This window comes from Hafnia paralvei (genome assembly GCF_020150375.1).
GTDB lineage: Bacteria > Pseudomonadota > Gammaproteobacteria > Enterobacterales > Enterobacteriaceae > Hafnia > Hafnia paralvei.
In genome coordinates, this window is the sequence record NZ_CP083737.1 from 2239095 (window position 1) to 2296313 (window position 57219).

The following is a 57219-nucleotide window of genomic DNA, read 5'->3' on the forward strand; positions in this document are numbered from 1 at the left end:
ACTTGAACGTTTACGCCTGCGCCATATTTACCTGCGTTACCGGAGAAATCATTGTTGAAATCGTTATTTCGATTAATCGTTACGTTATTGGACTTAATGAACTCGCGCTCAACGGCGACACGAATGTAAGGTTTGATGTCTGTGCCATTCGATAAGGAGAATTGGGTTCCGAAAGTGCTACCGATCTCCGCCTTCGCCGAGCGATTATTATCGATGTTCGCCTTCATGCCGTTATTCAGCGTAATGTCTTTGCTTTCAGCAATGAAGTAGGAAGTGCGTAAATAAGGTTCGGCAAACCAAGTGTCGGCAAAACTGTAGTGATAACCGGCTTCTAATGCACCACCGATAGCATTCTGATGATAATCACTGCGGGCTGAGCTGCCAGATGTCATTCTGGCGTTGAGTGAGTTGCTAAAACGGTTAGCTTTTAACACACCATCAATGTAATAGCCGCTGTTGTCGAAATAGGTCAGGTAGGCCCCGATGCTATAGCTGTCGATGCTGCTATTACCCCCGCGTGCGTGTTTCAAACTATTGTCACTGTATGAGGTGAACGCACCAGCCAGCAAATAACCGGGCTCTAAGGTAAAGACCTTGTCCCCACCGATCTCGAAGCCATTCTGTTGCATGCGGTAGGCCGCATTATTTGTGCTTTCGACGTGAGTGTTGTTGGTCAAGTATCGACCCCAAATCCCCGCGTTTTGTCCTTTACTCGCGTTAAGGTCACCTTTACGGAATCTTAGGCTCTGCAGCTCGCCATCAAAAATAAATTGATTTGCAGAGGCCATGCTAAGCACCGCGTCGGTTGACGGTGTCGTCTGGGGCTTTGGTTGTGGCTCCGGAGTGGGTTCCGGTTCTGGGGTAGGTTCAGGTTCCGGAGTTGGATCGGGATCGGGGGTTGGATCAGGGTCAGGTGTCGGGTCTGGGTCGGGTGTAGGTTCAGGATCTGGCGTACTGGAGAAATCAGAGCCCAAATACCATACGTCGCCGTGCATGCCATCCTTATCCGCTTGCTTTATAAGCGTGTACATATAGGTGCCGCCATCCACGGCAGCAATAGTATGCCCCGAGAGAGACGCCAGACTAAAATGGGCTCCACTGTTTTGATCATTAATTAGATTTAACGTTGTATTGCCGGGATCGGTGATCTCTTTGCCTGAGTCCTGTACTATGACCTTATGATTGCCACTGCCGTCAGCTATTGTTAAGAAATCACCACGCCCTTCCTGAATACTGCTGTTGAACAAAAAGTTAAGATTGCCTGAGAGCTTATCTACGTTTAAGTGTGAATGGGTGTCAGCGTTAGCTTGAGAGAATATAACGTTCCCATTACCTTGCAGAATGCCGATGTGGGCGCCTTGAGTATCACTTCCGTTGGCAAAAATCTGAACAGCGGTGTTTTCACCATTCAAATTAACTGATTCAGCATAAGCTTCAGCATCCTGGTCTTCGGCAATGATATTTAATCGGCCTTGATTGTTTATCTGAGTCTCACCGAGCAACTGAGCCGTATCCCGCAGGGTGGTGCTAGCGTTATCATTGATGGTGACATTTTCAGCCGAAGAACTGGCATAAATATATTGTTCAGCATGATCAAAAAGCTGGGTGTCAACAGCAGATGAACCCATCAAAATATGCTGTGTCCCATCGAGGTAAACCTGCGTATGCTGAGCAGTGCCACCTAGAGGGTTAGTTTCGGTGGCGGTAAGAATTTGCGAGCCACCATGCACGTGTGTATTTGTGGCAACGCCGCCAGTAGTCACATATTGAGTACCACCATCGTTGATAGTCGTGTTATCAGCCTGACCCTCTAAGCGAACCTGCTGTGTGCCTCCCGAGTTGATCAGCGTATTTTGTGAGGTTCCTTTTTGCTGTACGAACTCGGTTCCCCCATCATTGATAATAGTTCCCTGGGATTTCCCCTCTAGATAAACAAACAAACGCCCACCTGCATTCACACTGTTGTCAATGGATTGCCCGCCGTCCACCTTGTTTTTATAGACGTAAACAGTACCACCATCGATCTGAGAGTCTTGCAAGGTTCCGCTTTCAACAACACGGATTAATGCACCTGATTTGATTATGATATTGGTGGCATTTGCTGGCGCATCTGCAAAATAATCATCCCAAGCTATCATTGGATCTTTACCAATCCAGACTTCTGCACCATCGTTAACCGTAGAGTCTTTCAAGTAGCCCACGACGCTAAGCTTACTGCCTGCCAGAGCGTTAAGATTGATACCGCTACCTGCGTAGCCAGGGCCTGCGCCGATTTCGTAGCATTGATCTGCGCCTAAGTCGCCGCTGATGGTGCTATCGCCACCCCAAGTCACATTAGGGCGATCGCCACAAAATGTAGCCGCACTGGCTTGGTTCGCATACCCCGCTAAAGAGAAGGCTTGAATTAAAGAGAGCGCAATGAGAGTTATTTTTTTATCCATGAAAATATTCCCTGATTCATAAAAACTTAATATTAAGACGAGCGTATTTTCTACCTAGCACGCTGAAATCATGCTCTGATAGGAAGGGTGCAGAGGGTAATTGTTTTTACTTGAGATGATTCCATTCAGTTATGATTATTGATATGGATTCATATTTATCTCCTGACTGGATAAAGGTAATATGTCAAATAGCAGTGCGATTGTTCTAATATTGAGTTTCTTTAATGCGTTAATTTTATGAGCACTGATTGTTTTCTGGCTGACATTGAGCTTTCCAGCGATAGTCGCTGCACTTTTCCCTGAAAGAAGTGCGTTAATAACCTGCTGTTCTCTTTTAGTTAGCATAATTCTGGATGAGTTATTTGGCCGAACTGACTGGTTATGAGAATAAACAACGCTCTCCAACTGAGCTTTGAGGTCATCAATTTTGCTCTTCGTTGAAATAATCCCGCTTACGCTGTGATGAGAACGTAATTCATGATACGCAAGGCGCTGCAGTGTATCTTCGCAAATAATAATGATTTTGATGTTAGGAATTCTGGCAACTAAGTTTTCAATGAACGGATGGAAGCCTTTTGTGAGGCTATAAAATCCACTAGACGCATTAACGACCATAATTAGTCTGTCAAGATCATTTTCTACTGATTTATAACGACATTTATCGATATCGCTTATGCTGTTGAAGGTATGGATCTCAGTGTGGTGCCCTTGTTCTTGAGTAATATCTAATAAGAGGCTTTTTAGTCCATTCCTTATAAAATGGCACCGTTCGACAATAGCAATTTGTGGCATACAGATCCCTGTTTACGATTTCCAATGTGTACTTTTATTATGCAATGACCTCTTTTCACTTTGAGCTAGTGCGTGTGTAAATATTTTTAGTACAGTAGATGGAATAGAATTATTCTTCTGGTGGAGACCGGTCGTTGAATTTTTTAAAGTTAAAAACACCTGTTTTGTTATAATTGATCTAATTAAAAAAATAATAATATAGCTTGTTAATGGTTTTAGTTTACTCATAAATTCTGTGTGATTAAAGATGGTTTTACAGATCGAAAGGCTATTTATTGATAGGTGTTGTCTATTGGTATTTTGTTATCGATCGTTTATATGAATTGAGTAGTGCGCAGGGTGAGTACCAAAAGGTGTTATATGCACATCTGCTATTTTTATATAAAAATGAATGAGTAAGATAGGAATCATGGTGAATTTTATTAGCGTTATTTTTTTTAAAAGAATTTTTACAGCAAAAAATAAGTGGATGAAATACTGAATTAGGATACGAAACAGCTATTTTAATCTATTAAAAAATGACGATTTATGAGTCGGTGAAGTTGGCATAATTGCGTTGTCTAAGGTACGACAGGCTATTTTTCAGAATATCCTTAGGTAAAAAGTATAAAATGAATATCTAATATTCATGGATGGAATGTTTCGCTAACTAAGTTACCGCCGTAAAACGAACAGCGAGGTGAGTGTGCTCAAAAATGCGTCACTACTAGGCGATGAAATTGCTGTCTTCTGGTAAAAAACCGTATATAGAGAGTGTTTTGGGTTCCCTAAAGGGGTTGTAAACATTATCATCAACAATCTCTTTGCTTTAACTACAGCAACCGAACGGATTTCATGTATCAACCTGTCGCGTTATTCATCGGTCTGCGTTATATGCGCGGACGAGCCTCAGACCGCTTTGGCCGGTTTGTCTCTTGGCTTTCTACTATAGGCATCACGCTTGGTGTTATGGCGCTCGTCATCGTTCTTTCGGTGATGAACGGTTTTGAGCGCGATCTGGAAAACAATATTCTTGGATTGATGCCGCAGGCATTGATCACATCGACACAAGGGTCGATAAATCCAGAGCAGGTCCCCGCCACACAGTTTGAACATCTGGCAGGGGTGAAACGTGTTGCTCCTCTGACAACCGGCAATGCCGTGTTGCAAAGCGCACATAGCGTAGCTGTGGGCGTCATTCTGGGCGTCAATCCTAATGAGAAAGAACCGCTTTCTGCTTATCTCAATGGCTCCAACCTACAGGCGCTGCAGCCCGGTCAATACAATGTCATTTTAGGTGACCAGCTAGCAGGGCAGCTCGGTGTTAAGCGCGGCGAGAAACTGCGGATCATGGTGCCGAGTGCTAGCCAATTCACGCCGATGGGGCGCATTCCTAGCCAGCGCGTGTTCAACGTGGTGGGCACTTTTTCTGCTGACAGCGAAGTTGATCAGTATCAGATGCTGATGAACCAACAGGATGCTTCGCGTTTGATGAGATATCCGCTGGGGAATATCACCGGTTGGCGTGTTTATATGGATAAACCTTTGGCGATTGACGCTCTGGTAAGTCAACCGCTGGAAAAAGGCTTGGAATGGAAGGACTGGCGCGAGCGTAAAGGCGAGCTGTTCCAAGCAGTCAAGATGGAAAAAAACATGATGGGTTTGCTGCTGAGCTTAATTATCGCTGTGGCTGCGTTTAACATTATTACTTCACTGAGCTTACTGGTGATGGAAAAGCAGGGCGAAGTTGCGATCCTACAGACTCAAGGCTTAACACGTGGGCAGATTATGTCCGTGTTTATGGTGCAGGGTGCTAGCGCCGGAATTATTGGTGCGTTGTTAGGTGCAGGGCTTGGCGTGGTGTTCGCCAGCCAGATCAATGTCATTCCTGGTTTGGGGGAAATGTTAGCCGGTGGCAATTTACCGGTTGATATCAATATTCTGCAGGTTGTGCTGATTGCCGTTGTGGCAATGCTGCTGGCGCTGCTTTCTACGTTATATCCGTCGTGGCGAGCTGCCGCGGTGAATCCTGCTGAGGCTTTACGTTATGAGTAACTCTCCGTCTTTGTATAAAGAACTGTTGCAGTGCAAAGACCTGTGCAAAACCTACCATGAAGGCAAATTGCACACGGACGTATTGCGTAATGTGACCTTTGACATGCAGCCGGGTGAAATGATGGCCATTGTCGGAAGCTCTGGTTCGGGGAAAAGTACGCTGCTGCATCTGCTCGGTGGATTAGATTCGCCAACGTCTGGTGAAGTGATATTCAAAGGCCAGTCACTTAATGAGATGAGCTCAACCGCGAAGGCGGAATTACGTAACCGCGAACTGGGTTTTATCTATCAGTTCCATCATCTGTTGCCTGATTTTAGCGCGTTAGAAAACGTAATGATGCCGTTGTTGATCGGCGGTAAAAAGGGTGAGGATGCGCAGGGTAAAGCCATGGATATGCTCACCGCCGTTGGTTTGGCGAAACGTAGCCACCATCGGCCGTCTGAGCTTTCTGGTGGCGAGCGCCAGCGTGTCGCGATTGCCCGTGCCTTGGTGAATAATCCTTCGCTGGTGTTGGCCGATGAACCGACCGGTAACCTCGATATGCGTACCGCTGACAGTATTTTTGATCTGTTAGGTGAGCTGAATGTTCGTCAAGGAACCGCTTTTTTGGTTGTTACTCACGATTTAGCGTTGGCTAAGCGCTTGAACCGTCAGCTTGAAATGCGTGATGGGCAGCTTCAGCAAAATGTGACCCTGATGGGGGCGCAATAATGTCGGTTTCACCATTATCCCTGCTGATCGGCCTACGCTTTAGCCGTGGGCGCCGCCGTGGTGGCATGGTGTCTCTGATCTCCGTCATTTCTACCATCGGTATTGCACTGGGCGTAGCCGTGTTGATCGTCGGGCTAAGCGCCATGAATGGTTTTGAGCGTGAGCTAGACCATCGCATTCTTTCCGTGGTGCCCCACGGTGAAATTTTTCCTGTAGAGCAGCCGTTCACTGGCTGGCCACAGGTGCTGGAGCGTGTGGAGAAAGTTAAAGGCATTGTTGCCGCCGCGCCTTACGTCGAGTTTACGGGGCTGATTGAAAGTGGCACTCAGCTAGTTGCGGTACAACTGCGCGGCGTAAATCCTGAACAAGAAAGCCGCGTGAGCTCACTGTCACAATATGTGCAGGATAATGCGTGGTCGAAGTTCAAAGCAGGTGAGCAACAGGTTATTTTAGGCAAAGGTGTGGCCGATGCGCTCCATGTAAAAGTTGGGGATTGGGTGACTGTGATGGTGCCCAATAACGATCCTCAGATGAAACTATTACAACCTAAACGTATTCGTCTACACGTTAGCGGCATTTTACAACTGAGTGGGATGCTGGATCACAGCTTAGCGATGGTACCCCTAGCGGATGCCCAGCAGTATCAAGATCTCGGTGACAGTGTCACCGGTATCAGCATCAAAGTTAATGACGTGTTTAACGCCGATAAGCTGGTGCGGGACGCGGGTGAAGTGACCAATGCTTACGTATATCTTCGTAGCTGGAAAGGTACCTATGGGTACATGTTCCGTGATATCCAGATGATCCGCGCCATTATGTATTTGGCGATGGTGCTGGTGATTGGTGTGGCCTGCTTCAACATTGTCTCTACGCTGGTTATGGCCGTGAAAGATAAGAGCAGCGATATTGCGGTACTGCGAACGCTCGGCGCGAAAGATCGGCTGATCCGCGCTATTTTCATCTGGTATGGTTTACTGGCTGGAATGGTGGGGAGTGTGTCCGGCGTTGTGATTGGTGTCGTAGCATCTCTGCAGCTAACGAACATCTCGAAGATTATCGAAAAAGTGATCGGACATCGTTTGTTATCTGGAGATATCTATCCCATCGATTTCCTGCCAACTGAACTGCATTGGGTTGATGTAGTGGAAGTGCTTGCCACGGCGATTATTCTAAGTCTGGTTGCTAGCTGGTACCCAGCTCGACGAGCCAGTCGTATAGATCCTGCGCGGGTATTGAGCGGTGGTCAGTAATGCATGCTGACTCAATAGGAGTTGTGTAGATGTATTACGGTTTTGATATGGGTGGCACCAAAATTGAGCTCGGCGTGTTTGACGCTGAACTTAACCCGATCTGGCAAAAACGCATAGCGACACCGCATGATGATTACCGTGAGTTGCTTAATGCCTTTGCATCACTGGTATTTGAGGCTGATAACCTGACGGGAACTCAGGGGCAAGTAGGGATCGGGTGCCCTGGGTCTATTGATGCAGATAAGGGCACGCTTTATGCCGTCAATATACCGTCAGCCCTGGGAAAACCATTGCCGCGTGATTTATCTGCCCTGATTAAACGCCCCGTGCGTGTTGATAATGATGCCAACTGTTTTGCTTTATCGGAAGCGTGGGATGCAGAGTTCCGCGCTTATCCGAGTGTGCTGGGGATTATTTTAGGCACAGGCGTGGGTGGTGGTTTAATTATCAACGGTAAAAGTTTTACAGGCCGTAATTACCTTGCCGGAGAGTTTGGTCATTTACGTTTGCCGGTTGATGCGCTCGATCGCATTGGGATGGATACTCCACGCCTTGCTTGTGGCTGCGGGCAACAGGGCTGCATCGAAAACTACATCTCAGGCCGCGGTTTCGAATGGTTATACCAATATCGCACCGGTGAAAAGCTCGGAGCCAAAGACATTATCGCTCGCTACCGCGCCGCTGATGCACAAGCGTTGGCACACGTTGATTGTTTTGCTGATGTGCTAGCGATTTGCTTGGGAAATTTATTCACCGTTATCGATCCGCATCTTGTGGTATTGGGCGGTGGGCTATCGAATTTCTCCGAGCTTTATCCCTTGCTGAACGAACGGGTTCCACGTTCTATGCTGAGCGCAGCCAAAGCCCCGCGTATTGAGCCTGCTCGATACGGTGATGCTGGCGGAGTGCGAGGCGCGGCATTTTTAAATCTGACCGACTAATTACGATTATTATCTTTGTTGTGGCAAAGAAACCATTGAGGAGCAGTCGTTATGCGTACCCGTCATCGTATATGCCGGTTTAGGAAAAACAAACGATTGCGGCATCAGCGTTTTCGCTCTCGAATTTTCCACCGTGATACACTGTGTCACGCGAACAATGAGGCGGGAGGGTGTATGACTAAACCCTATGTTGTGGTTCTGACCGGCGCAGGTATTTCGGCCGAATCAGGAATACGTACGTTCCGTGCAGCCGATGGTCTATGGGAAGAGCATCGTGTTGAAGATGTGGCGACACCAGAAGGCTATCACCGCGATCCTGAGTTGGTACAGCGCTTCTATAATGCGCGTCGCCATCAGCTGCAGCAGCCAGAGATTCAGCCTAATGGGGCGCATCTAGCACTCGCTGAACTTGAACGTCAGCTAGGCGATCATTTTATGCTGGTTACACAGAACATTGATAATCTGCACGAACGCGCGGGAAACACGCGAATTATCCATATGCACGGTGAGCTGCTAAAAGCCCGCTGTACTCAGTCAGGACAGGTTATCCGTTGGGAAGGCGATCTTTCCGTAGATGACCGCTGTCACTGCTGTCAGTTCCCTGCGCCGCTGCGACCTCATATTGTCTGGTTTGGCGAAATGCCGATTGGTATGGATGATATCTACGAAGCATTGGCTAAAGCAGATTACTTCATCGCGATTGGGACATCTGGCCACGTGTATCCCGCCGCTGGATTTGTGCATGAAGCCCATCTGAATGGCGCTCATACGGTAGAACTCAATCTCGAACCGAGTCAGGTCGAAAGCCAGTTTGATGAGAAGCACTATGGCGCCGCAAGCCAAGTGGTGCCGGAGTATGTCCGCGATCTGCTGGAAGAGATTTATAAATAATCGTACATGTGCGGTTATGACATAGCACTCGTTTATTTCGCCATCTTTATCCTGTAAAGATGGCGAAACTGTTTAGGCTATTTGACCGTCCATGCCTCGGAAAATTCGCGATCCTGAAATAACTCCATCAATCCGCTGATTTGTTTCAAACGCAATACCTCATCTGCATCCATGCCCAGTTCTTCACTGATCTTCTCATCGCTCCAGCCGAGGCGATAAAGTTCGCGTACGATATCCGACATGATGCTGATTTGGTGTTTGCCGCGCGCGCGATTATGACGAATTGTCGCTGCGATGCGATGGGACTTTTCGTTTTCTAGATCGTTTAAGATGACGACAGGAAGATAGCCGCGGACACGTTTACGTAGCTTAGGACGATCGGCGGCCAGTTCACGGCGATGAAAACCATCTACGATGACATAGTCTTTATCATCATCTTTTATTTGAGCGGTAACGATCGGTTGGGTGTAGCCATCACGCAATAACGATGTATATAAAAGCCGCTTTTCAGGTGGGGCAACGTTATTGGGATTATAATCATTCGCGACAACATCTTCGATAGACTTCCAGAGTACACAATCGATAGGCTCATTGCTAAATGGACTCACTTGATGAAGCATGACTCGGATCTTATTTAAAGCCTCAATTTTTATGGCTTCAGGCATAGATTCCAACTCTACTTTTAGATCGTTAACTAACGTATCAATCTTCATATAACACTCCAACACTTCCTGCGCGCCTGAATTCTTTTGTGATACCGCTCATAGCTACTAGGTTTATTTGGGCTAAATGATAAAGAACGACACCAATAATCATTTCTTAGAAGAACTTTGCAAATGCGTCGCCAAGACGGAATATCTTTAGAGCCAATGTCTTTCTCTTGTTCATCGGGTATATCAATGGGAAAACCATGAGTCTGATACCAACGTAAATAAATAGCGATTTTGTTACGATAATGCTCTGCGGTTTTTTGCGGCATGCTGTCGAGTAAGAATAGGGCATAGCTGCGCCAGTTATGATTATCGGGTTTATGTACCTGACGGCGAGCATAAAAATCACCACGGTTATTTGCATAAATTCCACCCGTATTTGCACCTGATACACGGGTGCAAACACGTTCCCAGCATTCAGGTTCTAGAACATGATAAAGCCATAGCCCTTGACGTTGTTCAGGGCCAAAAGGTTCGCAGATACGCATAGAACGAAGCGCTACGCCAGCCTGATACATCAGGTCATACAGTGTGTTATAGGCTTTTCCTGTTGAGGCAAAATAGGTCCAAATATCTTCGGTTTTCCAATCGTAGACTGGGTAAATGCTATAGCAGTGTCCAGAAATGTTAGCGGTAGTCCACGGTTTGTCATCAGCAAAACGATGTTTTCGTTTTGATGCAACGGCCCAGAAGCGGTTATATGATTCGTCGGTGCGAATACCGATCATCATTGCGCTGGGTTGTTGCATGGAGTACCAGCTTGCGAAGGCCGGCATAAACTCTTCAAAAGTGATGCCGTCATAATAAAACGGGAAAAAAGCCGTATCAGAGATGGCGTCAGCGGGAAACTTGCGTATCCACTCAATATCGGGAGTCCAGCATTGCCATTCCGGCTGAAATTGCGAAACAGAATTCCCCGTCGTAATGGGTAATGCAACCCAATAAAACGTTCCGATCTCGGTATGATATAAGCGTCGCATCTTCTCAATATGGGTGATGGTATGGGTAAACTGAGCCTCCCAGTCAATAAATAAAACGTCGAATTTCCTGTTATGCGCTTTCGCATATTCGGCAACTAAATGGAGTAATACCGTGGAGTCTTTGCCGCCGGAAAAAGAAACGCAAACGCGAGAGAATGTATCAAAAGTCCATTCGATACGCGATTTTGCCGCTTTTAGCACATCAATGCTTAAAGCTATTTTTTTATTAGTTAACGCATCCATAGCGATTTATTTTAAGACATTGTCGTTCAGGTGATGTAGAGATTAATAGAATAATACGTAACGTAATAGGTTGATAGCTACATATTTTAAATATGTTGCCTAAATCTAAAGTTAAATTTGGTTAATAAATAAAATATTAATATTGTTTTTTAATTTATATTGGGTGGTCGTATATATACGACCACCCAATAGTGAATTGCTATGATAATAGCTGCAGGATTTAGTCTATGAAGAACCAATACCCGCTATTAATTAATGCAGCTAAGGTTGCAAGGAAACTAGGATCCTCAAGTGCATCGCCGAGCATGGCTGAATTGATCACATATTCGCGAGCAAGAACGTGGGCTGCGGCAGCATGGTCAGTAACGATAACTTCACCGTTTACAAAACAACTTCCTGCAACGTTAATGACGCGCAATCCTCCGAGACGTTCTAGGGATTCGCCCGCTTGAAGCAGCTCATAAATCTCTCCTACCTGATACGGTGGCTCAGGTGGCGCGATATCGAGCTCATGGCGAGACTGGCTGACGAATTCACCAAACCATAGATTGAAGTTATCTTGGTTTTGTAACTGGCTCATCATCATTCCACGTAGCTTTTCTAGCTCGGCGGCTTGAACCTCCGATGGGTTATCGCGTAGCACAAGATCGGGATCGCTATAGCGTTCGCTGCCGAGCTCATTAGCGAGCACAAAATCGGCAAAGCCGCTGATTAATTCACGTCCACTTGGTGCTCGGAAACCGACGGAGTAGTTAAGTGAGTTTTCCAGCGCATAACCTTCATGAGGGAAACCTGGGGGAATATAAAGGATGTCACCCGGTTCCATCTCTTCATCGATGATGGCGTCGAAAGGCTCGACTTGGAGGAGGTCGGGGTGCGGACTGTGCTGTCTTAGCGGTGTCTTTTCGCCTACGCGCCAGCGACGGCGGCCGGTTCCTTGAATGATGAATACGTCGTATTGATCCAAATGTGGCCCAACGCCACCTCCAGGTACCGAGAAGGAGATCATCAGGTCGTCAGTACGCCAGTCTGGCAGTTTACGGAAAGGGCGCATTAAAGCACTGGATGGAACATGCCAATGGTCGACGGCTTGAACCAGAATCGACCAGTTATTCTCACCGAGATGATCGTAACTTTCGAAAGGGCCATGTGCGACCTGCCAACGACCGTCTTGATGGCTAACAAGGCGACTATCGACCTCGTTTTCCATTGCCAAGCCAGCTAATTCATCAGGAGAAATGGGATCAACGAAATTCTTGAACCCGCGCTTTAGAATGACGGGGCGTTTTTGCCAGTAGCGTTGCAAAAAATCGTGCCAGTCGAGATCGAGTTGATAATCCATTGTTAATTCCCTGTGTATGTATCTGTTGGGATTATAACGGAAGTACCGTGGGATTCCTCCGCCTGTTTGTCACAACTCTGGTTTTAAAGAAAATAATTTAGGTTTTAGAGAAAATATATTAGACAACGGCGCCTGTTAAGCGCCGTTTGTGAGTGTAAGGAGGGACACTTGCGACGCTCAGTCGAGCGTATGTGAAATTTGCTGACGGCCGAAGTGGATACTCATGCGTGCGCCACCGAGGGGACTATCGGTGATAATGGCTTCACCATCATACTGTTGTAGCAATTCATCAACTAATGCTAAACCAAGGCCTTGTCCAGGTCGCAGAGTATCGATTCGCTGTCCACGGCGGAAAATCAAATCGCGCTTGCTGGCGGGAATGCCAGGCCCATCATCATCGATGATAATAATGAGCTCTTTTTCCGTTTGTTGTGCCGTGATCTCAACGAACTCTAGACAATATTTACAGGCGTTATCCAGCACGTTCCCCATGACTTCCATGAAATCATTTTTCTCGCCGACAAACGTGAGTTCGGGCGAGATATCCAGAGTGATATCAACCCCTTTGCGTTGATATACCTTATTGAGTGCGGAGCAAAGGCTATCTAACAACGGCGGAACGGAGTGAAGTTCTCGATTGAGCATGTTGTGCTCAGATTGCATACTGGCGCGATGCAGATAGTAGCCAATTTGCTGTGAAATACGGCTAATTTGCTCCAGCATAATCGGCTCAGCCTGCTCAATTTTTAAGTCTTTTCCATTACGCAGCGAGCGGAGAGTGCTTTGCAACACCGCGAGAGGTGTCTTTAGGCTGTGAGTGAGGTCTGATAATGTCGTCCGATAACGAGTATAGCGCTGGCGCTCGTTGCTGAGCAGGATGTTTAAATTGCGCACTAAGCCACGCAGTTCGCGAGGAGGATTTTCACTCAAAAGTTCTCGCTTGCCGCTTTCCAACTCTCGCACCTGTGTCAGCAACAGCTTTATCGGCTGTAGGCTCCAATATGCGGCTAACCAAAGCAGCGGGACGACCAGCAAAATATTGGCGATAAGTACGTAGGTGAACCATCCCCAAACCATATCCGAGTTTTGCAACTCTTGAGGGATAGTATCCACGACAACGATAGTCAGTGCAGGTAGGCGGTCCGTTGCCGCATATTGGTTAACGGCCACGGAGTGCGTCATGGCATCGTCGTCGTCGTCGTCGTAATCTTTTAGTTGATCCTGAACCTTCGGGTTATCCCCTAAAACGGCGCTACTGAATATGGTGCTGGAGTCCAGTTCGTAGAAACCGGGCTTCTCCAACCAAGATTTATCAATGCGCTTTTCTAGTTCGGGGACTTTGCGTTGTGACCAGAGCAGTTTGCCTTTATCGTCGTAAATCATGACCAACGTCGGTGCGTTAAGATCGAAGTTAGGCGGCGAAGTGATGGTCAATTTGCCATTTTCAAAATGCGCCAAGCTGAAGAACAGATTGCTTTCGCCCCGCAGCAGACGGAACGTTGTTTTATCGAAACTGACGACGTAGCCGACGACCGCAACGACTCCGTAGGCCAGTGATAGCATAAATACAACGGCCGCTGTCGCGAGTAAAAACCGTGTTCTTAGCGAAAACGGCTGTGCTTTATAGTGTGCCCAACGCGGAAGGTTCATCAGTTAATATCAAACCTGTAGCCTTGTCCACGAACCGTGGTGATGACTTCTTGCGGGTATTCGTTTTGTAGTTTTTTACGCAGACGCCCCATCAATACGTCGATGGTGTGACTTTCTCGCAACTCGGCATCAGGGTAGAGCTGTAGCATTAGCGCGTCTTTGCTGACGACTTTGGCGTGGTTACGAATGAGCGTTTCAATAATGGTGTATTCAAATGCGGTCAGCTTGATGAGGTTTTCATTCACCGTAAGCTCACGACGAGACAAATCGATCTGGAATGGTGGAAGGGTAATGACCTGTGAGGCCAAGCCGCTATTGCGACGCATCAGGGCTTGCATACGTGCAATAACCTCTTCGAGATGGAAAGGTTTTGTCACGTAATCATCTGCGCCAGCTTCGAGCACGGCCACTTTATCCTGCCAGCTTTCCCGCGCAGTGAGTACCAAAATAGGGAGTTTGATTTGCTCAGCACGCCAACGGCGGATCAGACTGAGTCCATCCTCACCCGGTAAACCCAGATCAACGATAGCAATGTCTGGCGTTTGTTCTTTAACAAAAAAATCGGCTTCTTTGGCATCCTCGGCGGCATCAACCTGATGTCCCATATCTCGCATCTGAACTGAAAGGTGGTGACGAAGTAAACCGTTATCTTCCACAACCAGAATTCGCATGAGTGACTTCTCCATAAGATAAGGCCAAGAGGCGATGCCTCTTGGCAAACGCATATGATGTTATTTTACTGGAAAGTATAGCGGATCCCGATCTCACCGATCTGATCGTCAACTTTCCAGTTATGGTAGGTATAACCAATTTCGGCGGCCAGATTAGGCGTCAACGCATAACCAGCCCCGATACGAGCTTCATTGAAGCCGCGGCTATCATATTCAGCATAGCGATAAGCAGCATTCATACTGATTTTGTCGGTGATGTGGCTTTTAACGCCAATCTCACCGGTTGCGCTGCTCCAGTTTTCATCACGCTTCTTATCATAATCAAAGTTGCTTGAAACAGCGTGACCGCTCGCGCCGATCAAAGCATACATATCGGTGGTTGGGTTAATGGCAAAGTGGTAACCCAAGCCAAGCAGGCTATCGCCGCTAGCTCGCTGGCTATTACCCATTGCGTTTAAACGCGCATCGATGAACACATTGTTTTCGAAACCATATCCACCGCGCAGGTAAAAGCCACCCATGGTGGTTTTGCTTTGATCTGGACGGTTCTGGTGCACTAATTTATCAAAATCGCTTTTGTTTGTGATGCCGCCCACCTGCAAGCCTCCAGCAACGTAGGTGTAGTCATCTGCAAGTGCAACGCCGCTCATAGCACTAATGATAGCGACTGCGCATAAAGATTGTTTAAACATGTGTCATTTCCTCGATATTTCATTGTTGTAGTCTTTGTTACTGCGACAACTAGTATCGAAAGAACCAACTAAACCTTTCCTCAACCATGTACCTCCAAACTTAAACGAAAAATAAACGAGGTGAAATGGGCTTTTACAGGTTTTTCTCTTGAAAGGGAACTTTGTCTGCGTGCAATAAGATAAACGAAGAAACCGCAGCGTATGAGGAGAGGAATACGTCACTGCGGTTTTTTAGGTCTTTTAACGGTCCGGTTCTGCCATAGGGGATTAAATATTTACGGCATAGGTCTCACGCTTAGTCCGGTTACAAATCGAACTAGTGCTTGATATCCGCTTTAGACAGATCTGCACGGATATCGCTGACCTGCGACGCGCTAACGGGTTCGGCCTGATTTCCCCAGCCTGTTCGTACAAATGATAGCAATTGAGCGATATCCTCATCGTTGAGTCGCCAGCCAAAGTCGGGCATCGTGAGGCCTGTTGGGGCTGACTGCGTTTTTGGAACATGAGAGCCTTTCAGCACGATACTAATCAGCGATGAAGGATCTTTGCTTAGCACGACAGGGTTATGTGCGAGAGCAGGAAACCTATTCTTGTAGCCGAGACCATCTGAACGATGGCAGGCTGCGCAATTATCGAGGTAAATCTGAGCTCCTGTCTGAGTGACTTTTCCGCTTGCCAGTGCCTGATAAGTCTTGTCGTCACGAGTGGGTTCTGGGGCACTATCGCCAACAGGTTTAAGCGATTTCACATACACGGCAATCGCTTGTAAATCATCATGACTAAGGTATTGAGTACTATCCTGCACCACATCTGTCATGGAGCCGAACGCTGCCGATTTTTCTGTATGACCCGATTTTAGGAACTGGGCGATGTCTTGCACACTCCAGCGGCCTAATCCTGTGACTTTATCTCCGCGCAGGTTAGCTGCGTGCCAGCCTTCTAACGTTCCTCCGCTCAGATATTCTGACTCCGTCTGGTCAAGGGCTTTCTCTTGGAAACCTATTCCGCGAGGCGTATGGCAAGAGCCACAGTGGCCTAGTCCTTGTACAAGATAAGCCCCACGATTCCACGTTGTATTTTGTTGTGTATCGACTTGGTATGTACCATCGTGGCGGAATAACATATTCCAAGCGACTAGTGGCCATCGCATGTTGAGTGGCCATGGGATATCGCTGTCTTTGTTTGTCTGAGCGACAGGTTTTACGCCATGTTGAAAATAGAGATAGAGATCTTGAAGATCGTCATCATTGATTTTGACAAACGAAGGATAGGGCATCGCTGGATAAAGATGGCTACCATCTTTGCGGATGCCTTGGCGAACAGCATCTGCAAATTCTGCATAGCTATATTCACCTATCCCGTTTTTTCGATCCGGCGTGATGTTGGTGGAATAGATCGCGCCTACCGGCGTGGTCATTTTTAATCCCCCCGCGAAAGGTTGCCCTCCGGGAGCCGTATGGCAGGCGGTACAATCACCTGCGCGTGAGAGATATTCTCCATGGGCGATGCGTTGTTCGAGTGGTGTAGGCGCGGCTTGGATGCAAAAACTGCTTGTACCCAGTAAGAGCATGGCTAGCTGTGTTAGCGTGATCGTTTTCATTATTGCTCTCCCTGTTAGGCCTGAACCAATGGGCCAGGATTGGCTAAGTATTGAGTGCGAATGGCATGTGCTGACCAATAAGCAAGTGCGCCAACTAATCCTGTGGGGTTATAGGCCATGTTTTGTGGGAAGGCGCTGGCGCCCTGTACGAAGACGTTGGGTACGTCCCAGCTTTGCAGATATTTGTTAATCACACTATTGGATGGATTGTCGCCCATGATAGCGCCACCGGTGGTATGCGTTGACTGATAGGGGCGTACGTCGTAATGGCTGTTCATATCCATTACAGAGATTTTCATCTGTTTAGGGTTCATAGCCGTCGCAATTCCCTGCATTTTGCTGGTGATGTGCTGTGTCATTTTGATTTCGTTTGGCTTCCAATCAAATGTCATGCGCAATAGCGGTTGGCCGAAATCATCTTTATAGTTGGGATCGAGGTCGAGATAACATTCTTTATACGGCATCACGGAACCTTCAGAACCAATACTCATGGAGTGCAGGTAGTTATCTTTAATCCCTTGCTTCCATCCAGCCCCCCATGTTGGTGTCTCTGCGGGTAACGACATTTGTTGAATCGGGCGACCGCCGGTGCGCACTGCAGATATGTAAGCGCCACCGATAAAACCGAGATCGCTATGATCAAAGTTGTCGCTATTGAAGTCGTCGATAACAGCTCCTGCGGCGCCTGCACCAATGAAGGGATTGAAATTGGTGTCCTTATCAAAAAATACGGAGATACCGCTGTTCATTTGATAGGCGTAATTTCTGCCGACCATACCTTCGCCCGTTTGTGGGTTATAAGGTGTTCCAATTCCAGAGAGTAACAGCAGACGAACATTGTGCAGTTGATATGCACTTAAAATCACGATGCTGGCAGGTTGTTCGATTTCACGCCCCTGAGCATCGACATAAGTCACTCCGGTTGCCTTTTTACCGCTACTATCAAGATTGACCTTTATGACCATTGAGTTAGCGCGTAGCTCGAAGTTTTTTCTCTGAGTTAATACCGGGAGAATCGTCGATTGAGGGGAGCCTTTAGAATACATAAAGCATCCGAAGCGTTCGCAGAACCCACAGTAGTTACAAGGGCCGAGTTGGACTCCATAGGGATTGGTGTAAGGCTGGGAACAGTTGGCGGCTGGGATAGCAAAAGGATGATATCCGAGTTCTTTAGCCGCTTGGCTAAACAATGTGCCAGAGTACAGTTGTTTAAGCGGTGGCGTTGGGTATTCAGACATCCGCGGCCCTTCGAAAGGGTTACCGCCATCAATAATTTTCCCCTGCAAATTGCCTGACTTTCCTGCCGTTCCGCATACTTTTTCGAACTTATCAAAAAAGGGTTCTAAATCGTCATAGCTCACAGGGTAGTCCTGCAACAGCATTCCTTCAGGGATGAATGACTTACCATAACGTTCCATCACGGTGGTATGCATTTTTAAATCACTGGGAAGGGCGCGCCAGTGCATTCCGTTCCAATGTACTCCGGCACCGCCTACGCCGTTACCTGGCAGAAACGATCCAAATTGACGATATGGAACGGCATAATCACCCGGGTTGTGGCGCACGGTAACCGTTTCTTTTGATGCCTCTTGGAAGAGTTTTAGGCGGATCCCATAAGTTAGTTCATCAGCGATGCGAGGATAGGCAAAATCAGGATAGGTATCGCGTTTTTCCCCGCGTTCTAAAGCGACGACGCTCAAGCCCGCATCGGTCATTTCCATCCCCATAATGGCGCCTGTCCAGCCGAAGCCGACAATAACCACATCAACGGGCTCTTTTTTTATTGTTGTCATTATGCAGTCCTCTTGCTGGAAATACTGATGGGGCCTTGTGGGTAGGGCTCATTCGGATGGTCGACCCAATCCGTGTAGTCGGCGCGAGCTCCGGGGAAACCTATGAGTTGCCACGATGCCAACGTCTGGTTTCCGCCGTGAATAGGATCCGCCAGATAGCCTTCTTTGGTATTTTGCAGCAGTAGGTCAAAAAACATTTTCGCGGATACGCTATCGAAGCTGGGCTTATCTTTTTCAAGATTGGAGAGAACCTGATCTTGTTGATCTGGGGAAAGTTCGGCAAAACGCTGTTTAAACTGCTTGCGACAATAGTTATTTACCTCACTGATACCTAAACGATAAACCTCTCGCGGCACGAGTTTGGATTGGTATCCAAGCTCGGGAACCGCAGAGACAAATGGCGGATGCATATACCAGAGACCGCCGCGCCCAAAAGGTGCCTCCATTTGTTTATCGATAAACACCGGCACACCTTGCTCAACGGCCCCTGGGCCATTGGCATCACTCGGGATTAATCGCTCACAGGCAGCCAACAAAAATGCCCATTCTTCATTATTAAAGTAAAGAGGGACATAGTGCTGGCTGACGCCGGGAGATTTTTCAGAGGCTGTCTGCGCCGCTGATGCGAACGAGACAACCCCCGAACCGGTAGCCGCGGCTAGTGGAATAAGTGTGAGCGTCTTTTTTAAAAATTGCCTTCTGGATGGCATTGCTTCATGGGGCTTTGACATAACTACAGCACCTTGCATTAAAGGATACGCTCTACTCATAAAATGCAGCTGGCTTTGATTTAGCGCCAGATTGAGAAGAGAGGATCGAAGGATGATGAGAGTCTTATAATTGGCATCTAGTTGCCTTGTTTATGATTAGGTTGCTAATCATATATTCCATTGTAATTGCATGGATATAAAAAACAATTAAGAAAATATTTTCATACAATTTATTTACCACTCAGATAACTATCGATAACTAGCCAAGGGTGGGTTTAGGGAGCATAGGAGGAAAATGGCAAAGAAAACGATTGCCTCTAAGGGGGAAGGAAATATGATTGTTCGATTCAGCTCTCAGTATTATTTCAATGGTATTATTAAGGTACTACGCAATGAAAGGGTTCTTAGTCCATTCGTGTGCAAGGAAATCAAATGCAAACTGTGAATAATAACAATACAAAACTCTCCGTGATGATGTTCGTGGAATGGTTTATCTGGGGGGCGTGGTTTGTTCCGCTTTGGCAATATCTGAACAAACTGGGGTTTTCTCCCTCTGAAATTGCGTGGTCGTACAGCAGTACTGCCATTGCCGCTATCCTATCTCCAGTGTTAGTCGGGGTTATCGCAGACCGATATTTTGCTGCGCAGAAAGTATTAGGGTGGTTACACATAGTGGGTGGGGGGCTGATGCTGCTGTTGGCTTGGCAAATTCAATTCTCTACTTTTTTCCCGCTGTTGGTCGTCTATGCCTTGACCTATATGCCAACGGTAGCGCTGACCAATAGTATCGCTTTTGCCAATATTCGCGATACGGAAAAGGATTTCCCACGCATTCGTGTGTTAGGCACTTTAGGATGGATTGCTTCTGGGCTGGTGGTTGGATTTGTGCTACCACCATTATTGGGGATGGAAAACGTCTCTGACACTAACCTTCCGTTGATTGTTACCGCTATTGCCTCTGTGCTACTCGGTCTGTACAGCTTCATGCTACCGAATACACCGCCGAAAGTCGGGCAGCGCACGGACATCAAAGACCTGCTGGGCCTGAACGCGCTAGGACTGTTGCGCGATCGTTCATTCGCTATTTTTGCTTTGTGCTCATTCCTGTTCTGCATGCCGCTGGCGTTTTACTACCAGTTTGCAAATGGCTACCTAACTCAGGTTGGTTTACAAAATGCGACAGGGTGGATGACGCTGGGGCAGGTTTCTGAAATTTTCGCCATGCTTGCGTTGCCGTTCCTGCTTAAGCGTTACGGTATTAAGAAAGTGCTGTTGTTAGGCTTTGTCACCGCGGGTATCCGCTATGTTCTCTTTATCTACGGCGGTACAGCAGACATGCTGATGTACAGCATGTTATTCATCGGCATTCTGTTGCATGGCGTGAGTTATGACTTCTATTTTGTCACCGGTTATATCTACGTTGATAAGAAAGCACCTGCTCATATGCGCACCGCGGCTCAAGGCCTGATCACGCTGATTTGTCAGGGCTTCGGTAGCTTTATTGGTAACTGGCTAGGCGGGCGTGCAATGACAGCATTCCAACTACCTGAAGCGCACAACGGGATGACTTTCGACTGGTTTACCGTCTGGGGCGTGGGGGCTGCGATGGTGTTTGCGGTCATGCTGTTATTCGTACTATTTTTCCGCGAAAAGAGTAAAGAAATCGGCCAAATTGCCCTCTGAAATTAATACTGTTTTTTGAATCCTAGCGGAGACGACAGGTCTTTGGCCCGTGTCTCCGATGAAATATTGAGGTTGTTATGACGTTACAAGTATCGGCAGGAAAAGATCTAACTATCCAGCAACGCATTCTGGGAGCGCTTTATGGCCAGATGTTGGGAGACTCTCTGGGGATGCCGTCTGAGCTGTGGCCACGTTCTCGGGTGCGCAGTCATTTTGGTTGGATTGATCGTTTTCTGGATGGCCCACAGGAAAACTCTGCTGCTTGTTATTTTTCCGCCGGCCAATTCACCGATGATACGTCAATGGCGCTAGCATTAGCCGATGCCTTGTTAGAGGCAAATGGGAAAGTGGTTCCAGAGCTGATCGCGCGTAACGTTATTCGTTGGGTCGATAGCTTTGATGCATTCAATAAAAATATCTTGGGCCCAAGCTCTAAAGTGGCGCTGCGTGAGCAGAAAGAAGGCAAGCCGATTAGCAGTTTGGAAAACAATGGTGTGACGAATGGCGCAGCAATGCGTGTTTCCCCCCTAGGGTGTGTCTTGCCATCGGCACCGTTACGCACCTTTGTTGATCAGGTTTGGGAGGCGTCGAGCCCAACGCATAAGTCTGATATTGCTGTCGCGGGGGCAGTCGTCATTGCGTGGTCAGTATCTAAAGCGATTGAGGGCGCAAGCTGGGCCGAAATTAAAACGGCTTTGCCTGCCGTTGCCGCCTATGCACAAGAATTCCGTCCATCCACTTTCAGCGCGTCGCTGGCAGCGCGTATCGAACTCGCGCTTTCCGTGGTTGCCCATGCGGATGGTATTGAAGATGCCAGCGAGCGTGTCTATCAGTTGGTCGGAGCCGGTGTGAGTACTATCGAATCAGTTCCTGCAGCGATAGCAATGGTGGATTTGGCTAACGGCTGTCCGAATCGGTGCGCGGAATTGTGTGCCAACCTTGGGGGCGATACCGACACCATCGGGGCAATGGCGACGGCGATCTGTGGTGCATTGCAAGGCGTTGATGCGATCAAAAAGGCGTGGCTGGATACGCTAAAGAAAACCAATCCCATTGATATGACGCGCTATAGCCGTGCGTTTGAACAATTTCGCGCTCAATGGCAGGAAAGCAAATAATGAAACCGTGGCTGAACCAATTTGTTGAACAACGCAAGCAGGCGCAGCCCGTGATGGTGCTTGGTGCCTCAGTGATGGACGTTGTGGCTGAAACCGATCGTTTGCCTGAGCGAGGTGGCGATCAGCCTGCTTTCGAGCGCGGCGTACATCTGGGGGGCTGCGCGCTTAATATTGTCTTAGCGCTGCATCGTCTTGAGGTAAATTGCACACCGATGCTGCCCGTTGGCGAAGGTATGTGGGCCGATCGCTTACGAGCGGAAATGGCGCGGAAAGGTATTGAAAGTCAGCTTAATGTAAACGGTGGCGATAATGGCTGGTGCCTGGCGCTGGTTGAGCCGGATGGTGAGCGTACTTTTATCTCTTTCGACGGCATTGAGAACCAATGGCAGCCGCATTGGCTGGAATCTATGCAGCCAACATCCGGTTTTGTGTCAGTCTCTGGTTATCAGTTAAGTTCTCCGAACAGCGATGTATTGATTAATTGGCTACAGCACTTGCCTGTGGAAGTTAAAGTCGTGATTGATTTTGGCCCTCGATTAGATCGTATTGCCCCGCAAACAGTACAACAACTGCTTCGCCCCGGAGTGATCCTGACGTTGAACGAGCGTGAGGCTAAGCTCTTGGGCATGCAAGGTGATGACGTTGTCGCATTCTGCCATCGGCTTTATGAGCTGACTCATGAACTCGTGGTGGTCAGAATGGGAGATGCAGGGTGTTATTACCAACGGTCTCATGACGATGCTGGATGGGTTGAACCCTGCCGTGTACAGGTGGTTGATACGATCGGTGCGGGCGATAGCCATTGTGCGGGATTGCTCGCAGGGCTGGCGAGTGGACTCACGGCTAAAGATTCGTTGATATTAGCCAACCACGTTGCCGCGTATGTGGTTTCATTCCGAGGCGGTGATTGCGCGCCGACGGTTGGAGAACTAACGACATTTTTCTAACCCGTTACGCCCAGTCTCCTTCAAGCACGACTCAAGCAAGCACTACTCAATAATCAATCGTGCTCGCTTGCCGGTCATTGTTAACATGCCGACAAGCGAGTCGATAGTGAATTTATCGGTCTTTTGATTAACAACATCTGACACTCTAGGACGAGAGATATTCAAGATCTCAGCGGCGGCACTCTGCTTGAGATTGTTTGTGGTAATCCACTGGGTGATTTCAACCATCAGCATGACTTTCATCTCAAGTTCTGCACTAATTTGTGCCAGAGATTCGGCCTGTAATTGCGTGGCTGTAACGCTAGAAAAACCTAACTCGGTAAAAATATTCCCATCGGCTGGCGTGAGGTGACGAGATTTAACATCAATATGATCAGCCATGTTTGAGACTCCTTTCTTTGATGATTTCTTGGTAGCGCAATGCCACGATTTCATTGTCTTTCTGCGATGTTTTTTGTGTTTTTTTAACAAAACAGTGCAGCACATAAATGCATTCGTGGAACGTAGCAACATATATGATGCGGTGCTGGTTGTTGTCTTCGTTGATACGAATCTCAGTCACGCCAGCGCCTAAATCGTTTCTTGGCTTCCAATGCCTAGCTTCCAGCCCGTGTTGCACGCGATGTAGCTCAAACCCTGCGATTTTCTTTACGCTCTCAGAAAACGAAATTAACGTTTTGCGAGAGGAGCCCCGCCAGTCAATGGGTTTAACGACAGGAGAAATATGCAGCCCTGACAGCGTGATAGCAATGAAAGTCCTTTTTGATGTATGCATCGTGCGCGTCCTTGTGTATAAAATTTTATACAAATCTGTGCGTTTGGCAAGCACAACGTTTAAAATGGAGGAAAATAGTTTGCGCTGATCTAGCGGTAAAGCAGGGTAAGACGGATAAGGCCGAAGGTCTCGGTGTAATGAGGTTGGTGATAAATATCTGCGAGGTTATACGCGAGGATGTGTGACAAAATGAGCTAATGCTAAGCACGTTTTGCGAGCGGCTTGGCAGGATGCGAAAAATAAAACGCCATCCACGTTATCCTTAGATGGCGCTATTTTTTTTGTGACAACGTAACGGTTAGTCTTCAGTAGAGTATTCGTACATATCACCACGACAATAGTTAATGCTGTACTCCAGCGGTCGTAGTTCGTGATCGAGCAGGGTTTGACGAATCACTAGCATCGCGGAAGGCTCTTTAATCAATAATTTCTCGCGCAGTTCATTATCAGCTAAACAGGCGCTTATTTGGCTATAGAGTTTGCCAAATTGAATTCGGCGACTGCGTAGATAGTCATACAGCGAGTTACCAATTTGTTCCACGTCATCAATAGCATCTTCAACTACGTAGGAGATCGCGACAGAAACCGGGCTATGGTCAACGGTGCGAATACGCTCAAGGCGAAACACCGGGCTATTTTGTGGAATACTGAGTTTTTCAGCCACGCTAACAGAAGCGACAACGCGCTCGCGTTTTAGCCATACGGAACCGGGGATACGCCCTTGCAAATTAACTTCGTCTGAGAATCCTTTAATGGTGGCGAGTGAGTATGCCAGCGGCGGAGTTGGCACATTCTTCACCATGGTGCCAAAGCCTCGGCCTCGCCCGATGATGTCGTCCTGTTCTAAACATGCCAGCGCTTTACGGACGGTAATTCGCGAAATTTTCAATGCGTCAGTAAAAGCACGTTCGCTGGGGAGAAAGTCTCCCGGTTTCACGATCCCTTGATCGATGGCTTCACGTAGAGACTCATTAAATCTCAGATAAATTGGCATTGAGCCCGTTTGGGCAATATCTTGCTGTAATTTATTCAATAATTGCTGGCTATTTTCAGCGCTCATAGCTTTGAACGTCCGGATTATTGGTATTGATTAAGACGGATGAGATTCTCAGTGTAGACCGTGATTTCAGATAGCAGAAGGAAAAAAGCGTGATTTCGTGGAGGAGGGAGGTATTGATAGACAAACGGTGTGTGATTGAATAAAAACTGCCCACCGAAGTGAGCAGTTTGAGTGAATGCATGAGGTAGATACGGGACTACTTCAGCTTATCCACCAAAGTGATAGCCTCGCCGATATAGTTGGCTGGCGTCATCGCTTTCAGGCGAGTTTTTTCTTCATCAGGTAGTGCTAAACCATCAATAAAGGCCTGCATTCCTGCTGCATCGACGCGTTTACCACGGGTTAGCTTTTTCAGCTTCTCATAAGGCTTTTCAATACCATAACGGCGCATCACGGTTTGAATCGGCTCAGCCAAAACTTCCCAGTTATGATCCAGTTCATCCAATAGATGATCGCGGTTCACTTCCAGTTTGCTGATCCCTTTCAACGTCGACTGATAGGCAATCAGTGCATAACCCAAGCCAACGCCCAGATTACGCAAGACGGTGGAGTCTGTAAGGTCACGCTGCCAACGAGAAACCGGCAGCTTAGATGCAAGGTGACCTAATACCGCATTTGACAGACCCAGATTGCCTTCGGAGTTTTCGAAGTCGATTGGGTTTACCTTGTGTGGCATGGTCGACGAACCAATTTCGCCAGCGATAGTTTTCTGCTTGAAGTGGCTGAGCGCGATATAGCCCCAGATGTCACGATCGAAGTCGAGCAGAATGGTGTTGAAACGTGCTACGCAGTCGAACAGTTCAGCAATGTAATCATGCGGTTCGATTTGAGTCGTGTACGGATTCCATTGAATGCCCAGTGAGGTGACAAACTCTTCACTGAACTGATGCCAGTTGACTTCAGGATAGGCGACTAGGTGCGCATTATAATTGCCGACGGCACCGTTAATTTTGCCGAGAATATCTACTTTCTCTAACTGGCGGAACTGGCGCTCCATACGGTATGCCACGTTGGCAAATTCTTTACCGACGGTGGACGGCGTTGCTGGCTGACCATGGGTGCGAGACAGCAGAGGAATATCGCGATACTCCTGAGCTAGACCGGCGATGGCGTCGATAATTTTGCGCCACTGCGGCTTGATAACTTCTTCGCGGGCGGTGTTCAGCATCAGCGCATGAGACAGGTTGTTAATGTCTTCAGAAGTGCAGGCAAAATGGATGAATTCAGATACCGCATGCAGCGCAGGGACTTCGGCAACTTTCTCTTTCAAAAAGTATTCGACGGCTTTGACGTCATGGTTGGTAGTGCGTTCGATGGTTTTAATGCGCTGAGCATCTTGCTCGCTGAATTCGGCAACGATTTTATCAAGGTAAGCGTTTGCGTCGGCGTCAAAAGACGGAACTTCGCGAATTTCTGCACAGGCTGCCAATTTTTGCAGCCAGCGTACTTCTACCTGCACACGGAACTTCAGCAGACCATATTCACTGAAAATCGGACGTAGCGCGGTGACTTTATCGCCATAGCGGCCGTCAATCGGTGACACTGCGGTCAGAGAGGATAATTCCATCGGTAGCAACTCCTGAGGGATTGAGGTGGATAATCAAATCGATAAAACGTCCGGTGGAATACCACCGGAACTAGCAATGTGTGAGTAAATTTTGTGCCATCTGGAACAGGCGATTACGTGAAAACATCAGCTGTAAACGGCCACCGCCGACCTGTTGCCACAGAATACCTGAACGGATCCCCGCCAGCAGTGCAGCGCGCACTTTGGCTTGAATCAGCGGATTTTGCAGGATGGTTGGCGACCCTGTGACCTGAATACGTGGTCCTAAAGGGCTAACGACATCCACATAGATCGAGGCCAGAGAGCTGACTATGGTTTCTGACTCGAGGTCAAAGTGGGCGAGTTGACGGTCTAAAACGCTGATGCGTTCAGACAGTGTTTGCATAGCGCTATTGTTGGCAAACAGCTTGCGTTCCAACACCATCAAACTTAGGCAGTAGCGGGTCAATTCTGCGCCAGGTCCCTGGCGATTAGCATTCAACACGTTCAGCAGTGTTTCAAGACCCAGCTTGAGGTCGCGCTCGTGATCGCCAAATACGGCGAGCGTAGAAGGCGGGTTAGTTTGAAGAATACTGTTTAGCGACGTTCTCATTGCGGTGTTATCGCATTGACCTTCATGTGCCAGCTGTTGAACCAGACGAGCTGATTGACAGATACCGGCTAATGCCAAGGTGATGTCGTAGTAATTCTTCGCCACGGAGACTCCTGTATGCGCGGGCAAGGACAAAATTAACACGAGTCTGAAAACCCGTGTATAAATTTAAGGGCAGATCATGCCACAAAGCAGGGCTTAAACACAGAGGCAATCCACACCAGTGTGGTCATTTGGCTTGGTTCTGTTCAACGTAGAGAGGTGTTGGCACGTTTTTACCCCAAAACAACCTTATTTTTACCGGTATGCTTTGCCTGATACAGTGCATTATCGGCTCGATTGAGAGTTTCTTCTACTGTTGACGTTTTGCCATCATAGAGGCTGATCCCAAAGGATGCGGTGACATGTATTTTGGGGCCATGCGATAAGAAAAATTTTCGGTTGCTGATGGATAAGCGGATACGCTCACATATCTGGAAAGCACGATTCAAATCGTCGTGGTGGATAATAATCGCAAACTCTTCACCACCAAAGCGGGCAATAAAGTCGCTTGAACGAGTGATGAGGTTCATGAGCTCAGCCACTTCAACCAGTACCTGATCGCCAGCCAAGTGGCCGTAGGTATCGTTCACCAATTTGAAATTATCGATGTCGATCATCACTAAGCAGCAAGGGGTGCGGGATTTGGACAGCGCCTGTAACTGTAACTCCAATGACTGTCGATTATGCACTTTTGTCATGGCGTCACGTAAAGATTCGGCGCGCACTTTAAAAAACGCATCCACGCTGCGGCGTTTAATTGATAAGGTCTGGTAGCACACCAGTAGGCAAAGAAATGAAACGGCTTGATAAACCAGAATATCGATGACGTTGCCTTGTGTATGTAAAAACGGCAAGACAACCACGATGCGATAAAGGGTTATAAGAATAATTGTCTTGAGATAGGTGCGAAAAGTATTGCGTTTCCACACGCGGGCGAGTAGCAACGGGATCAGCATTACCGCCAGCAGAAGATTATCTAAGACGAAACCTCCGGTCGTGGCAAAGTTTACAAACCATGCGGTGATACCCGCAATGCCTCCACCAAAGAAGGTGACCAGCAGCATAGGTACGATCTCAAAGCTGTAATACACTTCGGACGTAAAATACATCTTGCTGCGCGTCAGATAGAGTGAAATCAATCCCGCCACCAGACCGAACAAAATCCTGCGGCTTAATGACGACGTCGCGCTTAATGCATTCTGTTTGCTTAGCACAAAATAGGTCACAGACAGCGAAGCATAAGTGACACAGGCATTTATATAGAGAACATCAAGCGACTGTAGCGGATTCATCGTTTATCTCTGATTAGTATTAGTCAGAATATTCTCAGTCTAGCACGTGAGTTTCAACCGCAATTTTAGAAAGGGTACGTGGATAAATGTCTGAATTCTGTCAATAAGCAAACAGGAGAGCTTATTTTGCTCTCCTGTGCGTGGGGGTAGGCTGAATTTTAGTCGATGATGCGCTGTTCTATCACGCCGCCACCAAGGCACACTTCGTCAATATAGAATACGGCTGATTGCCCCGGTGTGACGGCCGCAACAGGTTCGTCGAAGCGGACTTCAATGCGCTCGTCATCAATAGGGGTGACGGTACAGGCAATGTCCGGTTGGCGATAACGCGTTTTCACCACACAGCGGAATGGTTCGGTCACGGTTTTACGATCGACCCAGTGCAATTGCTGAGCAATCAAACCCTGAGAATAGAGACTTGGGTGATCGTGGCCTTGAGCGACTAGCAGAACATTATTTTCCAGATCTTTTTCCACCACGTACCATGGATCTTCGCCGCCATCTTTAGTACCACCGATACCTAATCCTTTACGCTGACCGAGCGTGTGATACATCAGCCCCTGATGTTGGCCGATCTCTTCACCGTCGACGGTCATGATTTTGCCCGGCTGCGCGGGCAAATAGCGACCAAGGAAATCACGGAACTTGCGTTCACCGATGAAGCAAATTCCGGTGGAGTCCTTTTTCTTCGCCGTAGCTAGGTCCAGTTGTTCTGCAATTTTGCGGACTTCTGGCTTTTCCAATTCCCCAACAGGGAACAGGCTTTGTGCCACCTGCTCATGGCTCAAGGTATAAAGGAAATAACTTTGGTCTTTATTGGTGTCAACGCCACGCAGTAATTGTGTCGTGCCATCGATATCTCGACGGCGAACATAGTGGCCGGTGGCGATGTAATCTGCGCCTAAATCCTCGGCGGCAAACTCAAGAAATGCTTTAAATTTGATCTCTTTGTTGCACAGGATATCTGGATTTGGTGTGCGACCCGCTTTGTATTCTGCCAAAAACAGTTCAAAGACATTATCCCAGTATTCGGCCGCAAAATTGACGGTATGCAGCTCGATACCCAGCTTGTCACATACCGCTTGAGCATCTGCTAAATCGGTTGCCGCAGAGCAGTATTCTTCGTTGTCGTCTTCTTCCCAGTTCTTCATGAACAGGCCAGCAACCTGATATCCCTGTTGTTGTAATAGATAGGCGGATACGGAGGAATCAACGCCGCCGGACATCCCGACGATCACTTTTTTCTGGCTGTTATCTGACATGAGACTCTCACAGTCTGAGTGGAACACAAATTTAAGGGGCGGATTTTAGCACGAAAGCAGGGCATGGAAAAAGCTCCATACCTTATTTTCTAGACGACTGGTCTAACAGGGGCGGCTCGCGAAATTAGGCATCCTTGCCTGTCAGCATTATTACAGCTGAATACTGCCGCTAAACAGTACTTTGCCGGTCGGTTGGCCGGTAGGTGAACCGCCGCGTGGCTCTAAGCTAATCGCGAGTAAGCTGCCGTTAATGATAGGTTTGCCTAAAGCGGACACCGCACTCAACGCTGAGTTGCTGATAATACCCAGCGAAATAGGTTTGCCGCCTTGGGGAATTGCCCAAAGTTCTAAACTGCGATTGCTTGGAATATTTAGACCGCGTGGTGGCATCAAGGTCAAAGCGTGGCTATTGGGATTGAGACTCACCAACCAACGCATACCGTTGTCTTGAGCGGCGAGTACCGCGACTTCGGCGGGCGGGGTGGATGGTTTCACCAGCGTTCTCGGTAGCAATACGAGCAAAAGACATGCAGCAGCTAATGCAGTGATGCCAATCCAGCCGTGGCGTTTCAGCCAGTGTGATTGAATGCTAGTGACGTTGTCACTTTCAATATCTAACCGTTTACTGATATTTTGCCAAACGTGTGCAGGTGGCTGGATCGGGCGGTACAATTCATCCAAAGGCGCTAGGCCATTTTGCCAACGCAGTACGCGTATTTGCAGCTCGGGATCTTGCGCTAGCCATTGCTCAAAGCGAGTGCGTGCTGAACCCCGTAGGGTGCCAATCACATATTCCCCAGCGAGATGATCCAGATGTTCGCTACGTGGAATCATAGTCCTAAGCATCCTTTTAGCTGCTCTAGCCCTCGCCGTATCCAGCTTTTAATGGTGCCTAACGGTTGGCGGAGAAATTCGGAAACCTCAGCATGCGACATGCCTTGATAGTAGGCTAGAACCACCGTTTGCTGCTGGTCTGAAGGTAATCCGGAGAGGCACTGTTTCAATCGCAGATTCTGTACCCCGTCATGGATATGTTGCAGCGGATCGTCGTTAACAAACGCGCTGCTTACCAGCGTATCTAACTCGTCGTCACCGGTGATTTCATAGCGTGCGTTACCGGTACGCAGACCGTCAATGGCACGGTTGCGCACGATATGTGTTAGCCATGTCTGCGGACTGCTTAGACCAGGCTGATAGCTAGCGGCTTTGTGCCAAATAGTGATAAAGCTTTCTTGCAGAATATCTTGCGCCCAAGCTGCGTTTTTTAGGATTTGCAGGGCAACTGAATAAAGACGCGGCGATGTCTGACGATAGAGCTCTTCAAAGGCCGCTCGATTGCCCCGAGCAGCCTCCTGAATGAGCCGTGTTAGATTCTCAATATCGTCACTATTCATGGTCAAACCTTGCGCAGAGAAGCCTGTTGCAAAGTATAGACTCAAGTTTCTGCGTGACGGTTTTATTTAGGAAGAAGCACCTTATCAATCACATCAATCACCCCGTTCTTCTGCTGAACATCGTAGGTGCTGATATTCGCAACTCCACCATTGGCATCTTTGATCTGGATATTGTGAGGGCCGTTTTGCATTAACCAAATTTCCTGACCGTTCACCGTTTTTAACATCGTTTGGCCGTGGCCTGCGTGGATCTTTTTCTCGAGCGATTTCATATCCAGTGCGCCGGGGACAACATGATAAGTGAGTATCGCAACCAGTTTGGCTTTATTCTCCGGTTTCAACAGAGTTTCGACGGTACCCGCTGGTAGCGCGGCAAAAGCGGCGTTAGTCGGTGCAAATACGGTGAATGGACCTTTTCCTTGCAGCGTATCAACCAAACCACCGGCTTTGACTGCGGCCACTAAGGTTGTGTGATCTTTGGAGTTCAACGCATTTTCAACGATATTTTTTTGCGGGTACATGGCTGCGCCGCCAACCATCGTGGTTCCTCCCGACATCATGGAGGCTTCATTCATGTTTTGTGCCAATGCAGATGCGCCACATACCAGCAGGGAAGTGCAGAGTAGAGTACGGGTAAACATTTTCATGATGTGTTCCTTATGAGTAGGAGAAAAGTCAGGCTCTGTGCCTCACATACTCATATACGGATGAGATACTGGATTGGATGCAAGAAAACGAAACTATTTTTAAAATAGTTTTGTCAACGCTGACGATGCGAAGGAGAACTCGGTGGAGTTATTGACGATGGTGGACAATAGCCCGCCGAGTTTATCTGGGAGAGACTAGATAGTCGTGACGGGCGGTTTAGATTGCCAGCCAAAAGTCGCTAGAATTTCCAGCGGATAGCGCTCTGGACGCTGATAACGCAAAATGCTTTCGCGTACCAAAGGCGAGCGTAGCCGATCGCTATGAATAATTTCATCAGCGGTGAGCCATAGGCAACGATCAATATCGTCGTCTTGCGGCTGAGTCTCGGGCTGCTCGGGTAAATCGATGGCAAAGGTAAAACGTAAAAATGGCGTATTATCGGGAGCTATCCACTGATACATTTGCAGTAGGTGCTGAGGTTGAGCACGAACTCCCGTTTCCTCCCACAATTCACGTACGGCTGCCTCTAGCAGTGTTTCATCGGCTTCCAGATGGCCAGCTGGCTGATTCCATGTAGGTTTGCCGTGGACGGTTTCTTCCACAATCAAAAAACGATCTTGCGATTGCACCACGCAGGCGACGGTAACGTGTGGTTTTAGCATATTGCTCCTTTAATCCTCAGTGTCATCAAATAAGTCTGGCCAGGTGATTTTTCCGCTCTGCTTATTAATATCAATATAAGCCACGGCAGGCGATGTTTCTGGATCGCCTGCGCCGCGGCATTGTGCAGACTGATGATCTTCGCGCACAATGATCTGAATGTTTTTTTCGTCGTTCCAGCTTTCATAGAAAGTACATTGATAGTCGTTACGCAATGCCAGCGTGATTACCCGTGATGCTTTATCCGTCGATAAGGGGTTGATATCGTCGCGATAACTATCGCCGCTGTTGAGTGGCTGCAGGCGCGATTTTTTCAGCCAACCTCGTACGATACGATGATCGGCGGTGTAATAAACGGATTCGACAAAATCATCGTCGGATTGCTCCTGTGTGGCAATCGTGTCGCCCTCAACTAAGAAAATGGCATTGCTGCGGCACTGTTCATTTGGCTTTGAGTAGAACCACGCCCGCTCGCTTCCCTGTATTTGGTAATGATTATCCGACGCGGGAGCCATGCTTTTACGCGTCGGCATCGTGCTATTCGCCCACTTTTGGCATGCAGGGGGCACAGGCAATGGATTTGCTAGCGGTACTAACCCTACGGCGATGATCCAACCGGTGGCAAATACGCCTTTGGCATCACGATAGCGGACATAGTAAAACGGTCGCTTTGATGCGTCGTCTATGCCTCCAGATTCGGTATACCGTACTGAGTCCCTGAGTATTTCTACTGTATTGCCGTGCACTAAAAATGCAGGAAGTTGGCAGTCAGAAGCGGGGGCAGAGTAAAAGTGTAGCCGAGTATCGCTTGCTTTCACCTGAGCAGCGTCATTGCGGTAACTCGCTTCTCCGGCGGCCATTCCGGCGATAGCGTCACAATCCGTTTGGGCAAAACAGAGTGACGATATGCCGCATAACACTATTGCAACGAGAGTGCGTTGATACATATCTTTATCTTCCATGACAAACGCGAAGGCCAAAATCACCCGCGGTATTATGGAGAAAGTTAACCTTCAGCAGTCGCATGGCGTGACAATATTTTGTCGTGCACAGAACTACGCCGGCATCTCCCGCCATTCTCCGTTAGCCAGATTGTCCAGAGTGTAGTCGCCCATCGAATACCGGATTAGGCGTAATGTAGGGAAACCGATGTGTGCGGTCATTCGGCGCACTTGTCGGTTACGTCCTTCGAACAGTATAACTTTTATCCATGCGGTAGGAATTGATTTCCGTTCGCGGATCGGGGGATTACGTGGCCATAGCCATTCTGGCTCAGCAACGATTTCTATACCGGCGGGCAGCGTCATGCCATCTTTCAGTTCAAGTCCTTGGCGGAACTGTGCCAAAGCAGCGTCATCTGGCACGCCTTCCACCTGAACATAATAGACTTTCCCTGTTTTCTGACCTGGCTGGGTGAGTTGGGCCTGCAACTTACCATCGTTGGTTAACACCAATAGGCCTTCGCTGTCGCGATCGAGTCGACCAGCGGCATATACGTCAGTTAAAGGGATAAAGTCTTTCAAAGTGGAGCGTCCAGCCTCATCGGTGAACTGTGGTAAAACATCAAAAGGCTTATTGAATATAACCACCTTTCGTGGCCCGCGAGGGCGCTTAACCGCCGCAGCAGAACGAGTGCTGAATCGGTTAACTTTGTGATTTCTAACAGGGAATTTTGACATAGTATTCATCATGACGAATGGTAGAAACATTATAACTGAAATCGTATTCCGATTGGCTACGGACAATATTTCAAGTAATATTGACAGGTATCTTACATTGCATTAACAAAAGGCGGCATTTTTTACAATTTACGCCTTAGCTAAATCAAGCAGTTACCGTACAAAAAACAATAGACTCAGGTTTATGGGTAGCGAACTTTACTAAGTACTTGCGCTGAAGGAGAGGTTAATGGAAAGCAAAGTTGTTGTTCCGGCTGAAGGTAAGAAAATTACGGTTGATGCTCAGGGGAAACTGGTTGTTCCGCATAACCCGGTGATTCCGTTCATTGAAGGTGACGGTATCGGTGTTGACGTTACTCCTGCGATGATCAAAGTGGTCGACGCGGCCGTTAACAAAGCCTACAAAGGCGAACGCAAAATCTCTTGGATGGAAATCTACACCGGCGAGAAATCGACTCAGGTTTACGGCAAAGACGTATGGTTACCAGAAGAAACGCTGGATCTGATTCGTGATTACCGTGTAGCGATCAAAGGCCCTCTAACCACTCCTGTTGGCGGCGGCATTCGCTCTCTTAACGTGGCATTGCGCCAGCAGCTCGATCTGTACATCTGTCTGCGTCCAGTGCGTTACTATCAGGGCACGCCAAGCCCAGTTAAGCAGCCAGAGCTGACCGACATGGTCATCTTCCGTGAAAACTCGGAAGACATCTATGCTGGCATCGAATGGAAGGCTGACAGCGCCGAAGCCGATAAAGTGATCAAGTTCCTGCGTGATGAAATGGGCGTGAAAAAAATTCGCTTCCCAGAGCACTGCGGCATCGGCATTAAACCTTGTTCTGAAGAGGGCACTAAGCGTCTGGTTCGAGCGGCAATCGAGTATGCGATTACCAACGACCGTGATTCTCTGACGCTGGTTCATAAAGGCAATATCATGAAGTTCACCGAAGGCGCATTTAAAGACTGGGGATACCAGTTGGCGCGTGAAGAGTTCGGCGGTGAGCTGATCGATGGCGGCCCATGGGTAAAAATCAAGAACCCGAAAACGGGCAAAGACATCATTGTTAAAGACGTTATTGCTGATGCGTTCCTGCAACAGATCCTGCTCCGCCCAGCGGAGTACGACGTTATCGCGTGTATGAACCTGAACGGCGACTATATCTCCGATGCCTTAGCGGCACAGGTTGGGGGTATCGGTATCGCACCAGGGGCAAACATCGGTGACGAATGCGCGTTGTTCGAAGCGACCCACGGCACAGCACCTAAGTATGCGGGTCAGGACAAAGTGAACCCTGGTTCAATCATCCTCTCTGCAGAGATGATGCTGCGTCATATGGAATGGTTCGAAGCGGCTGACCTGATTGTTAAAGGCATGGAAGGCGCGATCGCAGCCAAGACCGTGACCTATGACTTCGAACGTCAGCTAGAAGGCGCTAAACTGCTGAAATGTTCAGAGTTTGGTGACGCGATTATTAAGCACATGTAATAATGCAAATGTAAACGGGGCTGTTAATGCCCCGTTGTTTCCTGTCGACACGCTAAAAAACTCGCGCGTAGCGGGTCTGACCAGATTTTTAATCTAAAAAGCCGTTGAAACCTCAGTAAGCAGGTCTGTACGTTAACAAGGGCGCTGCTTTCCTGCGTTCTGAATCCGCTGATACAATCACTTTCTCATTATCCCTGCCGCCTACTTGCAGTAACGGACGGGGCTGTACCGAGAGTCCAGCCGCGTGAACGGAAGCACGCCGGTATCTGTGCGGCCGTCATTGCCAGTATCTTGGCTGCAACGCTTCTGCTGTCTCTTGTTTATCAAAAATCCTTGCCAGTCAGTACAGCGCCAGTAGGCGACGTCGAGCCGTCAGGCGCGGTAAGACTCAGGCGTCCGTATACACCATGTCCTTATGGGGGATGCCGTCATCCAGATATTCACTGGACGCTGTTTTAAACCCGAATCCTTCATAGAATCTGACGAGGTGAGACTGCGCCGAGAGCTTTATCGCCTTGCGTGGCGCATGATCGTGGATAAGGGACATCGTTTCTTCCATTAGCCTGGCGCCCAGCCTCTGCCCCCTGAATGTATCATCAACAATCACCCGCGTGATTTTAGCCGCATCCGGAGAGTCATCCACATGCAGCACCCTGGCGTAGGCGACAAGCTTTTCGTTGCTGTAGCCAGCAACGTGGAGGGTACTCTCAGGCAGATCCTGTCCGTCAATATCCTGAAAAGGGCACGTCTGCTCCACGACAAAAACCGCGATGCGCAGTGCCAGAATATCATGCAGCTGCCGTGCGCTAAGGCTGCTGCCCCGCAATGCCTTCCAGCTTATTTCCATCTTTAATCCTTACATTATGACTTGAGCATTATATTACGGCCATGCCGCCCTTAACGCGTCCGACTGGCTAACACCAAAATCACCAGCAGGCCACCGAACCATCGTGATCCCCTCAGTGTAAACCACGCGGGTGCAGATAATTACCGCCCGTACTAAAAAGTACACCTATGACTTCGAATGTCAGCTAGAAGGCAGCTAAGCTGCTGAAATGTCAATGGTTTAGTAGCGCGATTATTAAGCACATATAATCGGGTAAATACTAAATATGTCAACGGGAGCCTAGTGCGACCGCTTTTTACTCAATTCCGATAGGGTATCAAATAAATAAGATTAATTAAGCTCTAAATTATCGCTTGTGATTATATAGCCTGCGTTGAAAACCTCATCTTGCCCATGATGCCATTCTTAGTTAAAGTTATTACTAAGCGTTGAATATATTGAGTATTACGCGGACGTTATTGATACAAGCATGAGATGATGGAGCTAAAATGAAGTATGTGTTTGCACTTATGCTGGGCATGGGATTATCAGGTTGTACTGCAAATGATTGGGTAGATGCTGCCAGCGGGATAATGCAAGCTACAGAGAAACAAGAACAGGATGCAAGAAACAAACGCATAAAGGCTGCTAATAAAGCCGCGGGTTACTAGTATTTAAGCAATTAATTTACTCCTCTTTCTATAGAAAGAGTTACTGGCTTTAATCGATTTTGTTGCTTGCCAGATCCTTAAGATAGTTGCCAGTTTCTACTGTCCATGGAGCGAAGCGTGGGGGTGTATCTCTGGCCAATACCATAGTCGTAATTATGGCAGTTCAAAAAGCCCCATATTTAATGCAGGATTAGACCAGCACACAGTGCCAGTGATTATTTAAAATATTTGTCCAGCGGGTCGTGATGTCTGTATTTTCTATAGAAAAATAGCCAGTAGAAAAAGCCAAGAACAGCACCTAATCCGGCGAATTTTAGGAAAAGAATTTTACGGAAGCTTAGCAGTTCTGCAAATGAGTATGAACCCCTCCATATATCAATAATGCTGCCGGTTATCACCAGATCTGTAAAAAGAGCCATCAATGGCAGGGCGATGGCATATGCAACGATGAGGTAGAAAAGAGACGCTAGTCTGAGTTTGGTGTCTATATGCATTGTTTCCCTCCTGACAAATTAAACGGGAGGATAGCACAGTCAATCCACCGTACCGCTAGTAGGAATAACAGTGCTCAAACTTGCGGTTGAATGGCAACGTTCCGGTTTAGTAGCAAAACAAAAGAAACCGTTCACTACGACGGTTTCTTTTAAATTTAACGGGTTGTTATTTAACGCAGATTATCTGGAAAATTCTCCGGCAATTCACTCGCCGCGCAGGCAATCACATCATCATTATTCGCACCGCAGTCACGAATAAAGGTGATGGTGGCAAATTCATCAATAACCTCCGTCGGATAAGCCGGACCAGTATCACGGTACTGATTCATCAGCGGAATATGGTCATTCTGGAAACAAACCGTTTTTTCGGGGTTATTCATCACCCAACGTGGGAAGAAAATAGTGCCATGGAAGAGTTTATCCCCCAGGTTGACAATTAAGCTCACATCCGTCCCGGTTGGCTCCGTCCAGGATATTTTGTAAATATCCTTACCCACGCGGACAATATAAGCCCGCTGATCTTTGACCCAACGATTCCCTACCAAACCGCTGTGAATACGGTAGTCCAAGGTTTGTTCATTTTTGACATAAATTTCGTAGTTCCAGCCGTTATCGTAGGTGTACACCAGATGTTTACCGACAAAACCGCTTAAATCATGTTTATCAAAGTTGCTCATTTCAGGTCTCCTCTGTTCGATAAAATTAGTCTAATGCTTTAATATTTTGATGAATAGCGCTAATTTATGATGATATTAATCTAATAAGTGAATCATTATGAATAGAACCACGTTGGAACAATGGGCAATTCTGGATTGTGTCTTCACCACCGGAAGCTTTGCACGTGCCGCCGATACGCTACACCGAAGCCAGTCTTCTATTAGCTATAATCTCGCGCAACTCCAGACGCTACTGGGCGTGACGCTGTTGGTTCCAGAAGGGCGCCGTACTGTATTAACCCCAACCGGGGTCACGCTGCTGCGCCAAGTACGCCCACTCCTGAAAACATTTAGTTATGTGGAGGCTCAGGCAGCGACTCTGCAAGAAGGGATGCGATCGCAGCTTAATTTGGTGGTGGACGTTATCTATCCTCGGGAGCGCCTATTCTCTGCTCTGCAACAATTCCAACAACGCTGGCCGCATATTCGGGTGAGGCTAACGGAAGTCACAGAGAGCATGTTCCCCACCATGCCCGCAGTGGACGATGCTGACGTGATGATCGTGACCGACCGGCAAAATATTACCGGCCGGGGAGAGTGGCTAATGAACGTGGATTTTATTGCCGTGGCACATCGCGATCATCCGCTGCTGTCGGTATCCGGCACGTTGACCGAAGCACTACTCGGCAATTGGCCACGGGTACAAATAGCAGATGGCGGTAAAACGGCCTCAGGGGATAGCCATAACTGGGATTTCTCCACTCTGGATGCGGCGGCAGGCGCTGTCGTGGCCGGTCTTGGATATGGCTGGCTGCCGCAGGCCTATATTCACCAACAATTGGCGGCAGGCATACTGAAACCATTGCCCCTCAGCCACGGCACCCACCGTGTCACGCCTTTACACATCATCCTGCGTCAGGATGTTCCGCCGGATGAACCGGTCAGTTTCCTAATATCAGCCCTGAAAACGGCGCTGTAAACCACACCGCCACATGCGGCGCGCCTGTGCGCTCTTGATTACAGGCTTTACCTCTGTGCAACCGCATCCGGCATTGAGAACCATCTGGTGGCAGCGTCGATAAACACCTCTACAATCTGGCATAGCCTCAAGGAATACAGGTATAATCCCGTAAATTATTCAACGGATTTAGACAGCAAAATGACAAAACTCACCTTACAAGAGCAGATGCTAAAAGCGGGATTAGTGACCAGCAAAAAAATGGCCAAAGTCCAGAAAACGGCTAAAAAATCACGGGTGCAGGCGCGTGAAGCAAGAGAAGCGGTAGAAGAGAATAAGAAAGCACAGCTTGAGCGTGATAAACAGCTCAGCGAGCAACAAAAGCAGGCCGCTTTGTCTAAAGAATATAAAGCTCAGGTGAAACAGCTTATTGAAATGAACAAAATCGACATTTCAAAAGGCGATATTGGCTTCAATTTCACAGACAATAACGTCATTAAAAAAATAGAGGTGGATAAGGTCACACAAGCCCAGCTGATTAGCGGTCGCCTCGCCATTGCCCGTTTGGTGATTGATAGCAGCGGGGAGAGCCAGTATGCAATCATTCCCGCGAGCGTCGCTGATAAAATTGCCCAGCGAGATGCGAGCAGTATCGTATTAAATAGTGCACTGAGTCAGGAAGAGCAGGATGAAGACGATCCGTATGCTGATTTTAAAGTGCCTGATGATTTGATGTGGTAATTAACGTTTTACTGGTGCTCATATATGAAAAGTCCTTCTGGGCTTTTCATTACATTTTTATGCCCAGCGAGTTCAAGGCAAACACAGATTCATTCTGGATAGCTAGCCGCATAGGCCAGAGATGTCAGAATTTCATCTCAAATGCGGGTACCTGTCTGCGATTTTCAGTCTCGTAAACCAAATACATAGTCTGCGCAGCCATTGTGCTTTACACTGCGCGCTGTAAAAACTGAGTAGATAAACAATTAAGTAGGCGATAATGGCGATGAATGGAACGATCACAACGTGGTTTAAAGATAAAGGTTTTGGATTTATCAAAGATGAAAACGGTGATAACCGCTATTTTCATGTGATTAAGGTCGCCAATCCTGATCTGATTAAGAAAGATGCGGCGGTGACTTTCGAGCCCACCACGAATAACAAAGGCTTATCGGCTTATGCGGTAAAAGTTATACCGGAAAGTAAATATATCTATATTGCAGGCGAGCGGCTTAAGCTTACCTCAATCAAATCCTATCTGGTTTATAGCGAAGAAGTGCCTGCGGATAGCCGTATTGATAAAGAGAATACGGTGCTGTCTGTGGGGATATTGATGAATAATATCAAGCCGAAATCAGCCGCTAAACCAGATGAAATGCGTACGCTGAAAAAACTGGCGATCACAACCTTCCAAGGAGAGACGCTGATCTTCTCAGAAGATGAGATAGATGTGGACGCCACGGTGAAATTGTTGAAAGTCTGAAATAATTCAGGCTGCACCTGTGCCGGAGTTCAATGCCATTTACTAGGAGAATTCCGGCACCACTTGCTGATTACAGAGTGATTAGCTATACCATTTCTCACAAAATTACATTGCATTATTTTTTTGAACAGATATTATTCTAACTTATTAATTTAGCTAATTAAAATAAACAATCACATGAAACTCTTCTTTGTTTTTTTATATCTAATTTCAAATATAAATAGTGATTTAAGAAAGTCATGGGAAACTGAAATATTAAAAGGGAAATATAAGTTTTCTTGGCTAAGGCTATTTAAAGAGTATAGGAAGTCTAAAAAAAGTACAAATATGAATGCGATTTTCTGGTTTTGGTGGAGATTAGCAAATGCGATGTATCTCAGTGGCAATCGAAATTATAAAAAAGTAGCAAAAAGAATAAATAGAGACCTAATTTCAAACTTCAATGTGGATATAATGCTAGGGGCTATTATTGGAGACAATCCTTGGATAAATCATTTCTCGAATGTTGTGATAACAAATTTTGCGGTCATTGGGGATAATGTATCTATTAAACAAGGTGTTACCATTGGAGTGAAAAATATAAATGGAAGTCACTATTCAATAAATATTGGTAATAATGTCGATATTGGTGCTAATGCATGTATTATATCTGATGTTATTAAGATAGGTAATAATGTAACAATCGGAGCTCAAGCTCTGGTGTTATCAGATATACCAGATAATTCAATTTATATAAATAAAATAACTCCGGTTTTACTGCAGAAGAAACTCTGATGTTGTGATAAAACGAGATATTCATGAATGTATCTGAATGATTAAATGGATGTTTTCGAGCTAGGTATTTTTCTGCAGGCTGACGTTGGCTAATCAAGACAAGCCTCCGTACGAAATATTTAACTCCTTTCTAATCAGAACTTTCCTTCTACGTCGCTGGTTATCTCACTAGCGACCTCTTTTCATAACTGAAACCAAGCATTATACTGTATGCATATACATATATTGGTTTGACGTTATGAAATTTTATCCAGCCACCGTTTCCCAGCAGGCAATCCCACTGCCTCTCTATGACGATCGTGTACCTGCCGGTTTTCCAAGCCCCGCCGCGGATTACATCGATAAGCCTATTGATCTAAATGAGCTGCTGATTGCACATCCCGCCGCGACCTATTTTGTTCGTGTCGCTGGAGACTCGATGGTAGGGATCGGTATTTTTGACGGCTCGTTATTGCTGGTGGATTCGAGTATCAGGCCTAAGCACAACGACATTATCATTGCGTGTCTTGGTGGTGAGTTCACCGTAAAACGCTATGTCACGCACCCTAGAACGAGGCTTCTGGCTGAAAATCCCGCTTACCCGCCGATTGAGCTTCACGAGGGGGAGGATCTCGAAACATTTGGTGTAGTGAAATTTGTAATTAATGAGGCGCGATAGTGTTTGCTCTTGTTGACGTCAATAGTTTTTATGCCAGCTGTGAGACGGCGTTTCGCCCCGATTTACGTGGCCAGCCTATCGTTGTTCTATCGAATAATGATGGCTGTGTGATCGCTCGTTCCGTTGAGGCCAAAAAGCTCGGCATCACTATGGGGACGCCATACTTCAAACTGCGTCAGCTATGTGAACAACACGGCGTCCATGTGTTTAGTAGCAATTATTCTTTGTATGGTGACATGAGTCGACGGGTTATGTCCTTGCTTGAAGAGATGGCTCCGCAGGTGGAATTGTATTCGATCGACGAGGCATTTCTGGATCTGCGAGGTGTGAATCATTGCCGAGATCTTGACGGCTATGGGCGTGAGATTCGAGAGCAAATTTGGTGGGGAACCCATCTCACCGTGGGAGTAGGGATTGCCCCAACCAAAACGCTGGCGAAATTGGCTAACCATGCGGCGAAACAATGGGGTAAGACCGGTGGTGTTGTTGTTTTGACCAACGAACTGCGGCAGAGAAAATTGATGGCTCTCATGCCAGTGGAAACGATTTGGGGTGTTGGCAGAAGGCTATCTAAATCGCTGCGAACAATAGGGGTTGATACAGCACTAAAATTGGCTGATATGAATTTAGCCTATGTACGACGTAATTACAGCGTAGTTCTTGAGAGAACGGTGCGTGAATTACGAGGTGAATCATGTTTGGGCATTGAGGAGATGCTTCCCACGAAGCAACAGATTCTATGTAGTCGCAGCTTTGGTCATCACATTACTGAGTATCAGGATATGAAAGAGGCTATCTGTAGCTATGCAGAAAGGGCCGCTGAAAAGCTCAGAGGAGAAAGTCAATTCTGCAAGCATGTGAGCGCCTTCATTAAAACATCACCATTTGCGGAACGGCATCCTTATTACGGAAATTCAGCATCGGCCCAGCTCGAAACGCCCACCAATGACACGCGAGATATCGTCAAGCAGGCGCTCGCCTGTTTAGCGAAAATTTGGCAGCCAGATAAGCGTTATCAAAAAGCGGGGGTCGTGCTTGGTGATTTTTATGATCAAGGAGTCTTACAACTCAACTTGTTTGATGAGTTCGGCCCCAAGCCAAATAGTGAAGCGCTAATGAACGTTCTCGACGAGATAAATAAGAAAGGTCGCGGGAGGGTGTGGTTTGCCGGACAAGGCATTCAAAAAGGCTGGCAGATGAAGCGAAGTATGCTTTCGCCAGCCTATACAACGAGATTTAGCGATCTCCCTATTGTTATGGCTCACTAGTGAATCCCCTGATAGTGATAAAATAGGGCCGTGAGCACTCTACGTTGGCTTAGTGAGATCGAATTATTGCTTACCAAAGCGCCACATAATGAAGTGCAATATTCCCATTGAACCATGTGCGACGATATAGAACTCAATAAGTCCTGTAAGGGATTTGTGGATATCCTTCATATCTACGGCCCACGCTGAATTGAGTCTCCATAAAACAAACCATGTAAAGCCTGAGATAACGACGAGTGATAAGGCTCCTAGGCCCAAGCCCTGTACGCAGGTAGCCAGACCTCTAGGTTCACTTTCAGGCAGTTTGAAACGGGTTATCGTTTTTAGATCGCGTCTGATTTGGGTGAAATCGCCCCACAGATAGGGATAGAAATAACGAAAACCTCGGGTTGCTAAGCAATAGACGACCAGCGCGACGCATAAACATAGTAAAGCAATTCCGATGGCAATATGCATCCACGTGAAAAACTCAGTCAACAGATCGGAGCGAACTTGCTGCGTTGGTGTAAACCCCATGCCATTGCTATTGAGTATTTGAGTGATAACAAGAATTGCAATGGCTATGTGCAGGCATCGCAAAAAGAACTTTTGATATAGACCTAAGAAATGCCAAAAGCTACCTATTAACGTTGATATAGACATTTGATTTCCACGCTAGCCAGACTCGATATGGGGTAATCTTATATACTAAACATTAAGGTAAACTTAGGTGCATCTGATATAGCCAATTAAATATCACTTTTGTCTAAATAGTTAACACTGTGTCATGATCCCTTTGAGTAATGACAACTATTATTGTTTAGCTGATGATGGCTGCTAAAAGTTTCGACTTAAGCAGCCAGCGGCTTCTTATGCTTAGCGCCCTCAGATAACGATGCCGTTAGCTGGATTATATGAGGCCGGCGAGAAGTTGATTAATGAATTACAAAGTATGATGCCAATGCCACTATTGAACAGCATCTCGCTGGTTTTGGGCTGAGTGGTAATAATGAAATGTTTATATGAGGAGGGCACATGCCTACGTTTTTGACGAGTTTTATCTTTGATAAAAAAGAGTACGACGACGAGTTTTATGCTCTGGACGCAAAAATTGAGGCGTTCACTCAGGCGACACCGGGGTTTATTGGCATGGAGTCCTATGCAGATCCTAAAACTGGCCGTGTGATCAATAATTACTACTGGAGTAGTCGAAGTGCAATGGAGTTATTGATGAAAAACGTTGAGCACCTGAAGGCTAAAGAGCTCAGCGGTAAGTGGATCGCGGGATACCAAGTCATTATCGCTAAAATTGAAGGTGCCCATAATGACAATATGAGCCATCCATTGTCAGAGATTAAAATGCGTTATCAAGGTGAACAATAGGGGGCAGTCTGGCGTGGGATCGTTAAGGCTTACTATAACCAAAAGATTTCTGGCGAGAGTTTCTAACGGATGCCCGTGTGTTGAACATTGTTTCTGTTCTGCGTAGGCAAAAGACGCAGAACAGGGCGTTGTGCGGCTCTCAAGATTATTCAATGGTGCTAACGTGATTGTCTAACTTCGGCAAAGGATGTTTTGCCCGCGAACATAGCGCGATCCCACCAATAATGAAAAGGGCACTTATTCCATGATAGGTATGCAGAGGCGAATGCAGGAATAGCAGGCTAAATACGCCGCCGCTGAGTGGTATCAGATGTGAGAATATCTCCCCACGCGTTGCACCGATAGTGGTAATTCCTTTGTTCCATAGCAAATAGGAGAGCCAAGAAGGAAAAATGATCAGATAGAACAGTCCACTTAAAAACGTTGGTTGAGTATAAGCACTCATATCGGGAAGACCGTTTTCCGCTATGCTGATGAGCAATACAGGAATCAAAACGAGAGCACCTAATACCGCGCTGACGGTTACAAAAGCATTGCCTCTCACCTCGGCAGGTTTTATACGTAAGAATGCGCAATAAATAGCCCAACTGATGGCAGAGCCCATGGTCCACAAGTCTCCTCGGTTGAGTTTTTTCAATATATCCGCGTGAGCAATATCTCCCTGTAAGATTAACCAGATAACGCCTAGTGAACTTAAGGCTACGCCGGCGATATTTCGACTAGATATATGCTCTCTGAAAATAAAGCGATTTATCAGTAATACCATCGCGGGTGTGGTTTATAAATAGATAGCGGCATTAAGCGATGACGTGTATTGCAGACCGATATAGAGAGTTAGCGGAAATAATACTTGTCCGCAAAGAGCAAGGAATACAATGGTACTAAATGATTTTTTCATCGCTGGCCACTGCGCTTTTACCTGGCGAAAATAGAGCGCAAGCAATAATAAAGCGGTGAAAATCCAGCGTGCCGCAGATAGAACGATGGGGTCTGCATGGGCGACTAATAAATGTCCAACAACGTAGTTTCCGCCCCAGAAACAGGCCGCTAGGCTGAGTAGAAAGTAAGGCATAAATGCTCCAATAACGGGATGAATTTGTTACTGAAACAAGGTTACTGCGCATGCCATATGGGATGCTAATATAAACTTTCCATCCATCGGTATAGATTAAAACTATGAACTTTACGCTGAGGCAACTTGAGTTTTACATTGCGTTGGCTGAGACGTTGCAGATATCCAAAGCGGCCAGCCGATGTCATATCTCTCAGTCGTCAATGACGGTGTCGATGCGTAATCTGGAAGACGCGCTCAATAGCCAGTTATTTATACGACATCCAAAGGGCGTGAGTTTAACTTCAGCCGGCGAACGTTTTCTTAGCCATGCGCGTAAAATTATCGCTGACAGCCACGCTGCGCTGGAGGAGTTACATAATCAACCTGAGCTAGCTTCAGGTACAGTGCGTATTGGGCTGGCTGAAACGCTTTCTGCATATCTGATACCGACGATTCTGAGTGATATCCAAAACCGTTTCCCGTTGATGGAAATTATTTTTGAAGAGGCGACATCACCGGTGCTGGTCAATGCGCTACGGGAAAACCAGCTCGATTTTTGCTTGTTATTGACGTCGAATATTAAGCACGATGACGATCTGAAGATTGAAACTTTTATCCGTTCCCCCAGAAAACTATGGACGCCGATTGGACATCCATTGCAGAGCCAATCCGTGGTTAATCTTAGCGATGTTGAGAAAAGCCCATTTCTGCTGCTGATAACAGATGAATATCCGGAAGTGATTCAGGACTATTGGCAGGCGCGTGGCTGTGTGCCCGATATTCAATTTAGAACCAACTCGTTTGAGGCGATTCGCAGTCTAGTGGCTCAGGGTAAAGGCGTCACAATTTTGTCCGATCTCGTTTATCGACCTTGGTCACTGGAGGGGCTTCGGGTTATGCGCCGAACAATCGACGACTGTGTTACCTATATGGATGTTGGCGTTGTAAGCACATTATCCAAGCCTTTTTCTCCTGATTGTCAGCGGTTGGTGGATTTTCTACGCCAGAGGATTACTCGTCTGAATTAAGCCAGCAAATGTCTCGGCATCATCATCTCGATATTGAAAACGGGGCAGATGTAAAAACTATTCACAAAGTGAATTAACTTAATATTTGCAGGTTCCCCAGCATTTTTGCCGAAAAAAACGCGATATGATCTTGACCCGTTTTACAGTCGGAGATGCGATGAGGCTACTCAAAGAGATTTTTCGCAGTCGGTTAGTAGGATATTTAGTGGGGCTGCTCGCGGCTATTGCGTTTGGCTTCAACCCTATTGAAGTACCCGAAGAGGATGAGAAACTTACGCGTGATAAATAGAGAATCTGTTTAGAAGGCCACCATCAGGTGGCCTTTAACATTTCAGGCGAGTGGCGCCATCGAGATCAGCTCACCATTTTATTATAAACAAAGAACTGTGTATCTCGTACGTAACCCTCTTTTTCGTATAGCGCCTGAGCTCGCACATTGTCAGTTGCGGTGCTCAGCATGATAAACGCAGAATCGGTTTCGGTTGCAAGCTGGTCAGCTCTTGCTAACAGCATCTGAGCCACACCTTCTTTTCTTGCTTCAGGCGCGACAAAGAGATCATACAACAGCCAAATGCGTTTCATCTCCAGCGAGCAGAACAGTGGATATAGCTGAGCGAACCCTACTGGCATCCCGTCTTTTTCCACAAAATAGATGACTGACTCATGATTTCTCATTCTCTCCGTGAGAAATTTTTCAGCTTTTTCGGCGGATTCATCGACCTGATAAAATGCTCTGTAACCAAGATAGAGCGGAAGGATTTTTTGTACGTCTTGCAACTGTGCTGTGAATAGTTTCATGGAAATAATTCCTTCTTTGGATGTTATGAGAAGGATAGCGCCGCCATTTAGTTTACGTTAGTGATAGTCAATAAATGTAATTTTATGCGTTCGCTTGGCGGGGAACCACGTAAAGACCAATGCACATATTAGATAGGCGCGTCAGCCGTTTATTTCGAAACGAACGAATAGACTTAGCGGCTAATTCTACAGGGAAAACAGACAATAATTTTTTCTCCGTTGCCGCTAAAAGCATCTACGCTTGATTAGAAAGTAGCTTCCAGAATCAGTAATTCTACTCACAGACAGTGTGGATGAAATAATGGCGACAGTGACGATTTTGCATAGCAGAAATGAGCCGTCAGAGATGGTTTCACTCGAACAGATTTACAGGCGGGCTGATTTGCTGATGTTTTTTTTGGTATGGGGCCTATTGATTATCTCGGCGGGTGTCGGCTGGTATTACGATCATTTGGCTACCGCCCTCATCGTGGGCAGCATATTGGCCTTTAGTTCATCGTTGATAAAATTTCTTTTCCCCGGCAAATTAATCACTCGCTTATTCTTTGCCTTCATCCTGCTCGCTTTTGCCGCCTTACTTATCCAATTAGGTGAAGGGGAGACAGAATTCCACTTCTCGGTGTTTGTGCTACTTTCCGCACTGTTGGCGTACCGCGATTATCGCCCTTTACTAATAGGGGCGGCGACGGCGGCGGTTCACCATCTATTGTTTAACTACCTACAGGAAAATGATCTCTATGGCATTGTATGCTTTATGCATCCAGGGCTACACATGGTGATTTTTCACGCATTATTCGTGGTGGCGCAAACAGCAATGCTGATTTTTATTGCGGTGAATATGGCGCGTGATGCGCGTTCTGCAAGTGAGGTCGCTCAGTTAGCCGCGCATATTAATCGCGAGTCAGGCTGTTTAACGCTCGATAATGAGGAACCTATAAACCATTCACCTTTTGCGCGAACATTTAGCACAACGTTGAACACCATGCGTCATACCCTTGCTCAAGTGAGCCGTGGGATTTCAATGGTGCAGGGTGGGTCAGAAAGTCTGATGAGACAAAATTCCGCGCTGTCACAGCGTACAGAGGAGCAAGCTTCGGCTCTTGCCGTGGTGGCGAGCGCGATGGAACAGCTAACGTCTGTTTCCGCACACACCAGTGAAAAAACGCTGTTGGCACAGGAACTTTCAGCGAAAGTCACTGCGGTGGCCGCTTGCGGCGGCGAGAGTATCACCTCGGCTATCCACACGATGGCACAGATCAAAGAGGAGTCTCTGCGCATTGGCAATATTCTGGAGATTATCGATGGCATTGCCTTCCAAACCAACATTCTTTCGCTAAATGCTTCGGTAGAGGCGGCTCGCGCAGGCGAGCATGGTAAAGGATTCTCCGTCGTGGCGACTGAAGTCAGAATGCTCGCATTGAGCTGTGAAAATGCAGCCAAAGAGATACGGCAATTGATTGCTGTATCAATGGATTGTACCCAAAAAGGGTCGAGTCAAGTAGCGGTGGCAGGGGAAACGATGCAGGAAGTGATGCGGGCTATTGGCCGTTTGGCGCAGTTGGTAGATGAGTTATCGACCATGAGTGTTCAGCAGCGAGCCAGTATTTCACAAATGCATACCAGTATTACAAGTATCGATGCCAGCGTGCAGGAAAATGTTAACCACGTGGCTGAGACCGTGAGAGTCGCCCAGCAGCAAGGACATCAGGCTGATGCCTTAAAGCAGGCCATTTCGGTATTTCGTTTGGCATAACGTTTCAGATTTATGGCAGACAAATATTGATGCGGAGTGTGTGATGTCAGTCATTTGCTGGAAACGGTACTGAGTTGATTGACGATAGTTAAAAACTGGCTGAATCCAGGAGTGTGTGCTGAGTGCTTGTTGTATAAGAAGTAGAACGTAATGGGCTCAAGGTGTACGCCTGCGTCGATAGCTTGGATTTTGGCTCCGCAACTTTCAGCTAATAGGCTAGAAGGCATAATACCAATAGACTCGGTGTTTTCGATAATACTTAAAAGAGCCATAACGGAATCGCTGGAGAAGATAAAGTTTCGGCCTTCAAGTATTCGTGAAAATTCAACCTGACGTCGCATGATATAAGGGATTGCCGAGTGCAGGCCACAAAACCGTTCTGCACTGAGCTCACTAAAATCTACGTTGCCTTTCAACCGTGGGTGATTAGCGCTGCACACTAAAGAGAGTGGCTCAGATGAAAAGGGGATAGAAATAACGGAATGGCTAGTGGTTGGATGAATATCAAAGATCAGGTCAGCCTGACGGTTGATTAGCAATTCATCCACTTTCATCTCTTCCGTCAAGGTGTAGTGCATAATTTCGATATTAGGAGCTTGATGCTCAAGTGCATGAATGAGTTTAGGCAGGTAGTGAGATGCGACGTAATGCGACGCGTAGATAATAAACTTTTTTTTCTTCGTTGGGTCATTGATTGTATTCAAAGATACATCAACCAAACGCATAATTTCAGCTAATTGGTCGTGTAGACTTAAACAGACTAACGTAGGTTGCAGAACATTTCCCTGACGAATGAATAGAATATCATCATAATGATTACGTATTTTTTGTAGTGACTGGCTAACAGCAGATGGTGATATGTTTAGCATTTTTGCGGCTAAGCTAACGCTCTTACAGTTAAAAATGGCTTCAAAAACAGTAAGTAAGTTAAGGTCGACGCCTCTTACACGTTTGAGGATCTGCTTGTCATTCATATTCTTCATTTGTTGCCCGCACGAATTTGATTGATTGTGTCAGTATGAATGGGATGTTCTTGACGCTCTGAACTGGCCATTCTCACGACTCTTGAACTCATGAAATAGCCTATTAATTCTAATACTATTAATATAAATATTATTGAATGAAATATGATAGATAAAAAATGTATTTTTGTGTGAAAAATACATTAATCATATGAAGCTAAAAAAACAAGAGAATATGTGGGTTTGGGACAAGGCAAAAATGGATTTTAGAGCGCCTTTAAAGAAAGGCGACTTATGTTGGAAATGATTCTGCTCACGAGTTTCTTGAGTTTTAATGTGAAACAGAACGGGAGAATAAATTAATGATTAACACGCCAGCGATAATAAACACCAGTCCAAGCATGGCTGGGAAATCGAGAGTCTGTTTGAACAGCACATAGTTGGCGCCCGCAATCAATACGATCCCCAGACAACTCCAGATAGCATAGGCAATTCCGATAGGCATCGTACGTGTCGCAATCGAAAGCATATAAAAAGCAGTGGCGTAGAGCAGAGCCATCACCAGCGTGAGTCCTGATCGTGTGAACTCTTTAGTATGAGGAAGAATGGATGTTGCAATAACTTCGCAGACAATAGCAAAGGCCAAAGCTCCGTAGGTGATGAAAACGGGGGACATCGTAAATCCTTATAAACAGTGATATTAAGCGCTAGGAGATATACCAGTTGAATCCATCGCTTGGTGAGTATAAGGCAAGAATCAACGGTTGAAAAACGATTCTAAATGATGGAATAAATAGGAAGGAAGTTTATTGATCTCGTTGAAATCAAAGATTAATGCAGTCCATATAGCTAAAAGCAATATAACGAGTCCTGTCATGGTGTTGAGTAAGAAACGCACAAAAACCTCGCATAAGGATTGCAAAAAATTCCTTGGTTCATTCTAGCAAGGTAAGTTCAATCCCGCTTCAACGACTGATAAGTTTTATTGCATTATTAACGCATTAGAAGCATAGCTTACACTGGGTAAACCCCCTTTGGGGGAAACACATGAACAAATTGAAAAAGAGTAGAGCGGATTATTAAATCGAAGAAAGCTTGTGACGTTTTCGATTAAAGCTGTAGTGACAATGTGGGCAATGCATCATTATGCTGTCTTCAATCTTGAACTCATCAAAGCGGCCTTTATGATGACATTCCTGACAGACAACAAACGCCTGCTTACTTTTAAATATATCGAGAACCTTAGTCATTAAGGCCATACATACCACCTCTTATAGTAGTTTCCATCATACCATATCTGTTCATGGCTCTCTTGGTGTTTTGTTCTATAGGTGGCTCTATTTTTAGCGTTAATTTGTGCTTTGGGTGTGAAACTGCATGATTGGTCAGCACGAAATGCACCAGATAAAAAGCGCAGACCTTTACAATATGCACATACTTGAAGGGGATGTTTTCCAACTGGAAAATCAGAATATCTTTAAAGCAATGTGAGCATGTCTTACCTAAGCATATCGATACCAACTCATATAAAGGTAAAAGACATGAGCAATAAAAATAGGCAGCTGTATGATCTGAGCGATTGGCCATTGGTTAAGGTCAGCGCAGAATTTATGTGTTTTTTAGGCAACGATTGGGTCGCTCAGACCGAACGTTTGCTTGCGCAAAATCGCCCGTTTGTACTGATATACCCTGAGGTTAATGTGGCCGCTCAACCAGATGAATCTTCCGCGGCTGTTGGGGAGAGTGCTCGTGATGCACGAACGATTATTGCCAAGTGGTTGAAAATCCACCGTAATGATTTTTCTCAGCGGTGCCGAGGTATTGTTTTGAACGCATCAGGAGAGACAGCGTCTCATCTCGTTTCGGGACTCGAACGCATGTATGGTGTGCCGGTAAAGGCAGCTAAAGCAGAACAGACCATGAATTTGGCTAAAGAAATAATGGGTATCAGCTAATCGGCTGATATTCAACGAAGAGGTTAAAAATGTCAGAGGTGATTGTCAGCGATCTTATCCAGTGGTTAGAAGGACAACTTCAGCTGAGTGAGGCCATTAAAGTGGACGCAATAGCAGCGAAAAGTGGATATTCGAAGTGGTATTTGCAGCGGGAGTTCAAGCAAAAAAAGGGACTTTCTATTGCGGAATATGTTCGCAAACGTCGTTTACATGAGGCCGCTACGCTGCTTTGTGCAAGCGAACTCCCAATTATTGATATTGCACTTAAATACGGTTTTAGCTCACAGCAAACATTTAGTCGTGTATTTAGAGCTCACTTTAATACTTCTCCTGCAAAGTTTCGTGACCAGAGATTGTATCCAAAACTTGATGAAGTCATGGAAATGAACAAAAAACACTGAGATGAAAGAATGGCCGTCGAAGAGGCGGCTTATTCCGTGACCAATATCCATATATTTAGTACGCCATCTCATCCTCAAAAAACAACCTATTTGCATGCATATTGAACTACGAACAAAGTTGGTTAATTTGCGTGCTAACTAAATAGCTAATGACGGTTGGCATTTATTAAAGAAAAGCCGATAGTTGCCGATACCTCCATCTATTAGATATTGCTCACATTTTAATGTATTTATCCGTCCGTGCCGTGCATGTTATCCCGACAAATGGAACAATCTTATTGAGGTTTATGCCGGACTTAATAAAAATAGCGAAGAAATTTATGCGGAAACACAACAAGTAAGAAAAATCTTATAGTTTGTTTGTATACTTTTTTTGTGCTTAATGTTTTCATTATGCTGGCGGATGTTAACGGAGTAATAATTATGTGCAACCTAATGAAAATAGAGGCCGTTAGCGTAGGGTCCCTTGGTTCATGATATTACCTTCAATCCGTGCAAAACTTTCTCACTGCTTTAGCAGGTTGCTATTTGCGCCAACCCTGATGTTGGTTCTCATGATGTACACCGTTAACGGTTTAGCGGTAGATGAAATTCAAGAAGCGCCGGAAACTCTAACCATCAAAGAGCAAGATGTTGCAAAGGTCGTGATAGGAATGCTTCGTTATACCCGTTGGGCGAGCTCTCCAGATCCTATAAAGCTTTGTATCGTCCCTCCTGCGCGTTATGCGCGTTTGTTGACTGAGAGTACGATTACGTTACCCAGCAGACGCGTAGATGCTAAAGTCGTCGATTTTTCGCCCACGAAGCTGTTGGAACAATGTGACGCGGTGTACTTCGGAAATATAAAACCAGATGACCAAGAACTGATCATTCAAAGTATGCAAGGTAAAAGTATTCTAACAATTGCAGAAGATAATAAGGAATGCCTTAGAGGAAGCGCGTTTTGTTTACGCATCGATAATTCGGGGGTCGCATTTGATCTCAATTTGGATATTCTGGCGCGTAGTAACGTTCAAGTGAATCCTAATGTGCTGCTTTTAGCTAAGAGAAAAGGGTAATCGGATGAGATTCACTTTTTTCTCAAACGCGAACATGCCTAAATCTCGTCCAACGTTACGTAGTATGTTTCAGCGTATTCATTTAATGATTATCGCTATTACTCTGCTAATGGCGGGGATACCGCTGTCAGTGCTTTCTGTTTTCACGCTGAAGTCATACGCTGAACATAACTTACAGCTGGTTGCAGCCACGATCAGTTATACCAGCGCGGCTGCAGTGGTATTTGGCGATAAACCGGCGGCTCAGGATGCGTTGACGTTGATCGCTAAAAAAGAACAAGTGTATGAGGCGAGGATCTACGATCAAAAGAAGGAGTTACTCGCAAGCTGGACCTCACCTACCAGCATGCGTTTGACGCTTGACGACCCGATTCGAAAATGGCTATTGCCAAAAATGGTTGTTCAACCTGTAGTGAGTGAGAATGAAGTGGTGGGATACGTCACGTTGACCGCAGGTGGCGCCACTATGGTTAAATTCTTGAGCAATTTGTTGCTTGGCCTATTGAGTTGTTTGGTGATTACCGCTTTGCTGTCGTTTTGGTTAGTGCGCCGTATGCACACCGGAATTGTCGATGAGCTGCAAAATATTGCCCATGTGGCTCGTTTGGCCCGAGAAAAGAGAGAATTTTCAATCAGGGTACGGCCTTCACAAATTGCAGAGATTAATGAGCTGAGTCGGGGCTTCAATAGCTTATTGCGTGAAATGGAATTGCAACATGCTGATTTGATGATCGAGAACGATCAGCTTTCTTATAAAGCATTGCATGATCCATTAACGTCACTGCCAAATCGCTCAAACTTCATGAGCATGCTAGAGAGTATGAACATGATGCAGGAACAAATATGCGTCATGTTTCTTGATGGTGATGGTTTTAAAGCTGTCAATGATACTTGGGGGCATTCGGCCGGCGATCATGTACTAACCACGATTGCAGAACGTCTAAAAACGCTGGTCGGTAAAAATGACTTAGTTGCCAGGATGGGCGGTGATGAGTTTTCAATTTTATTGCGTCACGTGGTTGATCAGGACGATGTCATGCAGGTAATCGAAAAAATCCTCAAGGCAATGAGACGCACGATATATCTGCCTAATGGTGAAGAGGTATTTGTATCACTCAGCATAGGTTTTACGCTTTCAAATGCTGGGAGTACGCCAGCTGAATTATTGGAGAAAGCGGATGCCGCTATGTATCACAGTAAGCATAACGGTGGCGGTTGGAGCTTCTCGTAACGATGATATTAAAAAAATAGGAAGAGGAATGAACGTGAGATTACACACTCAGTGGAAATGGGTAGGAATAATTTTAGCAGTACTATTTTTAGCGGGATGTCAGCATAAAGGCGGATTAACCGCAGAACAAATTGCAGTACTAAAAGAGCAGGGCTTCCATCAGACCGATGAGGGATGGATGTTTGGACTGTCTGAGAAGGTATTGTTTGGTAATAACAAATCTAATCTGACGCCAGAAAGCACGGAAACGGTAAAAAAAATGGGTAAGACGCTTGCGCAAATCAATATTCTGCATGCGCGCTTAGATGGCTTTACCGATAATTATGGTGATGAAAGCTACAACCAGCAGCTATCGCTAAAACGCGCCAATACAGTGGCTGATGCTCTTTCTCAGGGGGGGATCCCACGCATGAATCTTACAACGCGCGGAATGGGAGAAAGTCATCCGATTGCTAGCAATAGCACTAAGCAGGGACGTTCTGAAAATAGACGTGTTGCAATAGTCATTGAGGCGCCTTAACTGAGCCCCAATAGATAAATATTTTTTAGGTATCATGGATGATACCTAGCCATTTCTGTTTGCTTTTCCGCACTTTTTTTCCGCCTGACAAATCTCTCTCAAATATCTCTCAGTCCCATTCTATGCGGCAGTAGCTCATTAGTTTTGCCTAGTTATTATCTCAAAAGTGGCTTTTTTTCAGGCCTATACGATCTTTACACACTCAGTGACTAAGATCACAAATTTTGACATTTGGTCTGTTTTGTTGAATTATTGTTATAGTTAAACAGCATTATTTGAAGGATTAAATAAGGAGAAAAGGGCTGTTAGGGTGTGGTTGATCAGGTAGGAGACTGCTTATCTGAGGCTGCCAAAAAGCGCACTATCAGCGATTTAGGTCGTGTCCCATTGGGGGCTTTATCCTGAGTATTCGAGTTGTCATAGGCTATGAACGTCTAAAAGTCGCAAGCAGGGTGGACGAGCGCAGCCAATACGTAAGCAATTTTGAAGTAGGACGGGTAGAGAACGGACCATCGTGAGGCACGGTGAGAAGGCATTCACTGTGCGACACAAAATTTTGCAAGGAAATAATAATGAGATTAAGAAGAAAGCAGGCAAAGCCGCTACATATTAACGACATTACAATTATCGATGATGAGAAGTTAAAAAAAGCCATTACCGCGGCAGCGTTGGGTAATGCGATGGAATGGTTCGACTTTGGTGTTTACGGGTTTGTTGCCTATGCACTGGGTCAAGTATTCTTCCCCGGTGCCGATCCAGGTATTCAAATGATCGCGGCGCTGGCTACATTCTCTGTTCCATTCCTCATTCGTCCTTTAGGCGGATTATTCTTCGGTGCATTGGGGGATAAATTTGGCCGCCAAAAAGTTCTCTCTGTCACTATTATTATCATGGCGGTGAGTACGTTCTGTATCGGCCTCATTCCGTCTTATGCATCGATAGGGATCTGGGCTCCGATTCTGTTGCTGTTGGCTAAATTAGCTCAAGGCTTTTCCGTCGGTGGTGAGTATTCAGGAGCAGCAATCTTTGTTGCTGAATATTCTCCAGACAGAAAACGCGGATTTATGGGGAGCTGGTTAGACTTTGGTTCCATTGCGGGCTTCGTTTTGGGTGCCGGCGTAGTGGTACTGATTTCTAGCATTGTTGGTGAGCAAGATTTCCTTGATTGGGGATGGCGTATTCCATTCTTTATTGCTGCACCATTAGGTTTGATTGGTCTTTATTTACGCCATGCATTAGAAGAAACGCCAGCGTTCCAACAGCATGTAGATAAAATGGAGCAGGACGATCGCAATGCGATTCAAAATCCGCCTAAGACTTCATTTAAAACCATTCTTGCTCAGCATTGGAAAAGCTTGTTGACCTGTGTCGGTCTGGTTATCTCAACCAACGTAACGTATTACATGTTGCTGACGTATATGCCGAGCTATTTGTCGCATAACCTGCATTATTCAGAAGACCACGGCGTGTTGATCATCATTGCGATTATGATCGGTATGCTGTTTGTCCAGCCGGTTATGGGACTAATGAGTGACCGCTTTGGCCGTAAGCCATTTATTATCTTTGGTAGCATTGGTTTACTGTTATTAGCCATCCCCTGTTTCAAACTCATCAACAGCGATATCATTGGTTTGATTTTCTTGGGGCTGTTG

At 46.5% G+C, this 57219-nt stretch carries 57 protein-coding genes and 1 pseudogene (2 of these 58 running past the window's edge); 26 read left to right on the top strand and 32 right to left on the bottom strand.

The features are described from left to right. Positions 1 to 2441: the 5' portion of an autotransporter outer membrane beta-barrel domain-containing protein gene (locus tag K9N75_RS10615; protein WP_224452564.1), read on the bottom strand. The gene continues 100 nt to the left of window position 1, outside the view; only the first 2441 of its 2541 coding nucleotides appear in the window; its start codon is at positions 2439 to 2441; the stop codon falls past the left edge of the window. Between the two features lie 135 nt (positions 2442 to 2576). Next, complete coding sequence (locus K9N75_RS10620) at positions 2577 to 3233, bottom strand: helix-turn-helix domain-containing protein (protein ID WP_008813337.1); 657 nt, start codon at positions 3231 to 3233, stop codon at positions 2577 to 2579. Positions 3234 to 4067: 834 nt separating this feature from the next. On the opposite strand from K9N75_RS10620, the gene lolC reads away from it, so the two are divergent. The 5 genes from lolC to cobB are packed head-to-tail and all read left to right on the top strand — an operon-like array spanning position 4068 to position 9061. Then, positions 4068 to 5267, top strand: a complete 1200-nt coding sequence (gene lolC, locus K9N75_RS10625; RefSeq protein WP_008813338.1) for a lipoprotein-releasing ABC transporter permease subunit LolC — start codon at positions 4068 to 4070, stop codon at positions 5265 to 5267. After that, complete coding sequence (gene lolD / locus K9N75_RS10630; protein WP_004090166.1) at positions 5260 to 5979, top strand: lipoprotein-releasing ABC transporter ATP-binding protein LolD; 720 nt, start codon at positions 5260 to 5262, stop codon at positions 5977 to 5979. Before lolC ends, lolD begins: the two co-directional genes overlap by 8 nt. Next, positions 5979 to 7229 carry a lipoprotein-releasing ABC transporter permease subunit LolE gene (gene lolE, locus K9N75_RS10635; RefSeq protein ID WP_008813339.1) on the top strand — a complete coding sequence of 417 codons (1251 nt, stop codon included), beginning with the start codon at positions 5979 to 5981 and terminating at the stop codon, positions 7227 to 7229. The genes lolD and lolE overlap by 1 nt, the downstream gene beginning before the upstream one ends. Before the next feature lie 29 nt (positions 7230 to 7258). Further along, the gene (gene nagK / locus K9N75_RS10640) at positions 7259 to 8170 is read left to right on the top strand and encodes an N-acetylglucosamine kinase (protein ID WP_008813340.1); all 912 of its coding nucleotides are present in this window, start codon (positions 7259 to 7261) and stop codon (positions 8168 to 8170) included. A gap of 51 nt (positions 8171 to 8221) precedes the next feature. Next, complete coding sequence (cobB, locus tag K9N75_RS10645; protein ID WP_096080867.1) at positions 8222 to 9061, top strand: Sir2 family NAD+-dependent deacetylase; 840 nt, start codon at positions 8222 to 8224, stop codon at positions 9059 to 9061. A gap of 77 nt (positions 9062 to 9138) precedes the next feature. Here cobB and K9N75_RS10650 read toward each other — a convergent pair whose 3' ends face one another. From K9N75_RS10650 to K9N75_RS10690, 9 genes are all read right to left on the bottom strand, one after another. Next, on the bottom strand, positions 9139 to 9774 hold the full coding sequence (locus K9N75_RS10650; protein WP_008813342.1) for an IbrB-like domain-containing protein: 636 nt from the start codon (positions 9772 to 9774) through the stop codon (positions 9139 to 9141). Continuing rightward, positions 9771 to 10994: a phosphoadenosine phosphosulfate reductase gene (locus K9N75_RS10655; protein ID WP_008813343.1), complete on the bottom strand. Its 1224-nt coding sequence runs from the start codon at positions 10992 to 10994 to the stop codon at positions 9771 to 9773. The genes K9N75_RS10650 and K9N75_RS10655 overlap by 4 nt, the downstream gene beginning before the upstream one ends. A 220-nt stretch (positions 10995 to 11214) precedes the next feature. Next, positions 11215 to 12336 carry a ribosomal protein uL16 3-hydroxylase gene (locus K9N75_RS10660; protein WP_008813344.1) on the bottom strand — a complete coding sequence of 374 codons (1122 nt, stop codon included), beginning with the start codon at positions 12334 to 12336 and terminating at the stop codon, positions 11215 to 11217. Positions 12337 to 12513: 177 nt separating this feature from the next. After that, positions 12514 to 13986 (bottom strand): two-component system sensor histidine kinase PhoQ, encoded by a 1473-nt coding sequence (phoQ, locus tag K9N75_RS10665; protein ID WP_008813345.1) that lies wholly within the window; start codon positions 13984 to 13986, stop codon positions 12514 to 12516. Continuing rightward, positions 13986 to 14657 (bottom strand): two-component system response regulator PhoP, encoded by a 672-nt coding sequence (phoP, locus tag K9N75_RS10670; protein ID WP_008813346.1) that lies wholly within the window; start codon positions 14655 to 14657, stop codon positions 13986 to 13988. Before phoP ends, phoQ begins: the two co-directional genes overlap by 1 nt. Positions 14658 to 14722: 65 nt before the next feature. Continuing rightward, on the bottom strand, positions 14723 to 15349 hold the full coding sequence (locus K9N75_RS10675) for an outer membrane beta-barrel protein (protein ID WP_008813347.1): 627 nt from the start codon (positions 15347 to 15349) through the stop codon (positions 14723 to 14725). Positions 15350 to 15665: 316 nt separating this feature from the next. Then, on the bottom strand, positions 15666 to 16952 hold the full coding sequence (locus K9N75_RS10680; protein WP_224452565.1) for a c-type cytochrome: 1287 nt from the start codon (positions 16950 to 16952) through the stop codon (positions 15666 to 15668). A gap of 14 nt (positions 16953 to 16966) precedes the next feature. After that, positions 16967 to 18745, bottom strand: a complete 1779-nt coding sequence (locus tag K9N75_RS10685) for a GMC family oxidoreductase (protein WP_008813349.1) — start codon at positions 18743 to 18745, stop codon at positions 16967 to 16969. Then, the gene (locus tag K9N75_RS10690; protein ID WP_008813350.1) at positions 18745 to 19476 is read right to left on the bottom strand and encodes a gluconate 2-dehydrogenase subunit 3 family protein; all 732 of its coding nucleotides are present in this window, start codon (positions 19474 to 19476) and stop codon (positions 18745 to 18747) included. Before K9N75_RS10690 ends, K9N75_RS10685 begins: the two co-directional genes overlap by 1 nt. Positions 19477 to 19887: 411 nt before the next feature. Here K9N75_RS10690 and K9N75_RS10695 point away from each other — a divergent pair, with 411 nt between their 5' ends. The 3 genes from K9N75_RS10695 to K9N75_RS10705 all read left to right on the top strand — a co-directional run bounded on the left by K9N75_RS10695 (position 19888) and on the right by K9N75_RS10705 (position 23203). After that, positions 19888 to 21138 (top strand): nucleoside permease, encoded by a 1251-nt coding sequence (locus K9N75_RS10695; protein ID WP_020303778.1) that lies wholly within the window; start codon positions 19888 to 19890, stop codon positions 21136 to 21138. Positions 21139 to 21215: 77 nt separating this feature from the next. Beyond that, positions 21216 to 22256 (top strand): ADP-ribosylglycohydrolase family protein, encoded by a 1041-nt coding sequence (locus tag K9N75_RS10700; RefSeq protein WP_039187716.1) that lies wholly within the window; start codon positions 21216 to 21218, stop codon positions 22254 to 22256. Continuing rightward, positions 22256 to 23203, top strand: coding sequence for a PfkB family carbohydrate kinase (locus K9N75_RS10705; RefSeq protein WP_199372347.1), 948 nt, complete (start codon positions 22256 to 22258; stop codon positions 23201 to 23203). Before K9N75_RS10700 ends, K9N75_RS10705 begins: the two co-directional genes overlap by 1 nt. Before the next feature lie 42 nt (positions 23204 to 23245). Here K9N75_RS10705 and K9N75_RS10710 read toward each other — a convergent pair whose 3' ends face one another. The 13 genes from K9N75_RS10710 to rluE form a co-directional block, all read right to left on the bottom strand. Continuing rightward, positions 23246 to 23584 (bottom strand): helix-turn-helix domain-containing protein, encoded by a 339-nt coding sequence (locus K9N75_RS10710; protein ID WP_008813354.1) that lies wholly within the window; start codon positions 23582 to 23584, stop codon positions 23246 to 23248. Then, a complete protein-coding gene (locus K9N75_RS10715; RefSeq protein ID WP_064574098.1) occupies positions 23577 to 23978 on the bottom strand; it encodes a type II toxin-antitoxin system RelE/ParE family toxin in 402 nt (133 codons plus the stop codon). Before K9N75_RS10715 ends, K9N75_RS10710 begins: the two co-directional genes overlap by 8 nt. A 298-nt stretch (positions 23979 to 24276) precedes the next feature. After that, positions 24277 to 25038 carry a GntR family transcriptional regulator gene (locus K9N75_RS10720; protein ID WP_224452566.1) on the bottom strand — a complete coding sequence of 254 codons (762 nt, stop codon included), beginning with the start codon at positions 25036 to 25038 and terminating at the stop codon, positions 24277 to 24279. A gap of 196 nt (positions 25039 to 25234) precedes the next feature. Continuing rightward, positions 25235 to 26605, bottom strand: a complete 1371-nt coding sequence (gene purB, locus K9N75_RS10725) for an adenylosuccinate lyase (RefSeq protein ID WP_224452567.1) — start codon at positions 26603 to 26605, stop codon at positions 25235 to 25237. A 70-nt stretch (positions 26606 to 26675) separates the two neighbouring features. Continuing rightward, positions 26676 to 27302 carry a high frequency lysogenization protein HflD gene (gene hflD / locus K9N75_RS10730; protein WP_008813358.1) on the bottom strand — a complete coding sequence of 209 codons (627 nt, stop codon included), beginning with the start codon at positions 27300 to 27302 and terminating at the stop codon, positions 26676 to 26678. 170 nt (positions 27303 to 27472) lie between these two features. Continuing rightward, on the bottom strand, positions 27473 to 28531 hold the full coding sequence (locus K9N75_RS10735) for a GGDEF domain-containing protein (RefSeq protein WP_008813359.1): 1059 nt from the start codon (positions 28529 to 28531) through the stop codon (positions 27473 to 27475). A 158-nt stretch (positions 28532 to 28689) separates the two neighbouring features. Continuing rightward, positions 28690 to 29793, bottom strand: coding sequence for a tRNA 2-thiouridine(34) synthase MnmA (mnmA, locus tag K9N75_RS10740; RefSeq protein WP_008813360.1), 1104 nt, complete (start codon positions 29791 to 29793; stop codon positions 28690 to 28692). Between the two features lie 150 nt (positions 29794 to 29943). Beyond that, on the bottom strand, positions 29944 to 30627 hold the full coding sequence (locus K9N75_RS10745; protein ID WP_008813361.1) for an anti-sigma factor: 684 nt from the start codon (positions 30625 to 30627) through the stop codon (positions 29944 to 29946). Continuing rightward, a complete protein-coding gene (locus tag K9N75_RS10750) occupies positions 30624 to 31187 on the bottom strand; it encodes an RNA polymerase sigma factor (protein ID WP_008813362.1) in 564 nt (187 codons plus the stop codon). The genes K9N75_RS10745 and K9N75_RS10750 overlap by 4 nt, the downstream gene beginning before the upstream one ends. A 62-nt stretch (positions 31188 to 31249) precedes the next feature. Further along, on the bottom strand, positions 31250 to 31834 hold the full coding sequence (locus K9N75_RS10755) for a fasciclin domain-containing protein (RefSeq protein WP_008813363.1): 585 nt from the start codon (positions 31832 to 31834) through the stop codon (positions 31250 to 31252). 195 nt (positions 31835 to 32029) lie between these two features. Further along, complete coding sequence (locus K9N75_RS10760) at positions 32030 to 32497, bottom strand: NUDIX hydrolase (RefSeq protein WP_039187720.1); 468 nt, start codon at positions 32495 to 32497, stop codon at positions 32030 to 32032. A 9-nt stretch (positions 32498 to 32506) separates the two neighbouring features. Then, positions 32507 to 33442 (bottom strand): hypothetical protein, encoded by a 936-nt coding sequence (locus tag K9N75_RS10765; protein ID WP_199372348.1) that lies wholly within the window; start codon positions 33440 to 33442, stop codon positions 32507 to 32509. Positions 33443 to 33550: 108 nt separating this feature from the next. After that, the gene (gene rluE, locus K9N75_RS10770; protein ID WP_008813366.1) at positions 33551 to 34174 is read right to left on the bottom strand and encodes a 23S rRNA pseudouridine(2457) synthase RluE; all 624 of its coding nucleotides are present in this window, start codon (positions 34172 to 34174) and stop codon (positions 33551 to 33553) included. A 229-nt stretch (positions 34175 to 34403) separates the two neighbouring features. Between rluE and icd the strand changes: the two genes are divergently transcribed. Further along, positions 34404 to 35657 carry an NADP-dependent isocitrate dehydrogenase gene (gene icd / locus K9N75_RS10775; protein ID WP_004090093.1) on the top strand — a complete coding sequence of 418 codons (1254 nt, stop codon included), beginning with the start codon at positions 34404 to 34406 and terminating at the stop codon, positions 35655 to 35657. Between the two features lie 388 nt (positions 35658 to 36045). On the opposite strand, the gene K9N75_RS10780 is transcribed toward icd, so the two are convergent. Next, entirely contained in the window at positions 36046 to 36504 is a 459-nt protein-coding gene (locus tag K9N75_RS10780; RefSeq protein WP_008813367.1) for a GNAT family N-acetyltransferase, read from the bottom strand. A gap of 488 nt (positions 36505 to 36992) precedes the next feature. Here K9N75_RS10780 and K9N75_RS10785 point away from each other — a divergent pair, with 488 nt between their 5' ends. Beyond that, positions 36993 to 37154 (top strand): hypothetical protein, encoded by a 162-nt coding sequence (locus K9N75_RS10785; RefSeq protein WP_008813368.1) that lies wholly within the window; start codon positions 36993 to 36995, stop codon positions 37152 to 37154. A gap of 215 nt (positions 37155 to 37369) precedes the next feature. Here K9N75_RS10785 and K9N75_RS10790 read toward each other — a convergent pair whose 3' ends face one another. After that, positions 37370 to 37648: a hypothetical protein gene (locus tag K9N75_RS10790; RefSeq protein ID WP_008813369.1), complete on the bottom strand. Its 279-nt coding sequence runs from the start codon at positions 37646 to 37648 to the stop codon at positions 37370 to 37372. A 170-nt stretch (positions 37649 to 37818) separates the two neighbouring features. Further along, entirely contained in the window at positions 37819 to 38325 is a 507-nt protein-coding gene (locus tag K9N75_RS10795) for a phenolic acid decarboxylase (protein WP_008813370.1), read from the bottom strand. Between the two features lie 97 nt (positions 38326 to 38422). On the opposite strand from K9N75_RS10795, the gene K9N75_RS10800 reads away from it, so the two are divergent. From K9N75_RS10800 to umuC, 6 genes are all read left to right on the top strand, one after another. Next, the gene (locus K9N75_RS10800) at positions 38423 to 39283 is read left to right on the top strand and encodes a LysR family transcriptional regulator (protein ID WP_008813371.1); all 861 of its coding nucleotides are present in this window, start codon (positions 38423 to 38425) and stop codon (positions 39281 to 39283) included. Between the two features lie 180 nt (positions 39284 to 39463). After that, positions 39464 to 40003, top strand: a complete 540-nt coding sequence (locus K9N75_RS10805; RefSeq protein ID WP_004090084.1) for a DUF2058 domain-containing protein — start codon at positions 39464 to 39466, stop codon at positions 40001 to 40003. Positions 40004 to 40262: 259 nt separating this feature from the next. After that, positions 40263 to 40745: a cold-shock protein gene (locus K9N75_RS10810; RefSeq protein ID WP_004090082.1), complete on the top strand. Its 483-nt coding sequence runs from the start codon at positions 40263 to 40265 to the stop codon at positions 40743 to 40745. Positions 40746 to 40922: 177 nt separating this feature from the next. After that, positions 40923 to 41519: a serine acetyltransferase gene (locus tag K9N75_RS10815; RefSeq protein WP_064574090.1), complete on the top strand. Its 597-nt coding sequence runs from the start codon at positions 40923 to 40925 to the stop codon at positions 41517 to 41519. Positions 41520 to 41757: 238 nt separating this feature from the next. Beyond that, on the top strand, positions 41758 to 42177 hold the full coding sequence (gene umuD / locus K9N75_RS10820) for a translesion error-prone DNA polymerase V autoproteolytic subunit (protein WP_039186882.1): 420 nt from the start codon (positions 41758 to 41760) through the stop codon (positions 42175 to 42177). Further along, positions 42177 to 43445, top strand: coding sequence for a translesion error-prone DNA polymerase V subunit UmuC (gene umuC / locus K9N75_RS10825; RefSeq protein ID WP_061060090.1), 1269 nt, complete (start codon positions 42177 to 42179; stop codon positions 43443 to 43445). The genes umuD and umuC overlap by 1 nt, the downstream gene beginning before the upstream one ends. A gap of 63 nt (positions 43446 to 43508) precedes the next feature. Here umuC and K9N75_RS10830 read toward each other — a convergent pair whose 3' ends face one another. Continuing rightward, on the bottom strand, positions 43509 to 44087 hold the full coding sequence (locus tag K9N75_RS10830) for a cytochrome b/b6 domain-containing protein (RefSeq protein ID WP_039186878.1): 579 nt from the start codon (positions 44085 to 44087) through the stop codon (positions 43509 to 43511). A gap of 372 nt (positions 44088 to 44459) precedes the next feature. On the opposite strand from K9N75_RS10830, the gene K9N75_RS10835 reads away from it, so the two are divergent. Beyond that, positions 44460 to 44807, top strand: coding sequence for an antibiotic biosynthesis monooxygenase family protein (locus K9N75_RS10835; RefSeq protein WP_008813376.1), 348 nt, complete (start codon positions 44460 to 44462; stop codon positions 44805 to 44807). A 145-nt stretch (positions 44808 to 44952) separates the two neighbouring features. Here K9N75_RS10835 and K9N75_RS10840 read toward each other — a convergent pair. After that, positions 44953 to 45879, bottom strand: a pseudogene (locus tag K9N75_RS10840) (DMT family transporter). 104 nt (positions 45880 to 45983) lie between these two features. Between K9N75_RS10840 and K9N75_RS10845 the strand changes: the two are divergent. Both K9N75_RS10845 and K9N75_RS22750 read left to right on the top strand, forming a co-directional pair. Then, positions 45984 to 46889: a LysR family transcriptional regulator gene (locus K9N75_RS10845; RefSeq protein WP_008813378.1), complete on the top strand. Its 906-nt coding sequence runs from the start codon at positions 45984 to 45986 to the stop codon at positions 46887 to 46889. Between the two features lie 157 nt (positions 46890 to 47046). Further along, entirely contained in the window at positions 47047 to 47178 is a 132-nt protein-coding gene (locus K9N75_RS22750) for a hypothetical protein (RefSeq protein WP_020303774.1), read from the top strand. A 65-nt stretch (positions 47179 to 47243) separates the two neighbouring features. Here the strand turns inward: K9N75_RS22750 and K9N75_RS10850 are convergent, their stop codons facing one another. Further along, the gene (locus tag K9N75_RS10850) at positions 47244 to 47687 is read right to left on the bottom strand and encodes a GNAT family N-acetyltransferase (protein WP_008813379.1); all 444 of its coding nucleotides are present in this window, start codon (positions 47685 to 47687) and stop codon (positions 47244 to 47246) included. A gap of 301 nt (positions 47688 to 47988) precedes the next feature. On the opposite strand from K9N75_RS10850, the gene K9N75_RS10855 reads away from it, so the two are divergent. Further along, positions 47989 to 49440: a methyl-accepting chemotaxis protein gene (locus K9N75_RS10855; RefSeq protein ID WP_224452568.1), complete on the top strand. Its 1452-nt coding sequence runs from the start codon at positions 47989 to 47991 to the stop codon at positions 49438 to 49440. A gap of 50 nt (positions 49441 to 49490) precedes the next feature. Here the strand turns inward: K9N75_RS10855 and K9N75_RS10860 are convergent, their stop codons facing one another. Next, a complete protein-coding gene (locus K9N75_RS10860; RefSeq protein ID WP_224452569.1) occupies positions 49491 to 50423 on the bottom strand; it encodes a LysR family transcriptional regulator in 933 nt (310 codons plus the stop codon). A gap of 310 nt (positions 50424 to 50733) precedes the next feature. Then, on the bottom strand, positions 50734 to 51078 hold the full coding sequence (locus K9N75_RS10865; RefSeq protein WP_276530428.1) for a DMT family transporter: 345 nt from the start codon (positions 51076 to 51078) through the stop codon (positions 50734 to 50736). An 865-nt stretch (positions 51079 to 51943) separates the two neighbouring features. On the opposite strand from K9N75_RS10865, the gene K9N75_RS10870 reads away from it, so the two are divergent. From K9N75_RS10870 to proP, 6 genes are all read left to right on the top strand, one after another. Beyond that, positions 51944 to 52357, top strand: a complete 414-nt coding sequence (locus K9N75_RS10870; RefSeq protein WP_224452570.1) for a hypothetical protein — start codon at positions 51944 to 51946, stop codon at positions 52355 to 52357. Between the two features lie 29 nt (positions 52358 to 52386). Beyond that, positions 52387 to 52758, top strand: coding sequence for a helix-turn-helix domain-containing protein (locus K9N75_RS10875; RefSeq protein WP_008813383.1), 372 nt, complete (start codon positions 52387 to 52389; stop codon positions 52756 to 52758). Between the two features lie 554 nt (positions 52759 to 53312). Beyond that, on the top strand, positions 53313 to 53816 hold the full coding sequence (gene yfiR, locus K9N75_RS10880) for a regulatory sequestration protein YfiR (RefSeq protein WP_064574243.1): 504 nt from the start codon (positions 53313 to 53315) through the stop codon (positions 53814 to 53816). A 4-nt stretch (positions 53817 to 53820) separates the two neighbouring features. Then, a complete protein-coding gene (gene dgcN / locus K9N75_RS10885) occupies positions 53821 to 55047 on the top strand; it encodes a diguanylate cyclase DgcN/YfiN (RefSeq protein ID WP_020303769.1) in 1227 nt (408 codons plus the stop codon). 28 nt (positions 55048 to 55075) lie between these two features. Next, on the top strand, positions 55076 to 55567 hold the full coding sequence (yfiB, locus tag K9N75_RS10890) for an outer membrane lipoprotein YfiB (protein ID WP_008813386.1): 492 nt from the start codon (positions 55076 to 55078) through the stop codon (positions 55565 to 55567). 572 nt (positions 55568 to 56139) lie between these two features. Continuing rightward, on the top strand, positions 56140 to 57219 hold the 5' portion of the coding sequence (gene proP / locus K9N75_RS10895; protein WP_039186868.1) for a glycine betaine/L-proline transporter ProP. The gene runs 423 nt beyond the window's last position; 1080 of the gene's 1503 nt are visible here — the first part of the coding sequence; its start codon is at positions 56140 to 56142; its stop codon lies off the right edge, out of view.

Excerpts from the sequence above, each read along its gene's own strand:
- K9N75_RS10780 (WP_008813367.1), bottom strand. The coding sequence starts at position 36,504 with ATGGAAATAAGCTGGAAGGCATTGCGGGGCAGCAGCCTTAGCGCACGG.
- K9N75_RS10785 (WP_008813368.1), top strand. The coding sequence starts at position 36,993 with ATGAAGTATGTGTTTGCACTTATGCTGGGCATGGGATTATCAGGTTGT.
- phoQ (WP_008813345.1), bottom strand. The coding sequence starts at position 13,986 with ATGAACCTTCCGCGTTGGGCACACTATAAAGCACAGCCGTTTTCGCTA.
- K9N75_RS10815 (WP_064574090.1), top strand. The coding sequence starts at position 40,923 with ATGAAACTCTTCTTTGTTTTTTTATATCTAATTTCAAATATAAATAGT.
- K9N75_RS10660 (WP_008813344.1), bottom strand. The coding sequence starts at position 12,336 with ATGGATTATCAACTCGATCTCGACTGGCACGATTTTTTGCAACGCTAC.
- yfiB (WP_008813386.1), top strand. The coding sequence starts at position 55,076 with ATGAACGTGAGATTACACACTCAGTGGAAATGGGTAGGAATAATTTTA.
- K9N75_RS10680 (WP_224452565.1), bottom strand. The coding sequence starts at position 16,952 with ATGAAAACGATCACGCTAACACAGCTAGCCATGCTCTTACTGGGTACA.
- K9N75_RS22750 (WP_020303774.1), top strand. The coding sequence starts at position 47,047 with ATGAGGCTACTCAAAGAGATTTTTCGCAGTCGGTTAGTAGGATATTTA.
- K9N75_RS10790 (WP_008813369.1), bottom strand. The coding sequence starts at position 37,648 with ATGCATATAGACACCAAACTCAGACTAGCGTCTCTTTTCTACCTCATC.
- K9N75_RS10690 (WP_008813350.1), bottom strand. The coding sequence starts at position 19,476 with ATGTCAAAGCCCCATGAAGCAATGCCATCCAGAAGGCAATTTTTAAAA.
- K9N75_RS10655 (WP_008813343.1), bottom strand. The coding sequence starts at position 10,994 with ATGGATGCGTTAACTAATAAAAAAATAGCTTTAAGCATTGATGTGCTA.
- lolD (WP_004090166.1), top strand. The coding sequence starts at position 5,260 with ATGAGTAACTCTCCGTCTTTGTATAAAGAACTGTTGCAGTGCAAAGAC.
- K9N75_RS10795 (WP_008813370.1), bottom strand. The coding sequence starts at position 38,325 with ATGAGCAACTTTGATAAACATGATTTAAGCGGTTTTGTCGGTAAACAT.
- icd (WP_004090093.1), top strand. The coding sequence starts at position 34,404 with ATGGAAAGCAAAGTTGTTGTTCCGGCTGAAGGTAAGAAAATTACGGTT.
- nagK (WP_008813340.1), top strand. The coding sequence starts at position 7,259 with ATGTATTACGGTTTTGATATGGGTGGCACCAAAATTGAGCTCGGCGTG.
- K9N75_RS10860 (WP_224452569.1), bottom strand. The coding sequence starts at position 50,423 with ATGAAGAATATGAATGACAAGCAGATCCTCAAACGTGTAAGAGGCGTC.
- K9N75_RS10705 (WP_199372347.1), top strand. The coding sequence starts at position 22,256 with ATGAAACCGTGGCTGAACCAATTTGTTGAACAACGCAAGCAGGCGCAG.
- K9N75_RS10755 (WP_008813363.1), bottom strand. The coding sequence starts at position 31,834 with ATGAAAATGTTTACCCGTACTCTACTCTGCACTTCCCTGCTGGTATGT.
- K9N75_RS10875 (WP_008813383.1), top strand. The coding sequence starts at position 52,387 with ATGTCAGAGGTGATTGTCAGCGATCTTATCCAGTGGTTAGAAGGACAA.
- K9N75_RS10835 (WP_008813376.1), top strand. The coding sequence starts at position 44,460 with ATGCCTACGTTTTTGACGAGTTTTATCTTTGATAAAAAAGAGTACGAC.
- K9N75_RS10870 (WP_224452570.1), top strand. The coding sequence starts at position 51,944 with ATGAGCAATAAAAATAGGCAGCTGTATGATCTGAGCGATTGGCCATTG.
- K9N75_RS10845 (WP_008813378.1), top strand. The coding sequence starts at position 45,984 with ATGAACTTTACGCTGAGGCAACTTGAGTTTTACATTGCGTTGGCTGAG.
- K9N75_RS10720 (WP_224452566.1), bottom strand. The coding sequence starts at position 25,038 with ATGAGCGCTGAAAATAGCCAGCAATTATTGAATAAATTACAGCAAGAT.
- K9N75_RS10850 (WP_008813379.1), bottom strand. The coding sequence starts at position 47,687 with ATGAAACTATTCACAGCACAGTTGCAAGACGTACAAAAAATCCTTCCG.
- lolC (WP_008813338.1), top strand. The coding sequence starts at position 4,068 with ATGTATCAACCTGTCGCGTTATTCATCGGTCTGCGTTATATGCGCGGA.
- K9N75_RS10620 (WP_008813337.1), bottom strand. The coding sequence starts at position 3,233 with ATGCCACAAATTGCTATTGTCGAACGGTGCCATTTTATAAGGAATGGA.
- K9N75_RS10865 (WP_276530428.1), bottom strand. The coding sequence starts at position 51,078 with ATGTCCCCCGTTTTCATCACCTACGGAGCTTTGGCCTTTGCTATTGTC.
- K9N75_RS10855 (WP_224452568.1), top strand. The coding sequence starts at position 47,989 with ATGGCGACAGTGACGATTTTGCATAGCAGAAATGAGCCGTCAGAGATG.
- K9N75_RS10675 (WP_008813347.1), bottom strand. The coding sequence starts at position 15,349 with ATGTTTAAACAATCTTTATGCGCAGTCGCTATCATTAGTGCTATGAGC.
- K9N75_RS10685 (WP_008813349.1), bottom strand. The coding sequence starts at position 18,745 with ATGACAACAATAAAAAAAGAGCCCGTTGATGTGGTTATTGTCGGCTTC.
- K9N75_RS10810 (WP_004090082.1), top strand. The coding sequence starts at position 40,263 with ATGGCGATGAATGGAACGATCACAACGTGGTTTAAAGATAAAGGTTTT.
- rluE (WP_008813366.1), bottom strand. The coding sequence starts at position 34,174 with ATGTCAAAATTCCCTGTTAGAAATCACAAAGTTAACCGATTCAGCACT.
- K9N75_RS10745 (WP_008813361.1), bottom strand. The coding sequence starts at position 30,627 with ATGATTCCACGTAGCGAACATCTGGATCATCTCGCTGGGGAATATGTG.
- mnmA (WP_008813360.1), bottom strand. The coding sequence starts at position 29,793 with ATGTCAGATAACAGCCAGAAAAAAGTGATCGTCGGGATGTCCGGCGGC.
- K9N75_RS10710 (WP_008813354.1), bottom strand. The coding sequence starts at position 23,584 with ATGGCTGATCATATTGATGTTAAATCTCGTCACCTCACGCCAGCCGAT.
- K9N75_RS10735 (WP_008813359.1), bottom strand. The coding sequence starts at position 28,531 with ATGAATCCGCTACAGTCGCTTGATGTTCTCTATATAAATGCCTGTGTC.
- K9N75_RS10760 (WP_039187720.1), bottom strand. The coding sequence starts at position 32,497 with ATGCTAAAACCACACGTTACCGTCGCCTGCGTGGTGCAATCGCAAGAT.
- K9N75_RS10715 (WP_064574098.1), bottom strand. The coding sequence starts at position 23,978 with ATGCATACATCAAAAAGGACTTTCATTGCTATCACGCTGTCAGGGCTG.
- K9N75_RS10695 (WP_020303778.1), top strand. The coding sequence starts at position 19,888 with ATGCAAACTGTGAATAATAACAATACAAAACTCTCCGTGATGATGTTC.
- K9N75_RS10750 (WP_008813362.1), bottom strand. The coding sequence starts at position 31,187 with ATGAATAGTGACGATATTGAGAATCTAACACGGCTCATTCAGGAGGCT.
- K9N75_RS10765 (WP_199372348.1), bottom strand. The coding sequence starts at position 33,442 with ATGTATCAACGCACTCTCGTTGCAATAGTGTTATGCGGCATATCGTCA.
- purB (WP_224452567.1), bottom strand. The coding sequence starts at position 26,605 with ATGGAATTATCCTCTCTGACCGCAGTGTCACCGATTGACGGCCGCTAT.
- dgcN (WP_020303769.1), top strand. The coding sequence starts at position 53,821 with ATGAGATTCACTTTTTTCTCAAACGCGAACATGCCTAAATCTCGTCCA.
- cobB (WP_096080867.1), top strand. The coding sequence starts at position 8,222 with ATGCGTACCCGTCATCGTATATGCCGGTTTAGGAAAAACAAACGATTG.
- K9N75_RS10700 (WP_039187716.1), top strand. The coding sequence starts at position 21,216 with ATGACGTTACAAGTATCGGCAGGAAAAGATCTAACTATCCAGCAACGC.
- K9N75_RS10650 (WP_008813342.1), bottom strand. The coding sequence starts at position 9,774 with ATGAAGATTGATACGTTAGTTAACGATCTAAAAGTAGAGTTGGAATCT.
- K9N75_RS10805 (WP_004090084.1), top strand. The coding sequence starts at position 39,464 with ATGACAAAACTCACCTTACAAGAGCAGATGCTAAAAGCGGGATTAGTG.
- K9N75_RS10830 (WP_039186878.1), bottom strand. The coding sequence starts at position 44,087 with ATGTCTATATCAACGTTAATAGGTAGCTTTTGGCATTTCTTAGGTCTA.
- yfiR (WP_064574243.1), top strand. The coding sequence starts at position 53,313 with ATGATGTACACCGTTAACGGTTTAGCGGTAGATGAAATTCAAGAAGCG.
- umuD (WP_039186882.1), top strand. The coding sequence starts at position 41,758 with ATGAAATTTTATCCAGCCACCGTTTCCCAGCAGGCAATCCCACTGCCT.
- K9N75_RS10800 (WP_008813371.1), top strand. The coding sequence starts at position 38,423 with ATGAATAGAACCACGTTGGAACAATGGGCAATTCTGGATTGTGTCTTC.
- phoP (WP_008813346.1), bottom strand. The coding sequence starts at position 14,657 with ATGCGAATTCTGGTTGTGGAAGATAACGGTTTACTTCGTCACCACCTT.
- lolE (WP_008813339.1), top strand. The coding sequence starts at position 5,979 with ATGTCGGTTTCACCATTATCCCTGCTGATCGGCCTACGCTTTAGCCGT.